The organism is Acinetobacter sp. 1542444 (assembly GCF_000581835.1).
Lineage (GTDB): Bacteria > Pseudomonadota > Gammaproteobacteria > Pseudomonadales > Moraxellaceae > Acinetobacter > Acinetobacter pittii.
In genome coordinates this window covers 1-57,671 of sequence record NZ_JEYA01000002.1, presented here as the reverse complement: position 1 = coordinate 57,671, position 57,671 = coordinate 1, and the positions used below count along the sequence as shown (strand labels likewise).

Genomic DNA, 57,671 nt, shown 5'->3' with positions numbered 1-57,671 from the left:
GTTCCTGTACTAAGTAGTGATAGCCCTGACAATCTACGAATGAGGAAAATAACACACATTCATTTAACACGATATGTACAATCCTTATTGGATCGTAAAGATCGTATGAGTATGGCTGTCGGCTTAGAGTTAAGAGTACCCTTTTGTGACCATCGACTTGTAGAATATGCTTTTAACATTCCTTGGGAGATGAAAAAGTTTGATGGCCGTGAAAAGAGTATACTAAGAGCCGCCGCAAAGGATTTACTACCGCCTTCAATAGTACAACGAATCAAAAACCCATACCCTGCAACACAAGACCCAGCATATGAAATTGAACTTAGAAAAAAACGCAATATGTTATCGAAGACAAAAGCTCTAATTTATCTCAACTATTAAATGTAAATAAAATAAAAGAGTTTTTAAGAAATGAAGTCTCAGATTACTCACCACTACACAATAGAATGGTGATGGAGCGTATAGTCGGAATACATACTTGGACAAAAGAATATAATGTTGACTATAAGATATAATCAAACTATGGACCTTTAATAGTGAAGATAAGAGAGTTAAAACCGATATTAGTTTTAGGATTCTGTGCTTTTGTAATGATACTAGCCGAATTTGCACCTATAAGTTTATTGAGCAACATAGCATATACTCTAAATACTGAGCCTAGTATTATTGGGTTGTCAGTTTCATTTTATGCAATTATAGGAGCTACTTTTGGTATTTTTTTCTCTCTTATTTTTAATAAAATTAATAGAAAATTATTGTTTATAATAATTTTCACTCTATTATTTATCGGAAATACAGCAATTGTATATTCTAAAAATATTATCATTTTTTTCTTTCTTAGATTGTTGTGTGCTATTGGTCACGGGGTCTTTTGGGCAGTTGTTGCTGATTTTTCCATAAAACTAGTAAATATTAAAAAGAGAGGAGTTGCTTCATCAATCATTTTCTCCAGTATACCAATTGCCACAATTACTGGCTTACCTATACTGAATTATATAGGTAATCAATACAATTGGAATCTATCTTTTTTATTGATTTCATTATGTGGTGCTCTTTGTTTGATATTAATAATTTATTTTATACCTAATATAAATACTGAGGTTAAAAATGAACCAGTTATACTTAAGAGTCTATTAAAAAATAAGTTTTCATGGTCTCTTGTCTCTATTACAGGTATAGTTTCTGTTGCACATTTTTGTTCATACACTTATATAGAACCATATATTAGAGGTTTAAGTTTTTTTTCTAAAAGTAATTTATTAATAATTTTTATAATATTTGGTATTTCTGGAGTTCTTGGAAATATAATAACCATGAAGTTTATAAATAATCACACTGATAAAATTACTATAATTTTCTTAATACTAATGTTTTTTTCTTTGTTTTTAACATTTTATATTGGGGCTGATGTAACATTTTATAGTTTTTTATTTCTGATTTTTTTATGGGGTATCTCTATATCTGTACTTTTTACGAGTTTACAAACATGGGTTATTGTGGCCTCAGGTAAAAGCTCTGCCATAATGGCAGCTTTTAATTCTGCTATTTTAAATTATTCAATAGGTATAGGGGCAATTTGGGGAGCAGGAATTATATCAAAATTTAATATGATTTGGTTGTTTTTCTCTTCTTCAATACTTTTATTAATAGGTTTAATACAGCTGCTGATTACTTTGAAAAATAAAAAATATATTATTACAGAGGATTAGGATGTTAAAAGTATCAAGAAATATGGTAGCTTCCTTATCTGAAAACTAAAGTAGATACTATTACAAATGTCTAATTCGGGAAAATTATTCGCTTTTTTGCAATAGGTTCTCTGGTATCAGAAAAGCTAAACTGCCTAATATTTTGCATACTCACTTTGAAATTACTATTCATGATAGAAAAGGATTTATAATATTTTATTAACTGGAGATTTTAAAAATATTTAGTATACCGAATTTTTATTAAAAGTGGTCATGCTTTTATAAGTATGACAAAATAATTTATCTAAGTTGAATGGTCTCTATTCGCTAAAATAGTTGATCTTAAGTTCTAGTATAGACCGCTTTGAATTTGGAAAAATTATGTTAGTAACATATAAATACTATTTTAAATTTAAAGAGAAATATTGAGAAAATTCATTTCTTCTTAAAATATCTTTAAACATTTTCTATCATTAATTATTTATAAAATTTCTGGTCTAGTTATTAAGTTTTGACAACTAAAACTATCTATCAGTTTAAGAATGAGACATGGAAAATGCCTCATTCTGGCAAGTATTCTAAGCAGCTGTCAGCATTTTGGCAATTTCCGAAGCTGTGGGATTGTAATAAGTATTCACTAAAACACTAATCGTTTTATGGCCAGTAATTTTCGCTAGGATCTCTACTGGTAAACGGTAGTCATGGACAAAACGGGTGATAGCTTCATGGCGTGAGTCGTGGAATGTAATAACACCATCTAAGCCAACTCTGCGTAAGTTACGTTGCCATATTAATCTAAATGCATTCGAGGTAAGAGGAATCATGCGGTCATCGTTAGGATCGTCAGGCAACCAAGAAAGTAACTCTTTTGCCTTGGAAGTTAATGGCACATCACGAGAAGTACCATTCTTAGTATCTAATAGACGAATGAAATCAGGAAATATTAATCGCTTCTCTACACTAAGTATTTCACCTTTACGCATTGCTGTTTCAAGCGCAAATAGAAATGACCAAGCAACTCGGTGTCTTGGCTAAATAGGCACTTTTCCCCATTCATAATCGAGCCCTGCTAAAACAGCATCTATATGGTTTTGATAAATCCTTTGATTACGTGGAGGAGGGGCAGTAGGTTTTGATATTTCTTTGAATGGATTTTCTTTAGTTAGAAATAGTTCTTTCCGAGCAAAGTCAAAAACAGAGCTATACATAGCCATTTCTCGAATGACTGTTGCACCTTTAACTTGCTTTAACCGTTTATCACGCCATTGTTTAACTAATGCTGGTGATAGGTCATGAATTGATTCATCTGCTAATTTCCCCCAATTCTTCTTAAGGCATTTAAGCATTTGAGTAATTAAGCGGGCACTCTTCATTTTTCTGCCTTCTTCTTGATAGTACTGTTCAAAAAGGGCATAGAAGGAGATATGGATTTTTTCAGGCTCAGGGTTAGCCTGTTCAGATTGTAATTCTAATAATTTTTTTGCGGCCCATTGTTCACATTCACTCGCAGTATCTCGAGTAGCTGTATAACGTTTACCTAGATAACGAACAGTGATGCGCCACGCGTCCCCGCGCTTAACCGGCTTTTGCATAATAACACTCCAAATTTCGTGGTGTCGCTGCGACACCAAAATTCGCGAATGCCTAAAAGACATCCACTTTTTTGGTGTCGCAACGGAAATATAAAGCGTTTTTTAATGCGAATTTTGACTATTTTGAGTAGTCAAAGCTGACCGATCGACAATAAAAAACAGGCCACATAACTCGTTAAAGTTATGCAGCCTATTGATTTTAATACATAAAATCTTGGAGCGGGAAACGAGACTCGAACTCGCGACCCCAACCTTGGCAAGGTTATGCTCTACCAACTGAGCTATTCCCGCAATGTGAGCACATTATAGAGTGTTTCACTAAAGTGTCAACACTCTTGTGATCTAATTGAACGTTTAATCAGCACGGCGCCAAACTGTACCTTGGCGAGTGTCTTCAAGTACCACACCTTGGTCGAGTAAAGACTGGCGAATACCGTCTGCTTTAGCAAAGTCTTTTGCTTTTTTCGCATCAACACGTTGTTGAATGAAATCTTCAATTTCAGTATCAGACAAAGCAAGCGCTTCTTGTCCAATATCCGATTTTAAGAAATCATCTACATTGTGTTGTACCAAACCTAAAATGTTGGTGAGGTGACGTAATGTCGAATAAAGCACAGTTGCTTGGTCAGCTTGCTCTTCTTTTACAGCACGGTTTAACTCTTTGTTGAGTTCAAACAATACAGCCATTGCTTCAGCAGTATTGAAATCATCACACATTGCATTGTTAAAGCGTTCAATAAAGCTTTGCTCAAGCGTTTCAGTTGTCGTTTGACCATACACTTGATGATAAGCTTTAAATGAATGATAGAAGCGAGTTAAAGAAGTTTTTGCTTCTTTTAGGGCCACATCAGAGAAGTTCACAGGACTACGATAGTGTGAAGACACAATAAAGTAGCGGATCACTTCAGGGTGGAACTTCTCCATCACGTCACGAATCGTAAAGAAGTTGCCTAAAGACTTAGACATCTTTTCCCCATCAACGTTAATGAAACCAACATGCATCCAGTAGTTTACATATTGTTCGCCAGTTGATGCTTCACTTTGCGCAATTTCATTTTCATGGTGCGGGAACATTAAATCTGAACCACCACCATGAATGTCAAAGTGATTGCCTAAGCAGCAAGTCGACATTGCAGAACATTCAATGTGCCAACCCGGACGGCCATTACCCCAAGGAGATGCCCAAGACGGTTCATTTTCTTTGGCATGTTTCCAAAGTACAAAGTCAAAAGGATGTTTCTTTTCAACTTCTACATCAACACGTTCACTTGCGCCAGCTTGCATGTCATCAAGCTTACGGCCAGAGAGGCGACCATATTTTTCAAATTTGGTCACTTCAAAATAAACATCGCCGTTTGAAGCAGGGTAAGCAGCGCCTTTATTCACCAAATTGCCAATCATGTTTTGCATCTGGTCGATATATTCAGTCGCTTTAGGTGCTTCATCAGGTGCTAAACAGCCTAAGTTCGCCGCATCTTCATTCATTGCATCGATGAAACGAGTGGTGAGTTGTTGGATTGTTTCACCATTCTCATTCGCACGTTTGATGATTTTGTCGTCAATGTCGGTAATGTTGCGAATGTAGCGAACATTCCAACCCTGACTACGTAAGAAACGAATAATGTAGTCAAATGCAACCATAACTCGAGCATGCCCGATATGACAGTAGTCGTAAACGGTCATACCGCAGACGTACATATCGATGTGACCTTCTTTGCGAGGTACAAATTCAACTTTTTTTCGTTGCTCAGAGTTATATAAAACAAACGGTTGCATAAGGGTTTTCAAACACTCAACAAAAACAGTGTTACATCATAACTGATGCATCATTTTTCACAAAGGTTTATGCAAGAATTTTATAAGCTTGTGAAATCTTATACATTTAAAAACGTGTAGATGATTGAGTTATGTTAGAATGCCCCCAAATCTTTTGATTAAAATCACCGATCTTCACAAGAGATCAGATCAATTATTTTGAGTCAAACTCGTATGCCCAATCCTACAGATTTCCAAAGCAGCGCATTAGCAACATTGCGTATTGAGCAACAAGCCTTAGACGTGTTAGCAACACAAATTGGTGACAGTTTTAACCGAGCTTGTGAAATATTGTTACAGTGTAAAGGTCGTGTTGTGATCACTGGCATGGGTAAGTCAGGGCATATTGGCCGTAAAATGGCTGCTACTTTCGCCTCAACTGGTACACCATCTTTCTTTATGCATCCGGGCGAAGCTGGGCATGGCGATTTGGGAATGCTGGTTCGTGGCGATGTTTTAATTGCGATTTCCAATTCTGGAAAAAGTGATGAAATCATGATGTTGATGCCTTTAATCAAACATCTTGGCGTTCCTCTTATTACGATTAGCCGTGATGATAAAGGCCCAATGCCACAAAATGCTGACATCGCTTTAACTTTAGGTGAGTCTGACGAAGCGTGCCCATTAGGTTTGGCGCCTACGTCGAGTACGACAGCAACTTTAGTATTGGGTGATGCACTGGCTGTCGCTTTACTTGAAGCGCGTGGTTTTACTGCAGATGATTTTGCTCGTTCGCATCCAGCAGGTGCGTTGGGTAAACGCTTACTTTTACATGTAAAACATCTGATGCATACAGGCGATGAACTGCCAAAAGTTTCACCAGATACACCAATGAATCAAGTGCTTTATGAAATTTCTAATAAACGTTTAGGCTTGACGACAATTGTAGATGAACAAGAACATTTACTTGGTATTTTCACCGATGGTGACTTGCGCCGTTTAATTGATAAACAGCAAGGTTTCGATGTGAATTTGCCTGTTTCAGAAGTGATGACAAAAAAACCATCAACGATTTCTCAAGAAGCACGTGCGGTAGAAGCTCTACAACAGCTGAACCTGAAAAAAATTAGTCAGTTTGTGGTGGTAGATGACCAAAACAAAGTGATTGGTGTAATTAGTATGCATGACCTTATTCAGGCAGGGGTAAATTAATCAATGGCATCTTATGCATTGTTAGAACAAGCACGTCATTTACAGGCATTGGTTCTGGATGTTGATGGTATTCTGAGTGATGGCTTCGTAACCTTAACCAATAGTGGCGATGAAATTAAATCATTCGATATTCGTGATGGTTTAGGAATGAAGCTTGCGCAGCAAGCAGGCATGAAAGTTATCATTATTACTGGCCGAAAAAGTAATATTGTTGAAAAACGTATGTCTGATTTAGGTGTGGACCTCGTTTTTCAAGGCCGTGAAGACAAAGGCTCAGCACTTCGTGAAGCATGTGCGCAGTTTAATATTTTGCCGTCTGATTGCTTATATATGGGCGATGATTGGCCTGATTTATCTGCTTTTGCAATCGCAGGTATGAGTGTTACTGTGCCAAATGGTCACGAAGAAGTACGTCGCCGTGCGCATTTAGTTACGCAATCGATGGGCGGGCGTGGTGCTGTACGTGAAGTCTGTGATATGTTGCTGATCGCAAAAGGCATTTACCAAGAACTTCTTGAAAAATATCTTGCAGTACCGCATTAATAATAAGATTACTTAAAAAGGTAGGCTATTCCTGCTCATGGATACCAGAGTTTTATCAATTGTTGCTGTAGTGGTTGCTGCTATAAGTGGTGGTTACTACTACTATAGTGGCAAGGCAAAAAAACTAGACATTGGTTCTGCGAAGAATATGACATATTCAGCGCAGGGCGTCCATTTGACTCAAACTGATGATCAAGGCAATTTGTATATCCGTGCTGAAGTTCGTCAGCTTGAACAGGATATGCAACAAAAAACATCAAAGTTGGATCAACTTAATGCCTCGATGTATAAAGATGGCAAAGTTGATGCAACATTCTTTGCAAAACAGGCAAATGGCTACGATGATAACCGTAAAGTTATTTTATCGGGTGATGTGGTCGCAACTAAACTGGCGCCACAAGGGAAGATTGAATTCCAAACTGATGAGTTAACTGGATATCCAAAAACCAGAGAAATTGAACCCGATCACCAAGTGGTTGTTCAATCTCCGCAAGCCGAGTTTGTCAGCAAAGGGTTAAAAGCTAATTTGAATAATGGTCAGTACGAATTTTTTAATATTCGAGGAAAGTATGCACCAAAGTCTTAATTTAAAACGTTCTTCAGCTTTCCTAAAACAAGCTGCGGTAATTACATTCGTTGCTTTATCATCTGCTTCGACTTTTGCTTTACCGTCTGACCGTAATCAACAAATTTCGTTAGTGGCAGACCGTGCAACTTATAATGAGAAAACGGGTTTAACGACTTATACGGGTAATGTCGTGATTGAGCAAGGTACGATGAAGCTTCAAGCCGACTCAATTGTTGCTACGCTAAACTCTAAACGTGAAATTCAAACGATTACTGCCAAAGGTAGACCGTCTAAATTCCAACAGCAAATTAGTGCTGACAAGGGCGTTGCACGAGGCGAGGGTCAAACCATTGTTTATAATGCAGATACAGGCATTATTACTTTGACTGGTGGTGCATATCTATATCAAGATGGTTCAAGCATCCGTGGTAACTCATTGAAATATAGTATGAACAAAGGCGATGTTGAAGCTCAAGGTTCATCATCAAACCGTGTTCAAATTATTATTCCGCCATCAACTTCAAAAAGTTTCCCAGGAGCGCGTGACTAATGCAACAAGCTCTTCAACCCCAAACTTTGTGTATTAAGCACTTAGCAAAAAACTATAGTAAACGTTGGGTCGTCAAAGACGTATCTTTTAGTATGCAAAGTGGACAGATTGTTGGTTTGCTTGGCCCTAACGGTGCAGGAAAAACAACAAGCTTCTATATGGTTGTTGGGCTAGTGCGTATGGACAAAGGTGAAATTCACCTTGATGATCTTGATATGTCCGATTTAGCAATGCATGAACGGGCACGTAAGGGAATCGGCTATCTTCCGCAAGAAGCTTCTATTTTTAGAAAGCTGACAATTGCTGAAAATATTATGTCTATTTTAGAAACACGCAAAGACTTAAATAAGCAACAACGCCAACAACGTCTTACTGAATTGTTGAATGACTTTAAAATCAGTCATATTAAAGATTCATTAGGAATGAGTGTGTCTGGTGGTGAGCGTCGTCGTGCTGAAATTGCACGTGCATTGGCTGCTGATCCTAAGTTTATGTTACTTGATGAACCGTTTGCCGGTGTCGATCCAATTTCGGTAGGTGATATTAAAGATATTATCCAGACCTTAAAAGATCGTGGTATTGGTGTGCTTATCACAGACCATAACGTACGTGAAACTTTGGCAATCTGTGAACGTGCGTATATTGTGAGTGAAGGTGCGGTAATTGCGGAAGGCACTCCACAAGAAATTTTGGATAATGAACAAGTCCGTAAAGTATATTTAGGCGACGATTTTACAGTTTAAATAAAAAAGTTAATCTGATTGGCTAAAAAGAGGTCAGTGCCTCTTTTTAGTTTTTTTGTATTTATTTTTTAAAAACAATAAATTAGAATCTTTAGTTGATGAAAAAGTAATGTGTGAATTATTCCTGCATTTATGCTTCTTTATGCAAAAAAATATGTAGAATGTAAAAGCTTTTAAACGATAACAAACAAGATCAACAAGACAAGCATGATTGGATATAACCAGAGAAGAGTAAAAAGGACATGTAAAAAGCCAGCTTTCCTGAAAGGGTTGATGCTTTTAACTTCACTGCATGTACCGATGGTGATATATGCCGCTAAACCAAGTGAGCAATATCACACATTAAAAGACAACTTATCACAACTTTTTGCCCCTAAAAGTAGTGATGAATTTAAAGTCGCTAAGATGCAAGAGTTGAGTAATTTTAGGCTAGATCGTTCTAGAGTGCAGGAGTTTCCGACTGTTCAGCTCAATGATAGAGCAGCTTCATCTTATTCAAATTTGCCATCAAGGAAAATGACTCTACAGGAAGCGGTGAAAATCGCCATCCAGCGTAACCCTGATATTTCCCAAGCCATTTCAACTCTAGCTGGCCAAAACGCTGGTATTGATGTTGCGAAGGCAGGTTACTATCCTCAAATTTCAGGTGGTATTACCACAGGAGACTTGAGTAGTGGTGAACGTGGTCGGCAGTTATTGACTTTAAACGCAACTCAAATGCTTTATGATTTTGGTAAAGTCAAATCAGGCGTATCGGTTGAGAAGGCTAAACTCCAAGTCGAGCAGGCGAATGTGTTAGTCAGCATTGATGATATTGCACTTGATGTGGCTCAGTCGATTATCAATATTCAGCGCTATCTCCAATTAAATAAAATTGCCGAGCAGCAAATTGCGGGTATTCAGCGAATTCAGGAAATCGCTAATTTACGTGCAAATGCTGGTATTAGCAGCCAGGCTGACCCGATCCAAGCTCAGTCTTATTTACAAGCTGCACAGTCCGGTTTGATTGCACAGCAATCTTTATTACGTCAGTACCAACAACATTTAAGAACATTGTTGGGTGCTGATGTTTCGCGTACAGGTTGGATTATTTCAGATGATTTGGTGAAAGTATCTGATTTATATGGTGAGCCTGAGTTTAATACCATTCCAAAAATGATCGCTGCACAAGCGGGTATTGAAGTGGCTAAAGCTCAAAAGGAACAGACTCGTTTAACTCGTTATCCAACTTTGGCAGTGAAAGGTTCGGTCAGTCAGGCCATTAATGGAAAAAACCCAAACAATGATGAGGACGACGGTTTATATAGTTCCATCATGCTTGAAGCCACCAGCCAGTTTTATCAAGGTGGGGCAGTTTCTTCCCAAGTAAAAATGGCAAGTTATGCAGAAGAAGCCGCTAAATCTAAAGTGAATTCTGTGTATCTGGATGTGCTCGATCAGATCAGAACTAGCCGTGAACAAATTGAAAATAAACAACGTCAAATGCAGGTTTTAGCCAACCGCCAAGCGACAACAGTTCGTACACGCGAACTTTATCAAGAGCAGTACAAACTCGGTACCCGTTCATTGGTTGACCTACTGAATGCTGAACAAGCGATTCATAGCGCCAATTCGGAACTTGAAACTGCACGTTATGACATCTACAGCAGTATTGTTCAGTACATTGCAGCAACAGGACGTTCCCGCCAAGCTTATGACTTAAATAATATTTCAATTCAGGGGTTCGAAGTACAACCATGATGACAAAAATAAATTACCAGCCCTGGTTACAGGCGGTCTTAACGATTGCTAAACATTATAGAATTGAGCCTTCAGAAGAAAGGATTCGTTTACAACTTGACTGGAACCAAAATCAAAACCTTGATGATGTTTTACAGCTCATTACACGTCAGGTAGGACTCAATTTACGTAAAGTGCCGTTTTCTTTAGAGTTGCTCAACCCATGGCGTTTACCTGTCATGGTCGAGTTTAATGACGGACAAGTTGGTGTAATTGATAAGGCTGATACTCAAGGAAATGTCAGTATCCAGTTTAGTGGAGATCATGGCCTTTCCCAAAATTTAAGCTTAGATGTCTTAAAAACAACAATTAAGAATGTCTATATTCTGCGTCCTGAAACGTCTATTCCCGATGCGCGTATTGACGAATATATCAAACCGTACGAAGCAAGCTGGTTCTGGTCGATTGTTCTAAGAGACTGGAAGCGCTACGTTGATATTATGTTTGCCTCACTCATTGCCAATGTCTTGGCACTGGCAACCATTATTTTTTCAATGCAAGTGTATGACCGTGTTGTACCCTCACAGTCTATCCCGACTTTATGGGTGCTGGCAGGGGGTGTACTCATTGCAGCACTTTTTGAGTTTACCTTACGTATATCACGGGTATATTTATCCGATATTATTGGTAAACGTGCTGACTTACGGGTGTCTGACCGTGTATTTGGTCATGCCTTACGCATCAAAAATAAAGACCGTTCAAAGTCTACCGGTAGTTTTATTTCCCAGATTCGTGAGCTCGAAGGTGTTCGTGAACTGGTGACTTCAACCACCATTAGTGCTATTGCTGATTTCCCGTTCTTTTTCCTTTTCCTAATCATTTTTGCGATTATTGGCGGAAAGCTATTTTGGGTGATGTTGCTGGTTGTGCCACTTATGATTTTGCCGGGTATTCTGGTGCAAAAGAAGCTAGCGCAACTCGCACAAGAGGGCATGAGAGAGTCTTCAATCCGTAACGCAATTCTTGTCGAAGCGGTGCAGGGCATCGAAGATATTAAGCTATTGCGTGCTGAATCACGTTTCCAAAACCAGTGGAATCACATGAATGAAGTTTCAGCCGATATCGGGATGAGACAGCGTAAAATTGTCGGTACCTTAATGGCATGGACTCAAATGCTTCAAGGTTTGACCTATGCAATTGTGGTGTTGGTAGGATGTTTTGCCGTAATGGACGGTGAAATGACCACAGGTGCGTTAGTGGCTTGTTCAATTTTATCTTCACGTATGTTGGCACCGATTGCACAGATTACAGGTGTTTTAGGTCGTTTACAGCAAGCAAAAGTTGCCAAACAAAGCCTTGATGAGCTCATGCAACGCCCGATTGATCAGGCTGACCGTTCGCATCTGGTACACAAAGCAGTTTTAAATGGCGATTACGAATTAAAAAATGTCTTATTCCAATATGGAGAAGAAGACCCGAAACCAAGTTTGGCAATCCGTCATTTAAAAATTCGTGCTGGTGAAAAAATTGCCATATTGGGGCGTAATGGTGCAGGTAAATCGACACTGCTCCAGCTTCTATCCGGTATGCAAGTTCCAACTCAAGGCGCGGTACATTTAGATGGTCTCGATCTTTCATTAATTGATCCGTCTGATGTACGTCGTGATATGGGCTTACTTAACCAGAATGCACATCTTTTCTACGGTACGATTCGTGAAAACCTCACTTTAGGCGCGCCGCTTGCAACGGATGAAGAGATTCTTCGTGCGTTAGTAGTGACGGGTGCATTACCTTTTGTTCAAGAGAAAAAAGAAGGGCTAGATCACCTGATTTTAGAAGGTGGTGTTGGTTTCTCTGGTGGTCAGAAACAAGCATTGTTACTGGCTCGTTTGTTGATTCGTCAACCTAACATTTTATTGTTAGACGAACCGACAGCAGCAATTGATGACGTGGCAGAGAAACAACTGATTGATCATTTAAAAGGTTGGCTAGCACATCGTACTTTGGTCGTTGCGACCCACCGCCGTGCTGTTTTAGAACTGGTGGACCGTATTATTGTCGTTAACGAAGGCAAAATCGTGATGGACGGTCCAAGAGATCAGGTACTCAATCAATCAACAGCCCAACAAAAACAAGTGAGCCAAGGGGGTAATTCATGAGCGAACCACAACAAGAACAACAACTCACCCGTTCAATGAATGTCTCTTATAGTGAGCCACCCTTACCACGTGCCAGTTTAGTGATCTGGATTGTGGGCATTGGCTTGGTTATTTTCTTTATCTGGGCGTGGGTATTTAAACTTGAAGAAGTTTCTACTGGTACAGGTAAAGTCATTCCATCATCTAAAGAGCAGGTCATCCAGTCTTTAGAAGGCGGTATCTTAACCAAGCTGAATGTACAAGAAGGTGACATCGTTCAAAAAGGCGAAATTCTTGCACAGCTCGATCCAACCCGTTTTGCATCAAATGTCGGTGAATCAAGATCTTTACTGATCTCTGCTCAAGCGACAGCAGCGCGTTTACGTGCGGAAGTAAACGGTACACCTTTGGTTTTTCCGGAAATTGTGATGAAAGAACCAAAGTTAGTACAAGAAGAAACTGCATTATATCGCTCGCGTCGTGCTGATCTTGAACAAACCCTTGCAGGTTTAAGACAGGCGTTACAACTTGTGCAACAAGAACTGGCGATGACAGAACCGCTGGTGGCTAAAGGTGCAGCAAGTGAGGTTGAGGTTTTACGTTTACGTCGTGAAGCAAATGATTTGCAAAACAAAATGAATGATGCGCAGAACCAGTACTATGTGAAAGCGCGTGAAGAATTATCTAAAGCGAATACGGATAGCGAAACGCAGCAGCAAATTGTACTGGGTCGTAGTGACAGTTTAGACCGTGCAGTGTTCAGAGCACCGGTACGTGGTGTGGTCAAAGAAATTGCGGTGACTACTCGTGGTGGTGTTGTTCCTCAAAACGGTAAATTGATGACGATTGTACCGATTGACGAACAACTGCTGATTGAAGCGCGTATTTTACCGCGCGACATTGCCTTTATTCGTCCGGGACAAGAAGCACTGGTTAAGATCACGGCCTATGACTACTCAATTTATGGTGGTTTAAAAGGTAAAGTTACGGTTATTTCACCAGACACGATTCGTGATGAAGTGAAACAGGACCAATTCTATTATCGTGTTTATATCCGCACTGATTCTGACAAGCTTTACAATAAAGAAGGTAAAGCGTTTGGTATTACACCGGGTATGGTGGCAACAGTAGATATTCGTACTGGTCAAAAAACAGTACTTGATTACTTACTTAAACCATTTAATAAAGCCAAAGAAGCGTTACGAGAAAGATAATAAAAAAGCCCCGAGATTCGGGGCTTTTTTTATAGGTTTGATTCTATTAAATTCACGTTATAATTTGATTTTTATTGTGCTTTATCTTATTTATGGCTTTTACGATTGCATCACAGATTACATTTGAAGAAGAAATTAAAAAAAGTAGATTTCAGGCGATTGCTGCGCCAGTAGAAAATGAACAGCAGGTTAAAGAATTTTTAGAATATAACAAGGATATCTCGACCACTCACCAATGTTGGGCTTGGAAAATTGGGCATAACGTACGCTTTAACGATGATGGTGAACCGTCAGGAACAGCAGGCCGTCCAATCTTGGCGACTATTGAAGGGAATGACCTGACGAATATTATTGTGATGGTTAACCGCTGGTATGGCGGTATAAAACTGGGAACGGGTGGCCTTGTTAGAGCATACGGTGGCTGTGCTGGACAATGTTTATTATTGGCTGAACGTATTGAACTCATTGCAAAGAAGACGATTCACTTTTCTTGTCATTTTAATGAGTGGGCGATATTTCAATATGAACTGAATCAACAACAGATTGAATATCAGGAAACCTACACGGCAACAGGGGTAGATATCGAAGCGAGACTACAGATACATCAAATTGAACCGCTCGCCTTAAAACTCAGAGACGTAACACGTGGTCGTGAAGAATTAAAAATTGAAGAGGAATTAACTGATGACTGATTCCTTACTGAAATATCGTGAGCAACATAAGCACCGCTTAAACTATATGCCATGGTTATATTGGACTTTAAAACCTAAAAACCGTGCTTGGGCTGAAGAGTGGCAAAAGGAATATCAAGCTTATTTAATGGATATGGAAACAGTTGAGATTGGTGAAAATTGTTTTATTTCACCGCTAGCACATATTTTTGCTGAACCAGGCCGCAAAATTATTATTGGGGATAATAGTTTTATTGCGGCTGATTGCACATTGCATGGACCACTCGAAATCGGCAATGAAGTCGCGATTAACCATCATTGTATTTTAGATGGGGGACGAACGGGCATAAAGTTGCATGATCAAGTCCGTATTGCCGCTTATTGCCATTTATATGCATTTGACCATGGGATGCAACTCGACCGTCCACTTTACCAGCAGCCAGTTACGTCCAAAGGAATTGAAATTGAGCAAGACGTTTGGTTGGGTGCGCATGTGGGGATCAAAGACGGTATTAAAATCGGTAAACATGCTGTGGTCGGGATGAATAGTATGGTGACTAAAGATGTTGAGCCGTACAATATTGTCGGCGGAAATCCCGCAAAATTTATTCGCTTAAGAGAATAATACAGTCTTAAGAATGTAATAAAATGTTTGATCTTTAAACAAAAAAGTTGGTTTTTATACATAAACCTTAACATACCAATTTTTATCTATGTTAAGTTAAAGCTAAGTTTTAATAATAATCTCCAAGGCAAAAGACCTGAAGAAGAGAGGCTAACATGAATCGTGTTATTGCGTGTATTGACTCATCACCGTGTATTAATGCTATTGCTGATGCAGCAGCATGGGTTGCTAAAGCAACCGGACGGGAACTTGTATTATTACAAATTCTGGACTATTACCCAGCCAGTTATCATCTTGGTGAAATTAGTGGGGTAATCGGCTTTGAAAGCAATGCAATGCTGCTAAAAGAGTTAGCTGAGCTAGAGCAAAAACAAAGTGAACTCGCGTTAGATTATAGTAATAATTTACTCCGCCATATTTCTGATCTTATTCAAGAAAAACACGGAATTACCAGTTCAAAAATTCAAGAAAAAGGTGATTTTTTAGAACAAAGTTTTAATCTCTTACATGAAAATGACATCGTTATTTTAGGTCGAGTCGGGGAAAGAGCAGCCGAGAAACATAAACCAATCGGTAGTAATGTTGAAAACTTCATTCGTGGTGCAAATTGTACTGTGTTGACCATTGGTGAAAACTTTAAAGTGCCAACACGATTTATCTTTGCTTATGAATATTCGCCAACTTGCCAAAAAATGATGCGCCGTATTGCCCAAAGTGACTTATTGCGAACACTGCAATGTCATTTGGTGTATGTAGGTGATCATCCAGAAATATTAAATGAACCAGAACATTATCTTAAACAAGCGGGTTTAGATGTAGTCACCGTTTACCGTTATGGTGATGTTGCACAAAATATTTTAGAGTACCAACAAGAACACGGTATTCAAATTATTGTGTTAGGGGCATTTAGTCATAGCAAAATTCACCAATTCTTCTTGGGAAGTATTGCGACAACCATATTCCGAAACGCGACTGTGCCATTACTTGTGGCTAAATGATGAGATTTGCATATAGTTATCCGCAAATCTTGTGGATAACTATATGGAAAAGCAACAGTAATAAAAGTAATTAATTGATTATAAATAATAAAATAAAAAAGATGATTTTTTAACCATTATTTCACAATTGCAATTGCGAAGCCATCATGACCTTTTGAGCCAACTGTTTGTAAGGCTGTACAAGACAAGATTTGCGGATGATTTTCTAAGGCTTTAAACATTTCACGGATGCCTTCAATACTCGGTTTTTTATTTTCAGGATTTAAAATATCACCTGCGCGAATTACATTGTCGAGCACGATAATGGTGCCTGATCTTGAGAATTTCAGACTCAATTCTAAATATTCAGGATAACCCTGTTTATCTGCATCAATGAAAATAAAATCAAAAGGCTCGATAGATTGAGGATCAATCGCAGAAAGGATATCTGCAGCACGGCCAGCTCGAAGATCGACTTTTACCGGAAGATTAGCGTGGTCGATATTTTTTTGAGCCATTTCTGCATGAGTAGCACGGCCTTCTATTGTGAGTAAATAACCATCTTCAGGTAAAGCACGGCCTAACCAAATTGTACTGTATGCAGCAAAAGTTCCGATTTCTAAGACTCGTTTGCATTTGTTCATTTGAATAAGCATCTGCAAGAACATTCCTTGGTTAGGTGCTACTGCAAGATGATTTGAAAAGCCGTGTTCGTCGGTATTCTTTAATGCATATTCGAGTCGCGGGTCTTCGGGAATTAAATGTGAATCGATATATTGGTCAATGTCTGTCCACATCTGCTGCATAATCAAATTTACCTATATGTTGATCGGGCTATTTTAAACGTTTATGCATAGAGTGCAAAAATCTTCGTTTCAAGAAATTTTGGTTGATTGGGAAATGAACAATAAAAAAAACTCCTTTCAGTTGAAAGGAGTTTTTTATTAGAAATTACACATCGAACTGTTGCGGGTGAGGTCAGGTCCCCAAGTACGATAGCCTTGAGTATCGATATGAATCTGCCCGGAACTATATAGACCAATACCCATATTTAAGCTTTGACCATGCTGAGCCCAGAACTGACAAAGTTTAAACTTGGTATTTTCGATAAATACATAATCTTGAGCTTGGGGGAACTCAGGACCAATACGGAAATCGATTGCCGAGTTAAATAAATGTTTAGATGAGCTTGCGCCACCTGCACATTCATTTAAAGGTAAATCTCGGTAAACCGAAGTCACTTCAAAGTCGGTAAGAACTTTTGCTGCAACTAAATATTTAAATACGCGTAGGGTAGATAAAGAATTTCCCCATAGCTCACGATTAGGTACAGCATATTCAGAGCGGCCACATTTTTGCCAATCACGTGCTGAACGTAATAACTCAAAGCTTGGCACAATGCCTGCAACGTTATTTCGGGTTAAGAATTTTTCGTATTCACGAACACGCTGGTAATTTTCACCAGAACTTAACCAACTTCGATAAGATGCAGGCTCAACTTTAGGGGGAATTGGGCGCTCGATAATAACGCGCTCTTGTGGAATAAAGATTCGTTTACCACTTGGAGAGGTTTTGCCTGTTGTTGTGTGTTGGGGAGAGCTGACACAACCTACCATAACCGCTGGGATTATGCATAAGGGTACCAAACTCTGCAAAAACTTCCGCATAAGAAAAATTAAGCACTTATAAATATTGCGGCTATTTTAATGCAAAACAGTGCACAAATTACGAGGAATTTGCAATGAAATGTTTGAATAGGGTATAAAAAAGATCAGCGGTTGCTGATCTTTTTATAAATTACTTTTCAAGATATTGTAATTTATCAGGTTTGCCGTTCCATTCTTCACGGTCAGCTGGTTGATCGCCAATTTGAGTAATGTTAGGCCATTTTTGAGAAAGTTCAGCATTTAATTCAATAAATACTTCTTGACCTTCAGGTAACTCATCTTCAGAGAAAATTGCATTTGCCGGGCACTCTGGTTCACATAATGCACAGTCAATACATTCATCCGGATTAATCACTAGGAAATTCGGACCTTCGTAAAAACAGTCTACAGGACAAACTTCTACGCAATCTTGGTATTTACATTTAATACAATTTTCAGTGACAACAAAGGTCATGGCGACAGCTACCTAAAAAATATGGTTTCATTTCGAATAGCTTATTTTAGGCAAAAAAGGGGTAAACAAACAATTGCTTTTATTGATATTCTTTATTCATGCATATGAAGATAAGTTAATACGTTGATAATCAAACAGATCTTTCAGTCTTATGAACTGCTTGTCTATAAAATTAAAATAATAATATATTTTATAAAACAATAACTTAAAAATTATTTTATTTAATTATTTAGATGTCATTTAAGTCAAGGCATCTATTTTAATAAATACCTTAACTTTCCATTTTTTCTTTTACAAATTCTAATTTTCAGCTTTTTGGGCTGGAAATCTTCAAATATTTAGAGCTAAACGTTACACAGTAAATGAATATCTTCAGGTTCGAGCTGCCAAAGTTGTTGATCTGGAGCACTTAGAGGTTCTGCACCATGCTTTATATAGAAGTCTACAGTGCGCCGACTTGGAGTTGCTGAAATATACAGTTGTTTTGCACCGAGTTGCTTGGCGGACTCTTTTGTGGCTTGCATAAGCTTAGCACCAATGCCTTGACCTTGCTGGTCTGCATCGACATAGAAATAGTGGAGTAATTTAGCGTGAGGATAGTCTGTTATGACTTGATTTGAGACTACGCTCACACCAACTAGTTTTTCAGAAGCATCAAATGCACCGACAAATATTGAACCTTGTTCAAAGAGCTGTTTGAGTTTAGGTGGGTCATTTTCTAGATGGTATGAGTCCCAATTTTGTACATCAAAAAAACAATCAACCAATTCTAACTGTTGCTGTTTTTGTATGTAGTTTTGAGTAATTAATTCACGGCGGCTAATCTGCTGCCAAATAAGATCAATTTCTGAACTTTGCAAAGATCTTAAGATCATATAAATATTATTCTCCGATATGAATAAGCAGACCTAAGCCTGCTTATTCGGAAGTGCTTTATTAAGATTTGAGTGCAGCTTTTAACTCGTAGAGTTGTTCAAGCGCCTGACGAGGCGATAAGTTATCGACTTCAATTTGCTTAAGCAAATCTAGAGCAGGGGATGAAACTTCGATCTCGACAACTTTCTCTATGATTTGTGAACCAGAGTTTGCATCTGGTGGAGCAAACAAATCATTTTGAAAACTGGTTTGTAGATGTTGTTGCTGCTGTTTTTCTAAAATGCGCAAACGTTTCTGCGCTTCTTTAATAACATTGGCAGGAATACCCGCTAATTTTGCGACCTGTAAACCATGACTTTGGCTTGCAGGGCCTTGCTGAACTTTATGTAATAAAATCAGATTGCCGTTCAGCTCTTGCGCCGTGACATGATAGTTATCAATTCCTGCTTCACTACCAAGTTCGGTCAATTCAAAATAATGAGTCGCGAATAAACATAAACATTTTACGCGCTTGGTTAAGTCGACCACACATGCCCATGCTAAAGATAAACCGTCATAAGTACTGGTTCCGCGGCCAACCTCATCCATTAACACCAACGACTGGTTGGTGGCATGATGAAGAATTTGCGAAGTTTCTGTCATCTCGACCATAAAGGTAGATTTGCCTGTAGATAAATCGTCGGCTGAACCAATACGGGTAAAAATTCGGTCAATTGGACCAAGTTTGACGGCTTTAGCTGGAACATAGCTACCGCAATAAGCAAGTAAACTGATTAATGCCGTTTGGCGCATGAAAGTTGATTTACCGCCCATGTTTGGACCAGTAATAATTGCCATGCGGTGCTGAGCATCAAGGAAAGTATCATTTGGTGTAAATGGTGCTTTATTTAATGCTTCAACCACAGGATGGCGACCTGCCTGAATTTTAATGCCCGTTTCTGGAGTAAATTCAGGGCGCGCCCAATTGTTTAAACGTGCTTGATGAGCAAAGTTTGCAATGACATCAATTTGAGCAATTGCCGAGCTCATCATTTGTAGGTGAGCGATATTTTCGCGAAGGTTTTCAAGCAAAGCTTCGAATAATGCTTTTTCACGAGAGAGTGCACGCGACTCACTCGACAGGACCTTATCTTCAAAACTCTTAAGCTCTGGGGTAATGTAGCGTTCAGCATTCTTTAAAGTTTGACGACGGATATAGTCGGCTGGTGCTTGTTCTGCTTGAGCACGAGTGAGTTCAATGTAGTAACCGCTTACACGGTTATAGCCGATTTTAAGGGTATTAATGCCTGTACGTTCACGCTCTTTAATTTCTAGATCAATTAAGAATTGACCTGCATGATCACGAATTTGGCGTAATTCATCAAGCTCAGCATCATATCCCTCTGCAATTACATTGCCATCACGAAGTAATACCGGTGGGTTTTCAACAATAGCTGCCATTAAATGTTGATGAAGCGCTTTGAAGTCTCCAAGTTCTTCATCTAGTTGAACTAATAACTTAGATTTCTTCGCTTGAATGACTGGAGTTAACGCCGTTCTTAAAGCTGGAATTTGTGCACATGCATGACGAAGTTGCACTAAATCACGTGGTCGCGCACTGCCTAGCGCAACGCGGCTAAGCACACGTTCAATATCACCAATTTCTTTAAGCACTAAACGAACTGGGTTTTCGTGATATCCCTGAATGAGTTGCTCAATCGCATCTAAACGAGCATCAAGCAATGCAGTATCACGCACAGGTTGCATGAGTGTGCGGCTTAATAAACGACCCCCATTGCAGTTTGGCAATCATTTATCAGTTGAAATAATGATGTTCCGTGTTCAAATAATGGCTCGATAATTTCTAAGTTGCGACGTGTAATTGGGTCGAGCGCAATAAAGTCGGTACTTTGTTCAAGTTGGATTGAACGAATATGCGGTAATGCAGTTTTTTGGGTTTCTTTTGCATAGTGAATAAGTGCAGCGGCAGCAGCTTTGGCTAAAGGTAATGGGTCTAAACCAAAACCTGAAAGGGTTGATACCGTAAACTGGTCACATAAGGTTTTTTGTGCATTATTTAGATTGAAGTCTACATTTGGACGTTTAGTAACAGGGCAATCTAAATGCTTTTTAATTTGTTCGATAATATTGGTGTCGACCAAATCTTCATCAATCAAGATTTCACTTGGCATTAAACGCGCAAGTTCAATAGGCAATTGTTCCGGCTTGTAATCTTGTTGTTGAACTTTAAAAATGCCTGCACTTAAGTCGAGTAAAGCAAAACCGATCTGGTTTTGATGAATGCACAATGAAACGAGATTAGATGATTGATAACTGCTGAGTAATGCATCATCAGTTAATGTACCCGGGGTCAGAATACGAACAACTTTACGTTCAACAGGGCCTTTGCCTGTTACTTCTCCAACTTGTTCGCAAATAGCTACCGTGCGCCCAGCTTTAACAAGACGCGCCAAATAACCTTCTGCCGAATGATAGGGAACACCTGCCATTGGAATAGGTCGGCCACTGGCTTTGCCACGATGGGTTAAGGTAATGCCTAAAAGTTTGGCTGCTAAATGAGCATCTTCAAAGAAGAGTTCATAAAAGTCACCCATACGGTAGAACAGCAACGCATGTTGATAGTCCGTTTTAACTTTGAGATATTGCTGCATCATAGGTGTGTGAGAAGATAAGTCAGCCATTATTTCTGTGCTATTCATGTATGTTAAATCCTTAAATTTAAATAATAAATAAGTTAACTTTGAAAGTTTGGCTGTCCAACCAATTCTAACAACTTCTATGCAAATCTGACCTAATCTAAGAAAAAAGTGTACCTTTTAGTGTACCTTTTTTTGTGTCAAAATTGAGTCAACAGTGTGTGAGAACTTCACTTTGTTTCTCACGGTTGCCATATTAACAAATTGAGACTGATTGACAAAAAGGATTCCAAAAATGAATGAGGAAATAAACAACAAAAAGAAAGTTGCCTTATCAGCTCGTGCAATAGATAAAATGAAAATCGGTGACTCACCTAAAAGTGATATTGGGGAATATACTGGTTTAAGAGTGATTTGTGGAAAGACAGGGCTTAAAAGCTTTATTTACCGATATAGAAGTCCAATTGATAATTCATTAAAGAAGATTACTTTAGGTAATTATCCTTATATGTCTCTAGCAGAAGCACGAATAGAGCTTCAACGTTTAAAACTGTTAAGATCTCAAGGCATTTGTCCTGCATCGGAGCGTAAAGAAGAAAAGCTCCTCATTAAACAGAAAAATTCCATATGTGTTATTAAAACTTTAACTTTAAAAGATGTAGTTGATATTTATTTAACAGATGTAATTGAAGATCGAATAATTACGGATCAACGCACTGGAATTAAGAAAATTATTAAAGGGTCCCGTAATTTAAAAGGTCAGCACGAGACTAGAAGGACCCTATATGTTGATGTAGTTTCTACATTAGGAGATAGACTTGCCGACAACGTAGTAAGAAAAGACATTGTAGAGTTAATAAAAAAAATTATTGACCGAGGTGCGCAGGTTCAAGCTGGAAGAGTGTTATCAGAGTTAATTGCTGCATACGATTATGCAATTGCCTTAGATTACTTTTCCGAAAGTTTTGCTAATCCAGCCTTACTTGCCAAATCGAGTTTAAAACAGGCAAGAGTTAAACTGACATCCAGTAAACGCACTCGTGTACTTTCTGACTCTGAGTTAAAGCATGTGCTTGCTTGGTTACCTGAATCGGGTTTTTCGAAACATCATAAAAGTATCTTAATGATAGCACTTTGGACTGGTGCTCGAACTGGAGAAATTTGTTCTGCTGAATGGAAAGATTTCGATTTTGAAAAAGCAACGTGGCATTTAAAAGCTACGAAAAATGGTACTGAGCGTTTTGTACAATTATCCAAACAATGTATAGAGCATTTAAAAATGCTTCCAAGTTTAAATAGTCCTTACTTATTCCCGTCATTTCGAACTGGTAAACCAATTGCGCAAAAGACTATAACTGAAACAAAATGGGTATTAAGAGGGGAAGATAGAGCTACTAATCATAATTTACAACCTTATCAACTTTGGCCTAAAAATATGGAGGACTGGAATCCTCATGATTTGCGAAGAACATTAAGAACAAATCTTTCAAGATTTGGTTGCCCTACAGATGTTGCAGAAGCTGTGATTGGTCACTCTAAAAAGGGAATTGAAGGAACTTATAATTTACATACTTATGAAAAAGAATGTGCAATTTGGCTGCAAAAGTGGGCAGATTATTTAGATATTTTAAACGGATAGGAAATTAAAAAATTATTTTAGATAGTTTAATTTTCTATTTATATAATTAAAAAGAAATACGGATTTTACTTTTATAAATTTATATATTGCCTTTGTGAAAGACAATGAAGGAGCTTAATAATTTTTTAACAAAAATATTTTTGTTTAGAAAAAGTTAAAAATTTAAAATATAGTCAACGAATATCAAAGGTACTATTTGAGTTATAGATTGATATTGTTTAGCTTAAGTTAGTTAACTAAACTGTATTTGAAAAATTAATTTCAGTTTATCTGGTGTCACCTTTCTCAAAGGTAAGTATCATTTAAAAAGACTTATTTATAACTATTAATAACGGATCTAATCACTTCTTGAACATCCAATATTGCTTTGTCCTTTAGGGATGTTTTTCTACATGAAAGAACCATTGGGTAGGTGGGGATCGAAATTGGACATTTTGTATAAATCAGTGAAGGTACAATTTCAGAAATTTTTCTTGCAGCGTGGGTTGGAAGTGTACAAACGGTTCCTTTTCTTTTTAATAACCAAGGAATGGCTGCAAAATGAGAGGTGGATGCAAATATGTGTCTGGTTTTATTTAATTTTGTTAAATGTTCGTCAACTATTCCGATCTGTGCTGTATTAGAAATTAATAGATGTTCAAAACCTAAAAACTTTTCCAAGGTCAGATCAACAGCATCTTCAGCGTGAGTTACTAAACAAGAATAATCACCTAAAACCATTAATTCTCGGTACAAAGAGTGATAGTAAATACCACCAGAAGTCACTCCAATATCAACATTATGTTTTACTAACATTTCAGCAATAATATGCATGTATGTCTGTTTTATCACGATTCTATAATGCGGAAATTTTAATCTAACTTGCTCGATAATCTTTTGTGCAAATGCAATTTCAAAATCATCTGACATACCAAGAGTGATAATTCTTTGCTGTAATGTATTGGTATTATCTGGTAGAGATATCAGTGTTTCTCTAAAAATATTTAAGGCATTGCTGACCAATGGTTTTAAAGCATGGGCTTTAGTGGTGGGTGCTAGACCTCGACCAGTCCGTTGGAAAAGTGGATCTTGGTAAATATCCCTAAGGCGTCTTAAAGATGCACTGACCGCAGACTGAGTAATTCCTAAACGTTCCGCTGCACGCGAAGCATTCTGCTCTTCATATAGGATTTCAAAGCACTTCAAAAGATTTAAGTCGATTTGTTCGATATTAATTTCATTCATATCTGATAGTGCCTAAATCCTATTCCATAAAGATGGTGATTATATAACAATGAATTCAGACGTAATGAACGGAACTTGTATGGAAAGTTATAGATAAGGTTCTTATTTACGTGATGCTTTATCAAAATATATCAATTTTTTGGTCAAAAGTTATTGATATTATTGTTGATTTTTAACCTGGTCTAGCAAATAGGATTGATCAGGTTTATTTGGAAAAATATGATTAAGGACTGATTCTATGACAGATTATCTTTTAAATCTAGTTTTTCGATGAGTTAATCACTCTAGACAATTGAACCCCCCGTTAAATTTAAATCTAAACACATATGAATGTTGTTTATAGGGGATTCGTTTGCCAAAAAATGCAGGGATGTGTTCAAGCACAAGCATTTTAAAGTTTCGATATAGGAATTCGACATGTTAAAAAAACTACATGTGCAGGTAATTATTGCAATTATTGCTGCCATTATTTTGGGTTTAGTCTCTCCTGAATGGGCAAAGGCAATGAAGCCATTAGGTCAAGCATTTATTGCTTTACTCAAAATGCTTTTAGCTCCTTTGATTTTTCTTACCTTGGTTCATGGTTTAACTCATATTAAAGATATGAAAAAACTGGGCCGTTTGGGTGTTAAGTCACTTATTTATTTTGAAGTGCTAACAACTGTAGCAATGCTGATTGGCTTTGTATTTGTCAATGTGTTGCGGCCCGGTTCAGGACTTCATGCAACCGATTTAGCCGAACCTGATGCGGCAAAAGGTTCAGCAACACTTTCGGCAGTTGATTTCTTCTTAAATATGATTCCGCACACCATCGTAGATGCTTTTGCGACCGGAAACGTATTGCAAGTATTGGTTGTTTCGATTTTAGCGGGTATGGCTATCAATTTATGTTGTGGCCCAGACTCTGTAATTGTTAAAGGAATTGATGAAGCGCAAACCATCTTGTTCAAGATGCTGGGCTTTATTATGAAACTTGCTCCGCTCGGTGCATTTGGTGCGATGTCGGCTGCAATTGGTAGTTACGGCGGTGAAACACTCATTTATTTAATGAAATTAATTGGTGTTTTCTATGCAGCATGCTTCTTCTTTATGGTGTTTGCCCTTGGTGCAGTGACATGGATTATTGGTCTACCTTTTCTCACCATTTTAAAAGTGATTCGCGACGAAATACTTTTGGTGTTCGGTACAGCATCGGGTGAAGTTGCCTTCCCAAAACTGATTGAAAAGCTCAAAAAAACGGGTTGTGACGAGGCTGTTGTCGGGTTCGTATTACCTACAGGTTATAGCTTTAATTTAGATGGCACAGCTTTATATATGGCAATTGCGGTGGGCTTTATTGCACAAGCAACTGACACACCTTTGAGCTTAATCGACCAACTGGTTTTATTAGCAATCTTGAGCTTTACCTCGAAAGGTGGAACTACTGTCGCTGGCGGCGCCTTTATTAAGTTGGCGGCGACCTTACAGTCTGTAAAAACTTTACCGTTAGGTGGTTTGGGACTGTTATTTGGTGTTGACCGAATTATGGCAACTATCATGGCAATTACCAACATTATTGGCAACACGCTTGCAGTCTATGCGGTTGCTCGTTGGGAAAATGCTTTCGATGCTGATGCTTTTGAAAAACAAACAGGTAAGAGACCTAAACGTAGTTTGCTACGGGCGAAAGATTCTTTGGTAGAGACACCATTAGCTTCTGATTCAAATCAATCAAGTCAAGTTTTAGATAAATCTCATTAATTATCTCAACTTCTTATATCGAGAATAGACATGCGTTTAAAAGCGATAGACCCAGAACATTTAACTGCTGAACAACAAGTTGTATTCGATGCAATTGCAAGCGGTCCACGTAAAGGGGTGCGAGGTCCTTTAGCGATCTGGTTGCATCATCCGAAGTTAGCCAATTTGGCACAAAGTCTTGGTCAATATTGCCGATACGATAGTTGTTTAGAGCCGCGTTTGAGTGAATTAGCCATCTTACTAATGGGTAGACACTGGCTGGCTGAATATGAATGGGCTGCCCATAAACCTTACGCAATTGAGGCTGGCCTAAGTACAGACGTCATTGAAGCAATTCGTTTAGGTGAGCAACCCGCATTTATTCATAAAGATGCACAATTAATTTATCAGTTCATTTGTGAGCTTCATGAAACTAAAAGGGTTTCTGAACAGACCTATAGAGAAATAGAGCAATTACTTGGAACAGATACATTAATCGATTTAGTCGCGATTGCAGGTTATTACACCCTGATCTCTATGACGATTAATGTTTTCGAAGTTCCACCCCCAGCAGGTGTAACTCCTGAATTACCAACCCCAGAAGCAGGAATTTAATATGTTTGATGAAATTAATCCTCAAGGACGTTTGAAAGATAAAGTTGCAATCATTACGGGTGCCGGTTGTGTTGGTCCGGGTTGGGGTAATGGTCGTGCAGCGGCAGTACTTTTTGCAAAAGCAGGGGCAAAAATTTTTGCTGTAGACCGTTCGATTGATGCAATGCAAGAGACTTTAAATCGTATTCAAAACTTCGGTGGTGAAGTGGCACCTTTTGCATGTGATGTGACTGACAGTGAGTCAGTTCAAACCATGGTTGAAGCCTGTGTAGAGAAATATGGTCGTGTCGATATTTTAGTGAATAACGTAGGTGGTTCTGCCGCTGGTGGGGCTGTCGCGTTATCAGAAGAAGCTTGGAACAAACAGCTCGACCTAAATTTAAAAAGCGTCTTTTTAACTTGTAAGCACACCATTCCATATATGGAGCAACAGGGCGGTGGGTCGATTGTAAATACGGCTTCAACTTCTGGAATCCGTTTTACAGGTTCTCCACAGGTTGCTTATGCCGCAAGTAAAGCCGCGATTATTCAACTATCAAAAGTCACAGCCGTCGAATATGCCCCTAAAGGAATACGAGTAAATACGGTACTACCTGGTCAATTACATACTCCAATGGTTGAGGTCCGTTTAGCAGGACAACGTACTGGCGGTGATGTCGATCAATTGCTTGAAAGTCGTTTAAAACGAATTCCCGCAGGTTTTATGGGAGATGGTCGTGATACAGCTTTTGCTGCTCTGTTTCTAGCAAGTGATGAAGCCCGTTTTGTTACTGGAACAGAAATTGTGGTCGATGGCGGAATGACCGCACGTTGTGATTAAGGTGAATTCTGAGTAACTCCAAATATGTGAGGTACATGGAATATTTGTTGAACCTAATAAGATTTGTTTAGGAAGTACTATGTCATTTAATTTGCCAAAAGGTTCATGGGATTGCCATTTTCATATATACGGGCCTTTTGATCGTTTTCCATTACCTGAAGATGCTGCATATCATCCTGAACCAGCAACATTTAAGCAGTTGCTTGAATTACACAAAAGTTTAGGAATTGAACACGGTGTTTTTGTTCAAGCTGTTGCCTATGGTTCAGATAACTTCATCATTTTAGATGCGATTGAACAAAGTAACTTTAATTATCGAGGAGTTGCTTTAGTAGATCACGATATTACAGATGAACAACTTGTTGAATTAAAGCACGGCGGAATTTGTGGCATTCGCTTTAACATGATGGGGCATTTGCCTGGAAATCATGATCCACAAGCATTACGAGGTTTGGTTGAACGAGTTGCAAAGCTCGGATTGCATATTCAGATACACGGAAAAATTGAGGATATCTTCCCAGCGATTGAAGCTTGGCAAGACATAGATGTCGATATTGTGATTGATCATATGGCACGGCCTAATTTGCTTGATTCACAAGATGCAGAAAATACTTTTAACAAGTTGCAACAAGTCATGATTAATCCGAAGCATTGGCTAAAAATTTCCGGAATTGATCGCGCACAGAATGGACAACCTGCCAGCACTTGGGATGCTTCACTGAATTGGGTTCAGAAGTTAATCAAACTTGCACCAAACCGCGTGGTGTGGGGAACAGATTGGCCTCATCCAAATGTAAAAGGTGAGGTTCCTCATGATGATGAGCTTTTAAAGTTTGCATTAAAAGTACTCGATACGCCTGAATTACTACAAGCCGTATTTGTCGATAATCCACGGAATTTATATTTCAGAGAAAATTAATGTTTTAAAACCAATGAAGTATTCATTGATTGAATGCTTCTTCACTTAAAAGGAAGTAAAAATGAGTTTAAAAAAACTAGTCTCAGGAATGGGCTTATCAATTGCTATGGTCGTGCCAGCGCATGCAGCGCAATTAAATGTTATTGCCTCTGGTTCTTTTCATGGTGCGATGGATACCCTTATTCCGATGTATGAAAAATTAACTGGAAATACGGTTCATATCGAATGGGGGCCATCTGCCGGAAAGTCTCCTGAATCATTACCAATGCGAATTAAAAACAATGAAAAAATGGACTTGGCTATTATTTTGGATGATGCACTTAAATCTAATGAATTAAGTCAAAATTTTGACTTATCTAGTCGTACTGAATTGGCAAATTCAAAAATTGGTTTGGCTGTGAGTAAAGGTACTAAAGTACCACCATTAAAAAATGAAGCAGACTTAAAGGCAGCCTTATTATCAGCCCAAAAAGTTGCCTACTCTCAAGGTTCAAGTGGTGTCTATATTCGCTCAACATTATTCAAAAAATTGAATATTGAACAGGAAATGCAAGCAAAGGGGCTTGAGGTACCGGGTAAAAAACTGGTCGGAGAGGTGTTAGCTGAACATCAGGCTGATGTAGGAATGCAACAGATTAGTGAGCTTAAACATACTAAAGGGATTACCTTTGTCGCACCTTTACCTGAAAGTTTGCAATACGTTAGTAAGTTTTCATCGGTTATTTCAAAAAAAGCTGAATATCCAGAAATCGCAGCTCAATTTGTACAGTTTTTAAAGTCTAAACAAGCAGCAAGTATTTTGACCAACAGTGGTTTAGAACCAATTGGCAAGTGAGGAATCACCATGAAGAAATACTTAACTGTAATTTTATCGACATCGTTGAGCCTGATGGGTTGCTCAAGTCTTGATGGAGTTGAATCTAATATGGATCAAGCAAATTTAATTTCAAATTTCTCTGTTCATAAAAAGCAGATCCAGCAAGGTGATGTTTCGATCGAGTTTTATGTACAAGGAAAGGGACCTGTCATTGTGTTACTTCCTTCGTTAAGTCGTGGTGCTAGGGACTTTGATGTTGTTGCAGATTATCTCGCAAAATCGGGCTTTAAAGTTATACGTCCTGAACCTAGAGGCATCAATGGCAGTACAGGGCCTTTAGAGAATTTAACTCTCCACGATTTTGCTGCTGACGTTGCTTTAGTTTTGGATGCTGAAAAAACTGGTCCAGTGGTAGTCGTTGGACATGCCTGGGGAAGTCAGCCTGCACGTATGCTTGCTGCTGATCGACCAGATCTGGTTCGCGGTATTGTCATGGCCGCTGCTTCAGCAGGTAAGTTACCTAAAGATTCAACTGAAAAACCGTATGGGCGTTTAAGAGATGCAATTGATAACGCAGGCAATTATAAGCTTCCTCAAGAACAACGTATTTCATATCTAAAACAAGCTTTCTTCGCACCTATGAATGATCCACATGTGTGGTTAAACGGTTGGTATGAAAAAAACCATGCTGCTGAAGCGCATGCACGAATTGTGACGCCAATTGATGAATATTTTTCAGGTGGAAAAACGGTTCCAATCCTTGATTTACAAGGAGAGTACGACGCCGTTGTCGTCAAGAATGTGATGAAAGAGTATTTACCAGAACGAGTTGTTGAGCAGGTCATCAAAAATGCAGGTCATGCGATGGTGCCTGAACAACCAGAAGCGATGGCAAATGCGATAGCTCAATTTTCCAAACAAGTTTATTCAGCCAATTAGTTGTTTTAAAGCTGCTTATTTAATTTTTAAACCACAATCATCTAAAACATGGAGTTGATTAAGATGAACAAAACCTTAGCTATTTTATCTACAGCAATATTATTAGCCACAGCAACGGTTACGGAAGCAAAGCAAACAAACGTTACACCAGCAACGCATACGGCAGCTGCCTCTAAGGTAAGCAATGTGCCTTATGAGATGGTGAAGTATGGTGATGTCTCTATTCAAGCCTACGTACAAGGCAAGGGGCCAACCATTGTGATTATGTCGTCACTAGGGCGTTCTGTACGTGACTATGACGTAGTTGCACAAGATTTAGTTAAACAAGGCTTTAGAGTGATTCGACCTGAAGTTCGTGGAATTGGTTTAAGCCGTGGTCCAATGGAAAAACTGCATATTCAAGACTATGGAAATGACGTAGCAGCAGTGATCGAACATTTTAAAGCTGGTCCTGCAATTGTAGTTGGCCATGCATGGGGCAATTTCCCAACCCGTATGGTCGCAACACAACGTCCAGATTTGGTTAAAGGGGTGGTGTTAGCAGGCGCTTCCGCAGGTAAAGTGCCTGAAGGGTATAAAGGTAAACCAATCGGCCCCGAAATTCGTGAGGCAATTGATAATGCTGGAAATGAAGAGCTTCCAGAAGCTAAGCGTATTGAATATTTAAAACGTGCATTCTTTGCGCCAATGAATGATCCGCGCGTATGGCTAACAGGTTGGCACCACGAAGCACACGATGCACAAGGTTATGCGCGTAATAACACTCCTGTAGATGATTATTTTGCTGCTGGTAAAGCACCAATTTTAGATATTCAACCAGAATACGACACAGTTGCGCCTAAACCTTTAAGAGGTGTTTTAAAAGGTGCTTTAGGTGATCGAGTGACTATTGTAGAAATTAAAAATGCAGGACACGCCTTGGTTCCAGAGCAACCGAAAGCTTTAGCGGAGGCCATTGGTAAATTTGCTAAACAACAATTCGCGAAAAAATCATAGTTGTTCCTTAAAGAAACGAACGTTTAAGAACGTTCGTTTCCAATCGATTTTGTGTATTACGGTTTTAAGAGACTTTTCCATATGATTGACAAAAGTAAGTCCACACTTAGCGAGGTTCTATCGCAGATTAAAGATGGCGCGACCATTCTGATTGGTGGTTTCGGTACCGCAGGACAACCCGCTGAACTCATTGACGGTCTTATTGAACTCGGTGTTAAAGGCTTAACCATTGTCAGCAACAATGCCGGTAATGGTGATTATGGTCTGGCGAAATTGCTGAAAGCCGGTTCAGTTAAAAAAGTAATTTGCTCTTTCCCTCGTCAGTCAGACTCTTATGTGTTTGATGAGCTGTATCGTGCCGGAAAGGTTGAACTTGAAGTGGTACCGCAAGGTAATCTGGCGTGTCGTATTCAGGCAGCGGGTATGGGCCTAGGCGCTGTGTTTACACCAACAGGCTTTGGGACACTTTTAGCTGAAGGTAAAGAAACCCGTGAGATTGATGGGAAAGATTATGTGCTTGAGTATCCGATCAAGGCTGACTTTGCCTTGATTAAAGCTTACAAGGGCGACCGCTGGGGCAATCTGGTTTACCGTAAATCTGCACGTAACTTTGGCCCAATCATGGCCATGGCTGCTGATGTCACGATTGTTCAGGTTTCTGAAGTGGTTGAGCTAGGTGGCCTAGATCCAGAACACATCATCACACCAGGTATTTTTGTACAGCACGTTGTACAAGTACAGCCCGCACAGTAAGCAATAAGGAGAAATAACATGAGCTACCAGAAACTCAGCCGTGACCAGATTGCAAAACGTGTGGCACAAGATATTCCAGATGGTTCCTATGTGAACTTGGGTATTGGTTTACCGACTAAGATTGCAAGCTACTTACCTAACGACAAAGATATTTTTCTTCATTCTGAAAATGGTTTATTGGCTTTTGGCCCACCGCCAGCGGCAGGTGAAGAAGACCCTGAACTGATTAATGCAGGTAAAGAGTTTGTGACCATGCTTGAAGGCGGCAGCTTTTTTCACCATGGCGACTCATTTGCGATGATGCGTGGTGGTCACCTTGATATTGCTGTACTCGGTGCCTTTCAGGTTGCTGCGAATGGTGACTTGGCCAACTGGCACACGGGTGCACCGGATGCGATTCCTGCGGTAGGTGGTGCGATGGATTTGGCGGTAGGTACTAAAAAAGTATTTATCACTACAGACCATGTGACCAAGCAAGGTGAACCGAAGATTGTGGCTGAGCTGAGCTATCCAGTAACGGGTAAACACTGCGTTGACCGCATTTACACTGACCTTTGTGTGATTGATGTAACTAAAGATGGTTTAAAGGTGATCGAGAAAGTTGAAGGTCTTAGCTTTGATGAGTTACAGGCTTTAACTGGTGCAACTTTGATTGATGCGACTCAAGGGTAAGGAAGTAGGGAAATGACATTAAAAAACGCTTATATCATCGATGCCATCCGTACTCCATTTGGCCGTTATGCCGGTGGTCTTGCTCCTGTCCGTGCCGATGACCTTGGTGCTGTGCCGATCAAAGCTCTCATGCAGCGTAACCCGAATGTAGATTGGGAACAGGTCGATGATGTGATCTATGGTTGTGCGAACCAAGCCGGTGAAGATAACCGTAACGTGGGCCGTATGTCAGCACTGCTTGCAGGTTTACCGTATCAAGTACCAGCGACGACTATTAACCGTTTGTGTGGTTCTTCACTCGATGCGATTGCTATTGCTGCCCGTGCCATTAAAGCTGGTGAAGCAAACTTGGTGATTGCAGGTGGTGTAGAAAGCATGAGCCGTGCACCTTATGTGATGGGTAAGTCTGACAGTGCTTTTGGCCGTAGCCAGAAGATTGAAGACACCACCATGGGATGGCGTTTCATTAACCCTAAACTTAAAGAATTATATGGTGTAGACACCATGCCCCAGACTGCCGAAAACGTGGCTGAACAGTTTAACGTTAATCGTGCAGATCAGGACCAGTTTGCCTTGGTGAGCCAACAACGCACCGCAAGCGCGCAAGCCAAAGGCTTTTTTTCTAAAGAAATCGTGGCAGTTGAATGCCCTCAGCGTAAGAGCCATGCTGTTGTGATTGATACCGATGAACATCCACGTGCATCGACCACCCTTGAAGCTTTAAGCAAACTTAAACCTGTTGTCAAAGCAGATGGTTCTGTGACTGCGGGGAGTGCTTCAGGCATTAACGATGGTGCAGCAGCATTGCTGATTGCTTCTGATGATGCAGTTCAAGCTTACAACCTAAAACCGCGTGCCAAGATCATTGCTTCAACAGCAGTGGGTGTAGAACCACGTATTATGGGTTTTGCTCCGGCCCCAGCCATTAAAAAATTACTTAAACAAGCCAACCTGACTTTAGATCAGATGGATGTGATTGAGCTTAACGAAGCTTTTGCTGCACAAGCTTTGGCAGTGACTCGTGATTTAGGCTTGCCAGACGATAGCAACAAAGTAAATCCAAACGGTGGTGCAATTGCTTTGGGCCATCCACTTGGTGCGTCAGGTGCACGCTTAGTCACCACAGCCTTAAACCAGCTTGAACAGACAGGTGGTCGTTATGCCTTGTGTTCAATGTGTATTGGTGTAGGCCAAGGAATTGCATTGATTATTGAACATGTTATTTAAAAGGAAAGAACTAATGCTATTTTACGTACGAAAAGATGTGATTTTACCTAGCCATTTATCTGAGCAGGAAATTGAAGATATCAAAGCAAGAGAACGTGCTTATTCACAAGAAATTCAAAGACAAGGTAAATGTCGCCATTTATGGAGAATAACAGGGCAGTACGCAAACATTAGCATTTTTGATGTCGAAAGCAATGAAGAGCTACATAACTTATTACAAGGCTTACCACTTTATCCTTACATGAAAATTGAAGTAATGGCTTTAAATAGGCATCCATCTTCAGTGAGAGAAGGTGATTTTTAACTAAACGAATGTTTTAATAAATGTGAAAAAGCTTCTTTTTAATCAAACTAGTGCTATGTTTATAGCTTAAAACTATGTGCCAAGATTTTTTTAAGAGGTGGAATCTTGGATTATATCTTGTATTGACTATGCATTAGCATAGGGCAAGGTAATTGCTTTAATTATTGAGCGGGTTGAATTGGTTAACTTCTAAGTAAGAAAGCTGAAAAATGGAAGTTATAATCTTTATTCATTGATATAAAAATACCTCTATAAAAGAGGTATTTTTATATCTTTTAAATTTACTGCGTGGAAATTTGACTCTTTTGGTTGAAGTGGAAAGTGTTCTGATTTTGTTGAATAAAAATTTAAGTTCAGAAAATGGAATTGGATAATCCATAAATTGAGTTTAAGTTGTTTCTTATAGAACAAACTCCTATTTAAAGATACTGCACACCTACTTTTTTGGTCTGGTTCTTATTGCTCAGAATTATGAAGAATCTTCATTATTGAGGTTTTCTTGATCTCCAATTGGCTGATTAATAGAGAGCGCTGCTTTTTGCTTGTTAGAAGCGGGATCAAGATAAATGGGTTTTGCCGGCTTAGTTTTTTTTGCTATTTGGGCTGGAGATTTTCTGTGTTTTTTTAGATTTAGTAATAGGTCTCTGCCACTTTGAGTTGGCAAGGATGTGCCAATGAGCACATCAGCATTTTGCTCAGTCATTTCTTTTTCTGATCTGGTCAGTTCAGTATCTCCACTTTCTGATTCGGTTAAGGGCATTTCATTGCAGATAGATTCTGTAGGTGTAGGGTGGCTTTCTTCCTCATTTACTGATTTTGTTTCTTTATTGATGCTCAGGCATGACTCTATAGGAGCTTGAATTTCGCCCTCAGTTTGCATCGGTTTTCGATAGCTTTGGTCTGTATTAACTCCCTTATTTTCTAGCTCTATTTTCACATCGCTCTCATGCGTTGATGAGTTTTGGGTAATTTTCGAGAGTAAATGCTGTCGATAGCTTGCAAGCTCGGCAATGTAGCTTTTTTCACGTTCATTTGCTAAATCTAGTTGTTTTTCGAGAGCAATAATTTGCAAATTTAACATGTTTAAAATCTGTCTAAAATTTTCTTCGTTAGTTATTTTTGTTTTTTTGATCTTTAATGCCGTAATAATATTGAGAGCATCTTCTAAATTTATTTTTCCTTCTGAATTTATCAGGTTGTGTTCTTTGTTAAGATAATAAATCTGTGATCTTGTAAGACCAGTTTGTTTACTTAGCTCAATAACTGTCACTAATTTCATAATAAAATAATGTCTAAAATATGTATAATTATACATTATTTTATAAAAAAATTGACCATTCTGCCATACAGAAATTAAGTTGTGGAATGTGTGGAAAGAAGAGTAGAGTGAAAATTGCATTAATCACAGTGAATAATATTCTTATTTACTGTGATTAATAGTAAATTATGCTGTGATTAAAAGATTAAATTGTATTGAAGAAAATAACTTGAATGCCATAATATATCAGGGTATTTACTTATTTTGAGTATATAGATGGATAATTATAAGCTAATAATTAATGATAAAGATCTATTTGATTTATTTTTTAATAAAGTCCCTTATATATGGCAAGCATTAGATTATTCTTTGAAGAAAAATCCGGCACGAGAACCTATTTGTTTATATAAAGAGTCTGTTCAGGTTGTTCGGGCAGTTGATAAGTTTATGGATGATTTAAGGACGGGAAGTTTGCCTAGGGCTGCTCAACTGGGAATTAGGCTAACTGGGCATGCTGAGTTTGATAGAACTTATCTTCCTTATTTTAATGAGCTTAAGTTTGAACGTGAAATGTTTGATTTAACCTATCTTCAACTGGGTTTAAATTGGACTTATTATCAAAAGTTTTTGCAAGAAGATGCCGCTAATCAGCCAGGTCGTATGCCGCATATCGAACAAATTGGGGTGAATACTTCAGGTTCGTCAGAATTAAAGCGGCAGTGGTCACCTTCGGAATTTCAATATGAAAAAGCAAGGCGATTAACGAACTTCTTTACTGACTTGCAAAAAGATCCATTATATATCGAGGAAAAGGATAAACAGACTCGGCAGGTCGAAGAAACTATCAACGATGTTTTTGCACAATTTGACAGGCTATTATCAAGACATGAGGAAGTATATATCTTTGTTATTGATATTCGGTTTATACGTATATTCAATCAAGCAGATAATCAGCCTTTAGAGCATTTGATTGAAAAAGTACTTAAAGATCGGCCTGCTATCCAGAATGCTATTTCTCAGGCGGTTCCAGGTTTACTACGAGCATATACCAAGCTTGAACATGACTATCAAAATGGTTTAAAGCTGTCATGTATTTTAATATTAAGAAATCATGCTATTGAGCGGGAAGGAGATACTGTTGCTCGTCTACTGGCATTATTGAAAAAAGATTTTAGTCACTATGATAATGTTGATGTTATTAATGGAAATGAGTTTATAAGGATCCACGGTAGTAAATCTGCTGTTGGTCGTGTAGCAATAGGAATGCTTACACGAGTTGAAAAATTTAAGTATTGGGTACTCAGCTATTTTATTAAAATGGATTTTATTGCCAAGCTCATAAATCCTGAAAGACCCTTCGAAGTCAATGAGATCATTGACTATCCAAATTGGCAGCAGCTTGAAGAAAAGAAGCAAGTTTTGTCTTCCAAGAAAAGCCTCCCACCTAAAAATCTAGTGCAGGTATTGCAGGATTGGAAAACGCCAAAAGGAATATGGGGTGTTAAACATTTACCTAAACGTGTGGCTGATCGTTTGCTAGTTGGACAGATTTACTATAAAGAATTTTGTGCTGAACATGGATCGTCAAACCAGTGTGGAGATTTGTTGTTCCAAATAGAAGTATTTATTGAGACCTTATTACACAATCGATATCCAGCCTTTAATGAAGTGAGATCAGCACATCATGCCCATTTCTTACATGCTCGTGATATACAAGCATCAGCTACACAGGTTGGTCAGCAGTATTTATCATTTGTACAGCAAATTACAAGTGATCCTGGCTTATTAGCTCAGATTGAATATCTAATTCAGAACTGTAGTTTGCGTACATGGTGGTTTGGACAGGAATACGCTTTGATGCTGTGGGGAAACTTGTTACAAACCCTTAATAGCATTATGTTGAATCAGCCCGTAGATGCTACTGTATTAACTCAATGGAATAGAAACCTCCAGAATGTACAGCTTTATTTGTTTTCAATACTGGCTCAAGACAAGGACAAGCGTGAACTTTTAGAAAAACATTATTCTCAGTGTACTCGGCGACATACGGATACAAGAGAATATCTTAAAGGCGTATTAGAGCAGAATTGTTGGGCTTATCGTATTGTCGTGGATGCTCGCTCACCAGAAGGAAGTTTTACTCAGTCACAACTATCAAAATTATTTACGGAGTTTATGCGTTTGGCAAAACGGGCTAAACCATGTTACTGGTTGCGTGGCTATATGGGAATCTGGCAAGAGAATAGCAGGCAGGGAGTACCGGAATTCAAATTAGATGCTGTATTGTTCTTTAATGATCGTTGTTACGAACAGTTAGAAACGGTCGTTCATGATCTGGATCAGCGCTGGAATAGTTTTCTTAATGCTAAAGCTGCTCAGACTTTAAAGCGGCAAGATCCAGAAAATATAAAGTACAATGGTGCGATTAAACCAAAAATATTAATGCATTCGATTGATGCACTGAAGACAGAAATGGAAGCTCCAAATACATATCATGTCTGTTTTGAAGCATATGATCGTCAAATGAAAAAAATGGTCATTGAACATGTCATACCATATTTCGCTTATCGCGATATCTTTCAGGCACCGTTGAGCCAGAAAGTGCCAAAAGCTTTTATTAAGGGTTCCATATTGAAAAAATAGGAGTCTTTATCGCTGATCAAGTTTAGATTCAATCCACTCATTAATTTCAAAGGCAGACCAGCCAACACGGTTTGTAGATAAGCGAATTTGTTTAGGAAATGTTGAATCGTAATATCCAGATTTTGGATCTAAAAGGTTGTAAATAGTTGCTCGGCTGAGACCAGTAAAATCAATAACCTGTTTCAAATTGATGATTTTATTCATGACAAAGGTGGTTTGGTTTGATGACGCATTCATGGTTTATTCCTTTCAAAATAATGCGTGCGTTTTGCACATACCATGAGCAACCCAATAAAAAATAAATGCTGGGGTACAAGAGGTTCCCTGATCTAGATTCTAGACTTGCGTTTGGGAAGTTATATGACTTCAACCTTACTTAGAGTTGGATACTGAGAAGTTTGTTGTAACTTTAGCTTGTTATGGATCTAATTTTTGTAAGGTTTTCCTATCAGATGATTTTCCTTACTATTCGTAAAATCATGAAAAATATTTGTTCTCATTGGCAGGGATATTAATTATTCTTTTTATTACATTGTTCTAGTACTCTTCTCCATTACATTCATTCTTATGTAATGTAACTAATTCATCGCAGTATTAGTAATTCAATATAAAGATGTATATAGAAATCTATCCTCATATAGTTGAAGTGAAGAACTAATTCACCTTATTCAAAAATATCTAAACTCAAAGCCTAACAGTTAAGAGTATTTATCATTAAAAAATAATCGACCTCACTTACCTATGATTTAAACTCAACTTAGGTAGGTACAATGTCTCATCAAGCACAAACTCTCATTGCAATCGAAAGCTTCATTGAGAGAGTCCAGAAGAACCAAATCAGTAATGATCAGATTCTTAGAGAGTTACAAGAACTGATTCCCGCCTTTCATATTCAGTATTGTCCGAATGTGTGGTACAGCCAACACATTCAAACTTTTCTTATTTTAATTCAATTAATTGAAAGTTATTTACAAGGGCAAAGCTATGATGGGTTAGATATGCTCCTAGAGCATCAAGTGGCGGCTTTACGTCAAGTAGTACAAAACAATCACTCCAATGTTCTCAATGAGCGTCATGCATTTCAAATGCAAGAGCTACGGAATCAACAACGACTGACTAAATATATTGAGCATGTTTTACAGCAGAAATCCCGCTCTTTGATTGTACGTGTAGATTTGAAGTATCCAGAACCAGTACAGGATTTGGTGAATATCCAATTATTTGATCAGCACATGAAAGTACTTCGTAATCGGATTTCTAATGGTGACCGTTGTTTCGCTGATTTAGAGGGTTTTGTTTGGGCCTTGGAGCAAGGAGGGCACACTACTGGATTCCATTGCCATTTAATGCTGATTTATGATGGACATAAACATCAGAATGATTTTGGTCTAGCTTTAGCAGTTGGGAACTATTGGCAAGAAATTACGAATGGGTTCGGGACTTTCTATACGCCTAATGAACCTATTACGAAAGCTAGATTTGCAGAACAAGGAACTTTAGCACTTGGTCGTATTGAGCGAGCTAATCTTCAGCAATGTCAGAATGTAGTTACCTATGTTAATTATTTTGCTAATCCAGAAAAATACGATCAGCGATTGCGGGTCAAGCTTACTCCTGGTAGTCGGACCTTTGGGACAGGACAGTAATTTATAAAAGATATTGTTTTAAATAGATCGGAATTCACTTCACTTCGGTGGAGTGAGTTCTATTAAGGCGTAATGATTCAAGCTCTTTTACCTTTTCTTTAGATAGAAAAATAAAAAATTATCGAGTTGGTCTTCTTATGTAATTCAACCAACTTGGAAGACTTTAGATGAATTTAGCTACTCTTGAACATCAAGTAATTGTGCGCTTTGAACATGATATACATGAGCTTTTTAAAGCAATTAAACTGAACAAAAAAGAAGTGGATAGCGGGTATTGGCTTAGTGTATTCAGTGCATATATCGATGAATGGTATTACATTATGCAATACTACATACAAGCTGATTTTAGAATATGGATTCAAGAATTTAGAGAATGTTATTTAGCAGTAATGCTTGAAAGAAACTTAAGAAGCTTTAAAACCGAGAATGTAGAATTTTCAAAAGAAATTATTGAGACGATATTACAAAGATTAATTGTTCGCTTTGGAACTGTAGCATTTGCCGAAAAGTTAAAGCTTGTCAATGAAATGCATAGCAAACGAGTAGAGCGGGAAATTGAGAAATATCATCAAGCAACTGCTCATTATTATCAATTAAGAACAATTACGCTTGGTTTAGGTTATGACCAGAATATTGCGGATGCTATCTCTATTTGCACCATGGCTCAACATATCCAGACTTTTGAAAAGCGAATTAGGAAAGATCGTCTGTTAAAAGTAGGACTTCGCTATGACTATCAAAGAGTCATGCATTTTTCTCAAAAAAATCAGTACATGATATTGTTTGTAATGGTTTTTGATGAGAATGTGATTAAAGATTATCACTATATCCTTTCAAGAATTTGTGCAATATGGCAGGAAGTAGCAGGCTTGGTTGGAGAGGGGTTCGGTATCGAAAAGTTCAGTGAGCTGCAAAGTAGTGATGAAATAGCAGCACTCACCATGGAATTAGAAGATCCAGTTGATGACTTGGAAACTATGTTGAGAACGACATTTAATACGACTGAACCAGAGAGTAGAGAGTTACGTGTCTGGTTACATGGTTTTAATTCATGGAAGAGTAATGTGATGAGGTAACAATCAAATCGTATGTAAAAGCGCTAGGAGTTGATTTACTGATTTGTAGATCAACTCTTTTATATTTTAATGATTTTCGGACTTTAATAATTGCAGAGCAAGGTTATATGCAACTGGTTTAGAAATAGAATCAGCCACAAAATAAGACTGAGGAGGTGTAAAATCAAGTGATTGTTTACGGTACAGGGTTAACTTACCAGTCTGTTTGTCACTAAAGGTAAATTCATTGGATGGGTGTGAATATTCCTGACCATATAGGGGACCACCAATACATTTCAACCGTAGCATTCTTCCTCCTTAACGCACTTTCATCCTGAAATTATAAGTTAGTTTAGTATCTAGAATCACATTCATGACCAGTAAAATAATCCAACAATAGTATATTTAGAAGTTTCAACTAAATTTCCTTAACGGTCAGTTAATTGAATTACCACACAACTTCATAATTTTAGTCTATTTATCTAAGAGTACCTTCGAATCTTAAGAAGCTGTCTTGTATATTTCAAATAATTATAGCAATTGCTCATGTCATTGGACTACAATTCTAAATTAGGATAAAAGAAATCCTAAGTAACTTTATCTTTTAAGTAAAATTTATTAACACTTACTTTCTTTAATCATTAATATTATTTTTTTATAGATATTAAGAGAATAAATATCATTATTTAAACCAAAACATAAGCTATAACTACATAAAATTTAAGAAAAATATAGATTGTTAAAAGTGTTTTGGATACTATATAAACAATTTGACTTTGATAAGAAATTTTAAATAACGGTGAGGTGCAAAATGCAATTAACTCATTTTATTATTCATGAAATTGAAAAGAAAAATGATAAGCAAGATCCTAGTGATCTACAACCAAAGCTAATACTGGACTCTGATCAAGAATTCCCTTTAGATAAGCCAGCATCAGTTACATTTTCTGAAGGGCTTAGAAAAAAATATACCAACACTATTAGTGGTTATGGATGCATAGATAAATCAGAAAATTCTATTTTTCAATTACAATTACAAGAATATCGAGATGGAAAGATCGACTTTATAAAACTATCAAAATTACTTGTATCGAGATTAATGACTTCTTTAGCAGAAGGTCAACAGTTGAAGTGGGCGACAGGAGGATTAATAATCCTCTTGGAATATCTAGAAAATGGAAAAACCTATTTGCTCATTACAATGATCAAAGAGAAAAAGGCAATTACCTTTGATAGAGCAAATTTGAATCTAGAAGAATTTCTATCAATTGATTTAGATAAACTTCATGAAGGCGCGAGAATAGATTTAAAAAAATGGGAAGGAGATGAACAACCCTATGTATCATTTATAAAAAAATCTAGTTCAAATATTTCTGACTATTTTAAAGACTCAATTAACTGTATTAATTACACTGACTCGAAAGTCTATACTGATAGCGTATTTGATGCACTCAAACAATATTCAGTCTCTCAAGAATGGACGAAAGATATTTTTAAAGAAAAAAAAGAAATTTTAAAAAAACATTTTATTGATGCGGTAAATAAGAAGACCGATAGTGGTGAACCAGTTGTCTATTTAAAAGAAATTTCAGCACTTTTAAATCAAGAAGAACCTGATAGCTTTTATGATTTTGTACGTGAAGAAAATATAGAAGTTAGTGATGCATTTCAACCTGATCGCGCCACAGTTCGACGTTGGATGAGAGTCACTGTGAAGACAGGTACTATCAATGTAACTTTCAATGTGGCAGACTTCGAGCAAGGAAATATTGCACTTTCTGCCGATGGCAACATTGTAATTACCAATGTAAGTCAAAAGGCGAAAGAGGAATTTCAGAAGGCTATTAGTCAGTAATTTTTATGGCATTATTGAACCATGAATCAAACATTCAAAGCAGAAGATAAGTTTGACTTCGTCATTAATTTATTGACGTCGTTAGACAACATTTGCTTTGAATCTGAGTCAAACTCAATAAGTGGTACGATCACTAAAAGAAGTCCTTTCTCTTTCGAATCCATTCACGATCAGCTAGAAAATTTTGAAATAGATACTTCTGATAACGATCAGAGCATAGGAAAAATATTAGTCCCTTTAACTGGTACTAATATTTTTTATGACTTGGATCATTACTTAAAAAAAGATAGTCGGAGGCTAGATGCTACGCCCACACGATCATTTTATATTTATGATCAATCTGTAAAATTTATTCCAGATACTGATTGTAGTAATAATGAGCTGAATAATGTCTTTGTAGTTGCAAACTTATTTTTGAATCTGAAGTTAATTTCTGATTTACATGGTGATGCGGGTAATAAATCATTTATTATTTTTGTTGGTAAGAAGAACTTAAAAATAAACTCAGAGTATGTTGCTGAGGATCTAAAAAGGGATTTAATTTTAGTAAAAAGTTTTATTCGAGATTATATTCAAAATGATTTTCATCAAGAAGATCGACATCTTTCTGTAATAAATGGTTTACATGAAGTTTTTAAAGAAAGTGAAATTTCACTATCTTCGTTTCTGAAAGGCTTTGATACTTTTCATAGAGTTGTTAAAAGTAACTTCCAATTGTATATGGATAAGTTCTCGTTTGACGATTTTAAGAATAAAGTTGAAGAGGATCGTAGAGAATACACAATTAAAATTAATAAAGTTTTCTCTGATATGCAAAATCAATTACTCACTCTACCAATAGCCACAGTGCTTGCTGCCGGTCAGATAGTGTATGTCTCTACTGCAGGAGATTTGATTAAGAATATTTTGATTGTTATTGGAATTGTAATTTTCTGTGTATTTGTCTTAATGCAAATTTCAAATCAAAACAGTACGTTGTCTGCATTGGACGAAGAGATAAAACTTAGAAAAAGTGAAATGGAAAAAAAAGAAGAGTCAAATCACAAAACTGAATATCTTGGAGTTTATACGCAATTAGATATAAGGATAGGTAAGTTGAATGAAAATTTGTCTTTAGTAAGGAATATAACTCTTGTCGCGACAATTTTAGTTTTTCTAGTTTTTCTTACACGCTTTTATCTTTGAATAAAGCTATTTAAGTGGTTTACTTTTAAGCAGAAAACATATGAGTATAGAATTGCTTAAAATTATGCCTTTAATCCTACTATTAAATATTATTAAATCTATCTAATACTATCAATTACTAAAAAATCTTATTTTTTATGTTTAAATCTTGTTGAGTAATATCTGAATGGTCTCCTTGTTGAATATTAACTGGATTTATTTAATGATTATTTTAAAACTCTAATTCAATGAAAAATAATAACAATCTATCGATTACTTACTCTATAAATCATTGACACCTTAAATTTTGCGCATTATCCTTGGCCTGCTGGCCTACATTGCCAGTCGGCTTTGACAGGCCGATTTATTGGATTGCATCAGAGTTATTCCTTCTGAGGGATAATTTTGAGGGTACTTCTCGTCTCCTCCCGTAGCGGTAGGACGGGAGTGGGACACTTTCGAGTGTGCTGGTGTCAATCCAATCCGGTCTGTCAACCCACTTTCGTTCTGCCACCATAATTCTAAATTAATGCTTTGGCAGGACTCCCAAAATAAAGGAGTTGGCTATGCATATTCTTTTTATACATCCCGATTAGTTATTAATTGAGTTTGATGAATTTCTGGTTTCTCAAGCTTTAGTTTTTTTCGTCTAAAATTTAACTTAATAAATATGTCATGTGAGATACACCGTGGCAGGGCTTCTTGTTGCCTATAAAAGCCTAACCTCCATGACCTTGTCACTGGATATAACGATGAAAAATAAAATTTTGATGGGTGCTATGAGTATTAGTTTTCTGATCATGAATGGCTGTTCTTCCGATTTCGAAAAGGGCATGAAGCAGGGGTGTCACAGCATGGGAGGCAGTCGTAGCTATTGTTCATGTGTCTATAAAAAAGTTGAAGAACACTATGGTCGCAAGGTTATGCGCCAGATTGAGCGTATGAGCTATCTCCCAAATGACCTAGACAGTGTGATGTATCAGTCAGGTGAGCAATGCGTAGATAAATTTTAACGTCAGATATTTAAAGCCTTAAGCAAATCATTGAATCACTTATTTCCTATTGACTTAAGCAATGGGAAGAGGTAGTGCAACTAAATTTAGGAATATTGATCATGAAACATCCATTTTTTACTTTTTATTTCACGATTGTGATTGGTTATTGGCTGTATTGTATTTGGGAGTATCCGGGGCATTATTCTGGTGCTTACTTACTCGGTCGTGCTCTGGGTTGGCCAGTTATATTGATACGTTGGTTCTTCTAGAGGCTTATGATGATGAGCATACTGGAACGAATCCAGCAAAGTCAGTGGGTGCCGTTATTACGAGGTAGTGACAACATTTATTTTGCGCCAGTCATTCCCAATAAAAAGCTACAAGGTGCCATGACCTATCTTCCTCATGGTGTAAGTCCCAATGATGTCTTGATGTTGATTGATGACACGGTATTTGGTAGTGCTAAGGTCGGGATGTGCCTCACTGCAAAGGGGCTTTTCTATAAAGCCAGCTTTGAAGATGAACAAGCTTATTTGTTTGAACATATCCAGCAGGTAGAAGCTGATATTGGAATACTCTCCAATTCTATTTTGATCAATGGTCATGATGAACTGAGCTTTAGTCAACTCGATAAAGGTGTGGTTCGTGCTTTGGTGGCATTCATAAATGAATGTTGTCAGGGGCTACACGGTAGACAAGGCAAGGGGCAGGCGATTACCAAGATTGATGCCGAAAAGCAGATCATAATTGATCTGTTTGCCTACTTCATTACCTTTAGTGCAGGGCAATGGAATAGTCGATCGAAAGCAGCAGTATCCGATCATTTCACTAAACTGAATGATAAGGCAGTGCATCAGTATGTTGAGAAACTACTCAAGGAGCAAAAGCGCTTCGACTATGAAGATCTGTTGCATCGTCTGGCAGACCTGAAAGATGACCTTACCTATAACTTCCGGAGGGAGATGATTGAGCAACTAGTCTATGCCATGGCACTCGGTCAGGTTGAGCAGAATCAGGCTGATCTGTTCATGACTCATTTGTGTCGTGTATCCAACGTCTCTAGGGCTGTCTTTCCAGACCTTATCAAAATTGTCTATCAGTGTATGGCTGGTGAGATGAACCAGAAGAAAGCTTCTGATCTGAATAACGAACAACTACAAGCATGCAAACTTCTTGATATCCCACCTCATTCACTTAGTGAACAAATCCTTCAAGTTGCTTACCGAAAAAAGATGGCTGAGTTCCATCCGGATAAATACCAGACCTTACCTGAATCAGTACGGCAGCTTATTGAGCAACAGGCACAGCAATTGAATGAAGCGAGAGCTGTATTAAAGAGATATCTGGACAATAACTAAGAATAAAGAATTTTCAAATACATATTACCTCAATGAAGGCAGCATCTAATGCGCCGTATATCTTCTATTTCAAGGTAACAATATGAATATGATAAAGAACAATGTTAATTCAGCCCCAAAAATACCGCCATTATATTGGCTGTTAACTATAGTCATAATGGTAGTGTTAATTGCAGGTGGAATTTTATTTAACCAACATCAAAAACGACAAACTGAACTTCAGTTAGCTCAACTGGCTTTAGAGCAATCAAAAGTGCGTGTTCAAACCTCTAGTACTCAAGCAGCATCAGAACCGGCTGAATCAGGTTTCACTGGAATTGAAAGTATGGTCGAGGACACTGAATCTAAAGCTACTAATTTACAAGCTGAGGATGAGGTGGTTGCAGGTGCAATAGCCGCAGTTGATCAGGCAAAAGCACAAGACACAAGTATTGGTCATCTAAGTTCAGAAGTAGATGTTGAGTATCATGAAGGAAAAACCTTAAGTTCCAATGCTTCCCGTTACGGATTAAAACCAATCAAATCTGCTTCAGCCGATATAAAAGCAACCATTCCTACCATTGATCAAATGCTAGTGTCGCATCTCATGAATGTGTGGGGCCGTTCAAGTTCAGATCAGGTGGCTAAACGAGTTGAAGGTTGGAGTCAACAAGGCAATACCATGACTTACCGTGCTGCATGGGACTCAGACCGTTACCAATGCACCTGGTATGTGGTGAGCTGGGATAAGAACAGCAATCAAGTCCTCAAAGAGGGATATCAGCCATGTTTTGGTCACTAATTAAAGCTGGCCTGTAGCATTCATTTAATTATCACTTTACTTAATCAGAGAAAATATCATGAACTCAATCAAACTTATCGCATGTGGAATTTTAAGCCTTTCAGTCAGTTCTATTGCCTTTGCTAAAACAGAGCAGATTACACTTAAAGCCAATGTCTATTACGGAGAAGAATCAGTTGTATTCCCAACGACTAGAGGAGAAGTTATTTTAAATAGCTATGCAATACCAGCTAAAGTTGTTCCCCATATTAAACCTTATAAGAAAGGGCAATGTTTAGAAATCAAATCTAAACATGGTTTCTTCAAAGATACTGGTGATGGGCAATATATTGAAAGTATTCGACCTTGTACTAAGAAAGGTTTAGCGACTCCAAAAGTAAATCGTTAAGTTAAAAAACGTCATAAACCTAATCACACCACAAGCAATTGCTTGTGGTTTTTTTATGCCTTTTATTTAGAGGAGACCACTATGCATCAATGTCCTTACTGTCATTCGAGACATCTGAAATTACTACGGCAGTCAGAACAAAGTCACCAAAGCGTATTTGCAAAGCTTTCCTCATTCTCCCCCATGTCTCTTGCAGCAGCCTGTATGCAATTGTCAAAGCGAAGTCCTGTTCACCCACTCGTTGGCGGCTTCGTTGGTTTAGTTGTAGGTGGCATGTTTCTGCTCTACGTCCAACATCAAGACACGGTGACGTTGCATTATCAGTGTGAGCAATGTCTGGAACACTTTGAAATTAAACAGTCGAGTTTTTAGTAACTCTTATTTTCACAACATTCAAATTATTTAAATCAATTAAAGGAAATCAATTATGGCACATCAAGTTGAAACAATGGCTTTCGTTGGTCAAACCCCATGGCATGGTCTGGGTAATCAGCTATCACAAAATCAGCCAATAGAAATCTGGGCAAAGCAGGCGGGTATGGACTGGCGAATTGAATCATCCAATGTCAGCTATATGGCAAAGAATGAACGGGGACAAAATATTCTGATGCCGTATGAAGATCAGCGAGTGCTTTATCGTTCTGATACGCATGAACCGTTATCAGTTGTGAGTCAGCGTTATCAGGAAGTGCAACCCATGGAGATATTAAACTTCTATAAAGACCTGACAGAACAATCTGGTTTTGAGCTGGAAACAGCAGGAGTACTCAAAGGTGGACGTAAGTTCTGGGCATTGGCAAGAACAGGACAATCAGCAGCACTGAAAGGAAAAGATGTCAGTAATGGCTATATTCTTCTGGCAACTGCTTGTGATGGGACATTAGCTACCACGGCTCAATTTACATCAATTCGTGTGGTGTGTAACAACACTCTAGCGATTGCCTTACGTGGGCAAAATAATAGTGCAGGTGTAGTGAAAGTTCCACACAGTACCAAGTTCGATGCCGAGAAGATCAAGCAGCAACTAGGTATTTCGGTTCGTGCATGGGACGAACACATGTATGAAATGAAGCAGCTCAGCCAGCGTAAAGTTACCCAACAGGAAGCCGCAGCCTACTTTGATGCCGTGTTCAATAACACCAACCTGAGTATTGCTGAACAGGATGAAAGTATCATTCAGTTCTACCGTAATGTAGCTACGCCTAAACAAATCAACTCATCCAAAGCCGATAATAAAACCGAACCTAATGGCCGAGCTATGTCTAAGGTGATGACCATGTTTAACGGACATGGACGTGGGGCCGAGTTAGCTTCAGCTAAAGATACGGCGTATGGGCTGCTTTGTAGTATTACCGAGTTTGTCGATCACGAACGACGTGCGATTTCAACGGATCACCGGATGGATTCAGCATGGTTTGGGGCAGGAGCCAATCTTAAACAACGTGGACTGGAGCAGGCATTGAGAATGGTGTATTGAACTTACTCAGCTATTTAATGATTTCCGACTTTAAGTCTAAATAAAGGAATCCATATATTGAAAATTTATGAAAAGCCTTCATAAAGAAACATTTAGTGTATTGTAAATAGAGAGTGCAAAGAATGGGCGGACAATATTCAAATGGTCTTATCATTGAACAGTTGCAAGATGGATTTTTATTGTTAATTAACAATAAAAACCTTTTTGATTTTTTGTGGGTGAAGTTTGCTACAGATTTCGGGCATGAGCGTTTTATGACAAACGTATCTGGTCATTCTCCAGATTATAGAATTCATATTCAAGGCTTAGATGCGCATGTATTAGAGCAGGATTTAAAATTTATCCCCGCTGATTCTCTAAATCAATACGTTTAGACACTAAATTAGATCACAATCAAACCACATCTTCGGATGTGGTGTTTTTATGCCTTTAAAATATAGGAGCCAATTATGGGGGCAAGTCATGACGAGTCAATAGCAACTTTTTATAGGTCCACCTGTTCGAGCAAAAACCTATTCACGTCATAACAGACAGGGTAATCAAGCCAAGCGATTGCTAGAAACCAAACAGATGAGCCGTGAACAATGGCTACAAATACGAAAACAGAGGATAGGTATTAGTGATGCAGCAACAACAAATGAAGGCTCAATTCTCAAACGGGCTATTTGTGAAGATTAGGAAGGATTTATTTTTCTTGCTTTCATTTCGTTAAACTTTTCTATAATTTCTTTATTTTTTTCTTTAAATTCCGGTGAATTATCAATTTTTAAATCCAAATTTTCATCTCTACCATCTTCATTTTTTCTTGAAAAAAGAAAAAGGATATCACCACTACTAGTGTCAGAAAATTTACAATCAATAATATCAAGAGTAAATTGTCCCATATTCGTAGCTAAAATTAAGAAACCGTCCGTGGTATAGCGAGCAAATTTAATAATTGCTTTAGCTTCTTCATTTGAGGTCGATTTTAGATTGAATAAATTAAGAAATTTAGCTATCAGTTGCATATAAAAAAATGATCCGTTTTAATACATCAAAATAAAAATTATTTTGTAAAGATGCTTATCTTTATAATAGAGATACTATCTATAAAGCAATTAGGACATCCAAATTTTTTAATTTATATTTTCTTTTTTTTGTTTGAAATGGGATTTTATGATGGTTGATCGTTAAATTTAAAAATTTAATTACTTAAAACCCTTTTTATTTTTGTGCTAATTATTGGTTGTATGGTTGGCAAACGCCTTTGTGAGGAATTTGATAGTTTCTACTATAGGCTTACCCCCCTACTGGTTTTGATGCAAAAGTCGCTTTATTAATATTGATAGGACTGGGAGCTTGGTGTGTATTTATCTTTAGATTTGGCTTTTTGATTTTTAAAGATAGATTCATGGAAGATTTTTCAATTTTCCATGTTATAAGTCTAGTTCTGACTCTTGGCTTATTGAGTGAAGCTTGTGATAAGTTTTTTACATACTGGCAACAATCCTCCGAATTAGTGAAATTTTTAGCATACTCTTCACAATATTATCCTATTTCTAACTATATGAAAAAATTTCCTGAATGGTGAACTAACATTCGAAAAGGATTATTTAATGATAGTTCAACGCACTCATTAGAATTCAACGTTGTTTTAAACTCTTAGTGTAATCGCAAGTTGGATAACGATCACAGCCCAAAAAATTACCAAATTTTCCTGTCTTTTTCCTTAAACGACCTTCTTCACATTGGGGACATAACCATTCAGGTGGTATATTTCTATTGATTGATTTAAGTTCATCCTGTGGTATATAGATAAATTCTTTAAAATTCTGCTCTTTAGTGATTTCCTCAAGGAATACTGAATTAAGTTCACCAATAAGAAAGACTTTTTCTTTTGCACGAGTCAGGGCAACATAAAACAGGCGACGTTCCTCAGCAAAAGCATGCGTCTCTGGTTGTGGCAATACTATATTTAATAATGGATCATCTTCTTTTTCTGAAGGGAAGGCACTGCTACCACTGTTTAATCCGACAAGAATGACATAGTCTGCCTGTAAACCTTTGGAAGAGTGAATTGTTTTAAACTCAATGCGACAATTTTTAAGAAATGGCAAAAGATTATCTAAATTCGGTTTATTGTGGTTATAGCGACCTAAAATATAAATAGATTTTTTACCTTCAGAGTTTGTATTAGCATTATTGATTTCTGTAAGTGTCTTAAATAGGTATTCATGAATCTCGTGTGTCTTCGTTAAAAAGCTTATCTCAACAACTTTATTACTTGTCTTATCAATGGCATTCACTACTTTTTGAAGCTGAGATTTATTTTTTTGAATAAAACCACTGGCTACATTGGCAATACCCTGATTTGAACGGAATGTTTGGGTAAGTTGTGTCTGTTTAGTATAGCCAAAGACTTTTTCAAATTGAGTAAAAATACTGATATCTGAGCCTGCAAAACGATATATGGCTTGCCAGTCATCTCCAACGCAAAATAATTTTGCTTCAGGAACCTGATTCAATAAGGAAAGAATGAGTCTAGCTCTAGCCTGTGAAGTATCTTGGAACTCATCCACGATAATCAGCTTAAAAGGACTTTTGTATTTGTTTTCATTTATTAATTGAGCAGATTCAATCAGTAAGTCATCAAAGTCATATTCTTTACTGGTTTTTAATAACTGGTCATATTGTTGGTAAACTTTGGAAAATAGTTCTAAAAAAAGCCTTTCCCGTAGGCTTAGGAGAGGTCTGGCTAATAAATCGGCCATGTTGACTTGATTAGACTTAAAATGGTTTAAAAAACTACCATAAAGCTCATTGGTCCCATATTCAAAGATTGACTGTGCTTTAGAGTTGATCTCGGCAAGACTACGAGGTCTAAATTCTTGTCCTCTTGATTTAAGCTCTTGTTCCAATTTTTCAAAAATTGAACCTGTAATAAACTGATGGAAGGTTGTAGTGATTAAATCAGTTTTATATTGTTTATGGATTCCGGACTTCCATTTCATATCATCCAGATACTTTTGTCCAAAGTGTGCAGGTGGCTTACCATGCTGATCTATAGCGTAATGTTCAAGATATAGATTTATTTCAGGTAGGTAAAAATCGGGTTTATATTGACGGTGGTTTTCATTAGCTGTGTCATGTTCATATTTTTTTTCATATTGGTAGGGAACTCCCTGACTATATAACCAGTTGGCTATCGCTTTTTCGCCATGCGATTTAACAATTTCTCCCTGATAAGTTTCGAAGCCATCTTTGAATCTATCAAATGATCGTTTTTGTGCTTTTTCCCAATCATTTATGGTTTTAAAAGCAAAGGGAGATAACGGTGGTCTTAAATAAGCAGTTTTAAATAAAAGATACTTTTCTTGAAATTCTAGATCAGTTTCAGTCAAATTTTGAATGATTCTATTTAATAGTGGTTGAATCCTCACTGCATCTTCAGAAACTGAAGGGCTTTTACCTGTTGCTCTACCAATTACCTTAACACCAAATTTATGAAAATTAAGTGCTTCAACACCAGTATTAAATTGAGTGAGAATATCTTTTAATCTAAGGTTAATACGTTCATTGAGTTCTTCACCTGCATTTTTATTGAAAGCGAGGACTAAAATCTCCTCAGGTTTGTAGAGCCCAGTTAATAAGGCATAGCCCACTTTACCAACTATCGTTGAAGTTTTTCCAGAACCAGCCGCTGCAACTAATAGATTGCGATCTTCAAAAATGATAGAGGAAATACGCTGTTCATTAGTTAGAGGGGTACTTTCTACCTGATCAAAAAAACTTTTAAATACTTTTAACTCGCTTTCAACAAAACATTTATTTTTAGCGTCAATGGCGTAGTTTGCTTTGATCGGCAATTCAATAAATTGTCGAAGTTGTTCAAACAGATTTTGTAGATCAGCTTCAAATGCAAAAGAGCTATCTCGTTCTATGAGATTGCTAAATTTTTCTACGAAGTTTTTTGCTCTCTCTGATAAGTCTGCTCTAAATAGACTACATAGGCGATGAGATAAGTAAATATTTTGTTGGATAAAATTTTGATACTCTTGTAAGTATGGCTTTAGTACTTCCTTAATCGTATCCGCATTTTTCTTATTATTTAAAAATTCAATATCATTTAGTAGATTTGATTTTAAAACTTTAGCTTGTGAATTGAAAATTCCTTTAAGTACATAATTTTGTTCTGAAGTAGATAGTGTGACAGATGACCAAATCCAGCCACTTTGAATATTTATATCAAGTATTTTGTCCAAAGTAAGGTGATTGGTCTGCTTATTGAAATCTAACTTTAATTTTGGAAATGTGTAACTTAATTTCCAGTTAGTAGAACCCGTAAAAATATAGCTAAGTAGACTGGGTTTTAAATCCATAATTATCTTTTTCAGAATTTTTAACGTTAAAAAACAGAATATATTTTAGTATATTTTTATAAACATCTCTAAACAAAGTTTTTGGTTTAGACGGGCAAAAGTTCAAACTCTAAAATGAGGAAAATGATTGAGCAATATCTAAACAATAAATAATAGGTAAAGCGCACAGAACAGAGTTAAACCAGCAAAAGCCCTACTATAGATTACTATGTCACATTAGATAATTTGCCGATCATAAGTGCATATAGAATTTTTCCCCCAACTTAAAATTCGCTTTTATCATCTGTATTAATCCAATTTTTCACTACATCTTCGTATTGGTCCATGTATTCAAGTTCAAAGGGTGAAATAATAAAGGTACGACCATTATTGTATTGTTTGAACATAAAACCATATTCAATGTTAAAACCCTTAGGATTTGGTAGAAAAAACACATAAGGACCTCTTGTAAAATCTCCTTCCCAACCTATTTTTTCAGCTAGTTTCTTTGCTTGAAACCATCTATGGGTAGCACTTAATAACTCTTCATTTGCTGTGCAATTGGGCTCAGAAAAATCTGCATTCAAAAGCTTCTTATAGAACTCATCTAAGGGAAGAAGATAATCCCAGTTATGGTCAACTACAAAAAAATTATAGCCATATAGCAACATAGTAATTTTCCTTAAAGTATTACTTCTTTTTAGCCTTCGGACATTTTTTTCCACTTCCACCAGGAAGACAATCGCAGGCACTTCCATCTCCATCGCGATCTAAACTTTTATGTCCAGGTTTCTTTGCATTGAAGTAGGCTTGAGCCTCTTGATGCGTTTTAAAATCTTTGCAGTACTTAGCAAAAGAAAGGGAAGGTAAGCAAAGTATTAAAGATAAAAGAAAGATTTTCATAAAGAATTATTATTTAAATGGAGTAAGTAGCTATATTTGCATACCAATATCTAGTCGACAATACAGATAAATAAATTTTTATTTATCTAACCAATTGTATTGGTACCTATAGCTAACAATATATCAGCATGGTCAAAAATAAATGCCTTACTTCTTATTTTTTTCTAGTTCAATCAATATCTGAATAAAATCCCATGTTTTTTCAGGTTTAATCGGAGCTTTCTCATAAACTGAGCTATTGATGATGCCATCCAGAAGCGAGGTAAATAGATGAGCAATAGCAATAGGATCATTCAATTCCAATTCCATCAAAATAGAAGTGGTGGTGTCGAATAACCAATTCCGATATTCATCCAATACGACCAGAATAGATGGGTATAAGTCTCCTATATCCATGCGTGCTTTATGAAATGGGCACCCTTTGGCATCATTTTGATTTACCCAGTCAATATACCAAAGATAGAGTTGCTCTAATTTTTCTAACGGTGTTGTTTGTTCTGCGATATGCTCTTCCACAGCCATTTGAATATTGAGTTTTAATTCCTTTAAGCACGCAAATACCAATTCTTCTTTCGATGGGAAGTTTTTATAAAAGGTCGCTTTAGCAACATCCGATTCTGCAATAATACGGTCTATACCGACACTGACATAGCTTTCTTGAATAAAGAGCTGCGTTGCTGTGTTTAAGATTATTTCTCTTTTTGCCTGCTTTTTTTTGAATTTTATTTCTGCATTCATAATGGTTTAGCGCAATATGCCGAAGTATTATGCTTTTATTCTAGTGTATAGAAGGGATTGTAAGCTAGTCATCAGAGAGGGGATTAATATAAAAAATAGACAGATCTGTATTTTTTGTGAAATTGAACTGAACAGACCGTTCTGTTAAAATTGTTTCAATTAATAATAAATCTTTTATCATAATGTTGAACAATATATTTGGTATTTTAGAAAAAATAGGATTTGGTGCTCAAAAGCGTGCGATTAATGTTCGGTTTTCAAATACAGAGCTTAATTCACAAATAATGTTGCAACGTATTGATGGTTATCATGGCATTAATGATGGACTATCAGCAGAGCTTATTTGCTTATCTACAAACCCATATATTGAATTAAAACAGTTTATTGGATGTCAGGTTGCAGTTGACCAAGTGACAGATTCAGGTCAGCTTTTTAGAACTACGGGTATTGTCACTGGCGCTAGCCAAGGACAAAGTGACGGCGCTTTCAGTCTGTACCGCTTGACTATGCAGGATGCAACGAGCTTATGGCATAAACGACGCAATAGCCGTGTGTTTATGAATAAAAGCGTAGTAGACATTATCGAAGTCATCTTTAAGGAATGGCAAAGTAAGAGTCCTTTATTTGCATCAAGCTTACAGTTAGATACGTGTGGTTTAACCAAAACATATGATGTACGCCCGTTTTCCATGCAGTCAAATGAAGGTGATTATGCATATTTAACGAGGATAATGCGTGAAGAATCGATTAACTGGCTTGTGGATGAGGCAAGTTATCTTGTAGCAAGTAATAGCCAAAGTATTGAGGCACAAAAACTACGTTTAATTGATGATAATGCTCAGTTTCAATCGCTTGAACGTAGAACTATTCGTTACCATCGTTCTAACGCAACTGAACAATATGATAGCATCACTAGTTTTATTGCTCAGCGACAGTTACAACCAACCGCTATCCATGTACAACGTTGGCAAGCGGATAGTCTTAGTCAGGAAGATGCCAGTGGCTCAGTGGTCAGCTCACATCAACACAGCGCTCTACGAGATAATGAAAGCTTAAGTTTAGAACAGGCGTGGAATATATCTCCTGCTTGGATAAGCGATCTTAAAGGGGAGGATCAAGCGACCGCTTCAAGTAATTCTCAGTTAGAAAAACTGAATATGCACTTAAACCAATATCAGGCATTACAAGCCAAGTATTTTACTGCACATAGTAGTGTACGTGACACTCAAGTCGGTTATTGGTTCCAATTACATGATTATCCAGAGTTAGAGAAAAATCATAGTCAGCAAGATAAAGAGTTTTTAATCCTCAATAAGCACTTTTATAATCAAAATAACCTACCCAAAGATATTCAAGACCAAGTTGAAAAACTATTGACCTTAAGTCACTGGCAAAACAGTAAAGATAGTGAACAAGAGCGTCAGGCCAATGAATTTGTAGTTGTTCGTAGAAATATTAATATTGTGCCCGAATATGATCCATTGAAGCATCGCCCCGTTGCCCATGTTCAACGTGCCAAAGTGGTTAGTGATGGTGAAGAAATTCATGTGGATGAATGGGGACGAATTAAAGTCAGATTCTTATTCACACGTACCGATGACCATGCCCATGATGGCGGTGCAGGCTCCAATAATAGCGATACAGACTCGGCTTGGGTAGACGTCCTCACTCCTTGGGCTGGTGAAGGTTACGGAGCACGTTTTTTACCTCGTAAAGATGAAATCGTAGTAATTGATTTCTTTGATGGCAACATTGATCGCCCATTTGTGACGGGACGCATCCATGAAGCGCAGCGTTCACCAACGAAGTTCGATATTAAAGGGCAATTACCTGACACAAAAAAACTGAGTGGTATTCGTTCAAAAGAGGTTGACGGCAGTGGGTATAACCAACTCCGTTTTGATGATACGACAGGGCAGATTAGTGCTCAGTTACATAGCAGTCATGGTGCAACACAGCTTAATTTGGGGAATTTAAGTCATCCGAAAGATAAAGCGGAAAGTGAAGGACGTGGACAAGGCTTTGAATTAAGAACAGATGAGTGGGGAGCTATCCGTGCCGCTAAAGGAATACTTTTAACTTCTGAATCGTCAGAACAAGCACAAGGCGAACAACTAACAAGGTCGAACATAAAAGAGAATATTAATTTTCATACCGAAAGTAATAAATACTTTAAAGAACTTGCTTCAGCCCATGAAGTAGATGAGCCAGATTTAGATTCACAAGATTCACTTAAAGAGAAATTTGATAAATGGAATGAAAGTTCAGATGCTTTAGTGGCTTTGCATAGTGAATCAGCAATGATTTTAGATAGCAAAGAGAGTTTGCAACTTGCTGCTAAACAAAATATCGATGTCAGCACACCAAAAAATCTGCAATTTTTCACTGGTAAAAGTTGGATTGCAAAAGCATTAGATAAAATTAGTATTTTTGCCAAACATGCAGGTATCAAAATTAAATCGGGTGAAGGTGATGTAGAACTAGCAGCACAAAAAGGAAAAATGACTTTATCTTCCAAACAACAAATGCATGTTTACTCACTTAATGATTTTGTCCGAATCGAAAGTGGAAAAGGAATTTTGATTACTGCTGGGGGCGGATATATCAAAATTCAGGATGGAAATATAGAAATTGCATGTCCTGGTTTAATCGAACTTAAAGCTGGTCAAATCCAGACAAAAAGCGGTGCTTCACTTTCGAGCCAATTACCAGCAATGCCAGAACTAAAATCACAATATGACGAGCATTTTATTTTGCATTATCCAGACGGTGAACCTGCCAAGAATCTGAAATACCGAATTACG

General features: G+C 37.6%; 53 protein-coding genes, 1 tRNA gene and 3 pseudogenes (1 of these 57 running past the window's edge). 40 read left to right on the top strand and 17 right to left on the bottom strand.

The window, feature by feature from the left end; translation table 11 throughout:
- Together J580_RS09200 and J580_RS09195 are read left to right on the top strand one after the other, a co-directional pair.
- Positions 1 to 378, top strand: partial view of an asparagine synthase C-terminal domain-containing protein gene (locus J580_RS09200; RefSeq protein ID WP_081403606.1) — the 3' portion only. It extends 273 nt beyond the left edge of the window; the window shows 378 of its 651 coding nt (coding positions 274-651); its start codon lies off the left edge, out of view; the stop codon is at positions 376 to 378.
- Between the two features lie 155 nt (positions 379 to 533).
- A complete protein-coding gene (locus J580_RS09195; RefSeq protein ID WP_032003913.1) occupies positions 534 to 1,706 on the top strand; it encodes an MFS transporter in 1,173 nt (390 codons plus the stop codon).
- 557 nt (positions 1,707 to 2,263) lie between these two features.
- Here J580_RS09195 and J580_RS0104110 read toward each other — a convergent pair.
- The 3 genes and pseudogenes from J580_RS0104110 to cysS form a co-directional block, all read right to left on the bottom strand.
- Positions 2,264 to 3,277, bottom strand: a pseudogene (locus tag J580_RS0104110) (tyrosine-type recombinase/integrase).
- 215 nt (positions 3,278 to 3,492) lie between these two features.
- Positions 3,493 to 3,568, bottom strand: a tRNA-Gly gene (locus J580_RS09190).
- A 63-nt stretch (positions 3,569 to 3,631) separates the two neighbouring features.
- Positions 3,632 to 5,053 (bottom strand): cysteine--tRNA ligase, encoded by a 1,422-nt coding sequence (cysS, locus tag J580_RS09185; protein ID WP_032003912.1) that lies wholly within the window; start codon positions 5,051 to 5,053, stop codon positions 3,632 to 3,634.
- Positions 5,054 to 5,266: 213 nt separating this feature from the next.
- Between cysS and J580_RS09180 the strand changes: the two genes are divergently transcribed.
- The 11 genes from J580_RS09180 (at position 5,267) to J580_RS09130 (ending at position 16,013) form a co-directional block, all read left to right on the top strand.
- Positions 5,267 to 6,244 carry a KpsF/GutQ family sugar-phosphate isomerase gene (locus tag J580_RS09180; RefSeq protein ID WP_002122342.1) on the top strand — a complete coding sequence of 326 codons (978 nt, stop codon included), beginning with the start codon at positions 5,267 to 5,269 and terminating at the stop codon, positions 6,242 to 6,244.
- 3 nt (positions 6,245 to 6,247) lie between these two features.
- Positions 6,248 to 6,787 (top strand): KdsC family phosphatase, encoded by a 540-nt coding sequence (locus tag J580_RS09175; protein ID WP_002122322.1) that lies wholly within the window; start codon positions 6,248 to 6,250, stop codon positions 6,785 to 6,787.
- A gap of 37 nt (positions 6,788 to 6,824) precedes the next feature.
- The gene (lptC, locus tag J580_RS09170) at positions 6,825 to 7,373 is read left to right on the top strand and encodes an LPS export ABC transporter periplasmic protein LptC (RefSeq protein WP_032003911.1); all 549 of its coding nucleotides are present in this window, start codon (positions 6,825 to 6,827) and stop codon (positions 7,371 to 7,373) included.
- Entirely contained in the window at positions 7,357 to 7,905 is a 549-nt protein-coding gene (lptA, locus tag J580_RS09165; RefSeq protein WP_002122334.1) for a lipopolysaccharide transport periplasmic protein LptA, read from the top strand. Before lptC ends, lptA begins: the two co-directional genes overlap by 17 nt.
- Positions 7,905 to 8,648: an LPS export ABC transporter ATP-binding protein gene (lptB, locus tag J580_RS09160; protein ID WP_002122331.1), complete on the top strand. Its 744-nt coding sequence runs from the start codon at positions 7,905 to 7,907 to the stop codon at positions 8,646 to 8,648. The genes lptA and lptB overlap by 1 nt, the downstream gene beginning before the upstream one ends.
- 273 nt (positions 8,649 to 8,921) lie before the next feature.
- Positions 8,922 to 10,388 carry a TolC family protein gene (locus tag J580_RS23980; RefSeq protein WP_017481420.1) on the top strand — a complete coding sequence of 489 codons (1,467 nt, stop codon included), beginning with the start codon at positions 8,922 to 8,924 and terminating at the stop codon, positions 10,386 to 10,388.
- Positions 10,385 to 12,526 carry a type I secretion system permease/ATPase gene (locus J580_RS09150; protein ID WP_032003909.1) on the top strand — a complete coding sequence of 714 codons (2,142 nt, stop codon included), beginning with the start codon at positions 10,385 to 10,387 and terminating at the stop codon, positions 12,524 to 12,526. The genes J580_RS23980 and J580_RS09150 overlap by 4 nt, the downstream gene beginning before the upstream one ends.
- Complete coding sequence (locus tag J580_RS09145; protein ID WP_005076849.1) at positions 12,523 to 13,719, top strand: HlyD family efflux transporter periplasmic adaptor subunit; 1,197 nt, start codon at positions 12,523 to 12,525, stop codon at positions 13,717 to 13,719. The genes J580_RS09150 and J580_RS09145 overlap by 4 nt, the downstream gene beginning before the upstream one ends.
- Positions 13,720 to 13,811: 92 nt before the next feature.
- Positions 13,812 to 14,411 (top strand): IMPACT family protein, encoded by a 600-nt coding sequence (locus J580_RS09140; protein ID WP_032003907.1) that lies wholly within the window; start codon positions 13,812 to 13,814, stop codon positions 14,409 to 14,411.
- A complete protein-coding gene (locus J580_RS09135) occupies positions 14,404 to 15,015 on the top strand; it encodes a chloramphenicol acetyltransferase CAT (RefSeq protein ID WP_032003905.1) in 612 nt (203 codons plus the stop codon). Before J580_RS09140 ends, J580_RS09135 begins: the two co-directional genes overlap by 8 nt.
- 155 nt (positions 15,016 to 15,170) lie before the next feature.
- Entirely contained in the window at positions 15,171 to 16,013 is an 843-nt protein-coding gene (locus J580_RS09130) for a universal stress protein (RefSeq protein WP_002115820.1), read from the top strand.
- A 116-nt stretch (positions 16,014 to 16,129) separates the two neighbouring features.
- Here J580_RS09130 and J580_RS09125 read toward each other — a convergent pair whose 3' ends face one another.
- The 5 genes and pseudogenes from J580_RS09125 to mutS all read right to left on the bottom strand — a co-directional run bounded on the left by J580_RS09125 (position 16,130) and on the right by mutS (position 21,688).
- On the bottom strand, positions 16,130 to 16,798 hold the full coding sequence (locus J580_RS09125) for an O-methyltransferase (RefSeq protein ID WP_017399972.1): 669 nt from the start codon (positions 16,796 to 16,798) through the stop codon (positions 16,130 to 16,132).
- A gap of 138 nt (positions 16,799 to 16,936) precedes the next feature.
- Positions 16,937 to 17,659, bottom strand: coding sequence for a D-Ala-D-Ala carboxypeptidase family metallohydrolase (locus J580_RS09120; protein ID WP_212750312.1), 723 nt, complete (start codon positions 17,657 to 17,659; stop codon positions 16,937 to 16,939).
- A gap of 130 nt (positions 17,660 to 17,789) precedes the next feature.
- Positions 17,790 to 18,113: a ferredoxin FdxA gene (gene fdxA, locus J580_RS0104105; RefSeq protein WP_002051033.1), complete on the bottom strand. Its 324-nt coding sequence runs from the start codon at positions 18,111 to 18,113 to the stop codon at positions 17,790 to 17,792.
- A gap of 344 nt (positions 18,114 to 18,457) precedes the next feature.
- Positions 18,458 to 18,988 (bottom strand): GNAT family N-acetyltransferase, encoded by a 531-nt coding sequence (locus tag J580_RS09115; RefSeq protein ID WP_032003903.1) that lies wholly within the window; start codon positions 18,986 to 18,988, stop codon positions 18,458 to 18,460.
- A 61-nt stretch (positions 18,989 to 19,049) separates the two neighbouring features.
- A pseudogene (gene mutS / locus J580_RS0104100) lies at positions 19,050 to 21,688 on the bottom strand (DNA mismatch repair protein MutS).
- Positions 21,689 to 21,920: 232 nt separating this feature from the next.
- Here mutS and J580_RS09110 point away from each other — a divergent pair.
- On the top strand, positions 21,921 to 23,264 hold the full coding sequence (locus tag J580_RS09110) for a tyrosine-type recombinase/integrase (RefSeq protein ID WP_032003902.1): 1,344 nt from the start codon (positions 21,921 to 21,923) through the stop codon (positions 23,262 to 23,264).
- A gap of 312 nt (positions 23,265 to 23,576) precedes the next feature.
- On the opposite strand, the gene J580_RS09105 is transcribed toward J580_RS09110, so the two are convergent.
- Positions 23,577 to 24,488, bottom strand: coding sequence for a LysR family transcriptional regulator (locus tag J580_RS09105; protein ID WP_032003901.1), 912 nt, complete (start codon positions 24,486 to 24,488; stop codon positions 23,577 to 23,579).
- 417 nt (positions 24,489 to 24,905) lie between these two features.
- Here J580_RS09105 and J580_RS09100 point away from each other — a divergent pair, with 417 nt between their 5' ends.
- The 11 genes from J580_RS09100 (at position 24,906) to catC (ending at position 34,269) form a co-directional block, all read left to right on the top strand.
- A complete protein-coding gene (locus tag J580_RS09100; protein WP_032003900.1) occupies positions 24,906 to 26,228 on the top strand; it encodes a cation:dicarboxylate symporter family transporter in 1,323 nt (440 codons plus the stop codon).
- Positions 26,229 to 26,258: 30 nt separating this feature from the next.
- Entirely contained in the window at positions 26,259 to 26,822 is a 564-nt protein-coding gene (locus tag J580_RS09095; RefSeq protein ID WP_032003899.1) for a carboxymuconolactone decarboxylase family protein, read from the top strand.
- A gap of 1 nt (position 26,823) precedes the next feature.
- Positions 26,824 to 27,642, top strand: a complete 819-nt coding sequence (locus J580_RS09090) for an SDR family NAD(P)-dependent oxidoreductase (RefSeq protein ID WP_032003897.1) — start codon at positions 26,824 to 26,826, stop codon at positions 27,640 to 27,642.
- Positions 27,643 to 27,721: 79 nt separating this feature from the next.
- A complete protein-coding gene (locus J580_RS09085; protein ID WP_032003896.1) occupies positions 27,722 to 28,561 on the top strand; it encodes an amidohydrolase family protein in 840 nt (279 codons plus the stop codon).
- 61 nt (positions 28,562 to 28,622) lie between these two features.
- Positions 28,623 to 29,396 (top strand): substrate-binding domain-containing protein, encoded by a 774-nt coding sequence (locus tag J580_RS09080; protein ID WP_032003894.1) that lies wholly within the window; start codon positions 28,623 to 28,625, stop codon positions 29,394 to 29,396.
- Positions 29,397 to 29,405: 9 nt separating this feature from the next.
- On the top strand, positions 29,406 to 30,317 hold the full coding sequence (locus J580_RS09075) for an alpha/beta fold hydrolase (RefSeq protein WP_228131060.1): 912 nt from the start codon (positions 29,406 to 29,408) through the stop codon (positions 30,315 to 30,317).
- Positions 30,318 to 30,380: 63 nt separating this feature from the next.
- Positions 30,381 to 31,313: an alpha/beta fold hydrolase gene (locus tag J580_RS09070; RefSeq protein ID WP_032003892.1), complete on the top strand. Its 933-nt coding sequence runs from the start codon at positions 30,381 to 30,383 to the stop codon at positions 31,311 to 31,313.
- A gap of 81 nt (positions 31,314 to 31,394) precedes the next feature.
- Complete coding sequence (locus J580_RS09065) at positions 31,395 to 32,066, top strand: 3-oxoacid CoA-transferase subunit A (RefSeq protein ID WP_032003890.1); 672 nt, start codon at positions 31,395 to 31,397, stop codon at positions 32,064 to 32,066.
- Positions 32,067 to 32,084: 18 nt separating this feature from the next.
- Positions 32,085 to 32,738 (top strand): 3-oxoacid CoA-transferase subunit B, encoded by a 654-nt coding sequence (locus J580_RS09060; protein ID WP_032003889.1) that lies wholly within the window; start codon positions 32,085 to 32,087, stop codon positions 32,736 to 32,738.
- Positions 32,739 to 32,750: 12 nt separating this feature from the next.
- The gene (pcaF, locus tag J580_RS09055; RefSeq protein WP_032003888.1) at positions 32,751 to 33,965 is read left to right on the top strand and encodes a 3-oxoadipyl-CoA thiolase; all 1,215 of its coding nucleotides are present in this window, start codon (positions 32,751 to 32,753) and stop codon (positions 33,963 to 33,965) included.
- 13 nt (positions 33,966 to 33,978) lie between these two features.
- Entirely contained in the window at positions 33,979 to 34,269 is a 291-nt protein-coding gene (catC, locus tag J580_RS09050) for a muconolactone Delta-isomerase (protein ID WP_032003887.1), read from the top strand.
- Between the two features lie 469 nt (positions 34,270 to 34,738).
- Here catC and J580_RS09045 read toward each other — a convergent pair whose 3' ends face one another.
- Positions 34,739 to 35,548: a hypothetical protein gene (locus J580_RS09045; RefSeq protein ID WP_050675746.1), complete on the bottom strand. Its 810-nt coding sequence runs from the start codon at positions 35,546 to 35,548 to the stop codon at positions 34,739 to 34,741.
- A 255-nt stretch (positions 35,549 to 35,803) separates the two neighbouring features.
- Here J580_RS09045 and J580_RS09040 point away from each other — a divergent pair, with 255 nt between their 5' ends.
- Positions 35,804 to 38,170, top strand: coding sequence for a hypothetical protein (locus J580_RS09040; protein ID WP_032003885.1), 2,367 nt, complete (start codon positions 35,804 to 35,806; stop codon positions 38,168 to 38,170).
- Between the two features lie 6 nt (positions 38,171 to 38,176).
- Here the strand turns inward: J580_RS09040 and J580_RS09035 are convergent, their stop codons facing one another.
- Positions 38,177 to 38,407 carry a helix-turn-helix transcriptional regulator gene (locus J580_RS09035; RefSeq protein ID WP_032003884.1) on the bottom strand — a complete coding sequence of 77 codons (231 nt, stop codon included), beginning with the start codon at positions 38,405 to 38,407 and terminating at the stop codon, positions 38,177 to 38,179.
- A gap of 533 nt (positions 38,408 to 38,940) precedes the next feature.
- Here J580_RS09035 and J580_RS09030 point away from each other — a divergent pair.
- Together J580_RS09030 and J580_RS09025 are read left to right on the top strand one after the other, a co-directional pair.
- On the top strand, positions 38,941 to 39,816 hold the full coding sequence (locus J580_RS09030; protein ID WP_032003883.1) for a YagK/YfjJ domain-containing protein: 876 nt from the start codon (positions 38,941 to 38,943) through the stop codon (positions 39,814 to 39,816).
- A gap of 167 nt (positions 39,817 to 39,983) precedes the next feature.
- On the top strand, positions 39,984 to 40,892 hold the full coding sequence (locus J580_RS09025) for a hypothetical protein (protein ID WP_032003882.1): 909 nt from the start codon (positions 39,984 to 39,986) through the stop codon (positions 40,890 to 40,892).
- Between the two features lie 66 nt (positions 40,893 to 40,958).
- Here J580_RS09025 and J580_RS09020 read toward each other — a convergent pair whose 3' ends face one another.
- A complete protein-coding gene (locus tag J580_RS09020) occupies positions 40,959 to 41,180 on the bottom strand; it encodes a hypothetical protein (protein WP_032003880.1) in 222 nt (73 codons plus the stop codon).
- A 502-nt stretch (positions 41,181 to 41,682) separates the two neighbouring features.
- On the opposite strand from J580_RS09020, the gene J580_RS09015 reads away from it, so the two are divergent.
- The 11 genes and pseudogenes from J580_RS09015 to J580_RS23790 all read left to right on the top strand — a co-directional run.
- Positions 41,683 to 42,726 carry a nucleoid-associated protein gene (locus tag J580_RS09015; protein ID WP_032003878.1) on the top strand — a complete coding sequence of 348 codons (1,044 nt, stop codon included), beginning with the start codon at positions 41,683 to 41,685 and terminating at the stop codon, positions 42,724 to 42,726.
- A 21-nt stretch (positions 42,727 to 42,747) separates the two neighbouring features.
- Positions 42,748 to 43,911: a hypothetical protein gene (locus J580_RS09010; protein WP_032003877.1), complete on the top strand. Its 1,164-nt coding sequence runs from the start codon at positions 42,748 to 42,750 to the stop codon at positions 43,909 to 43,911.
- Positions 43,912 to 44,642: 731 nt separating this feature from the next.
- Positions 44,643 to 44,903: a hypothetical protein gene (locus tag J580_RS0104095; protein WP_032003876.1), complete on the top strand. Its 261-nt coding sequence runs from the start codon at positions 44,643 to 44,645 to the stop codon at positions 44,901 to 44,903.
- 101 nt (positions 44,904 to 45,004) lie between these two features.
- The gene (locus tag J580_RS23635) at positions 45,005 to 45,154 is read left to right on the top strand and encodes a hypothetical protein (RefSeq protein ID WP_171071971.1); all 150 of its coding nucleotides are present in this window, start codon (positions 45,005 to 45,007) and stop codon (positions 45,152 to 45,154) included.
- A 12-nt stretch (positions 45,155 to 45,166) separates the two neighbouring features.
- Entirely contained in the window at positions 45,167 to 46,243 is a 1,077-nt protein-coding gene (locus J580_RS09005; protein WP_032003875.1) for a J domain-containing protein, read from the top strand.
- A gap of 82 nt (positions 46,244 to 46,325) precedes the next feature.
- Complete coding sequence (locus tag J580_RS09000) at positions 46,326 to 47,024, top strand: hypothetical protein (protein ID WP_050675745.1); 699 nt, start codon at positions 46,326 to 46,328, stop codon at positions 47,022 to 47,024.
- 58 nt (positions 47,025 to 47,082) lie between these two features.
- Positions 47,083 to 47,412, top strand: coding sequence for a hypothetical protein (locus J580_RS08995; protein WP_032003873.1), 330 nt, complete (start codon positions 47,083 to 47,085; stop codon positions 47,410 to 47,412).
- Between the two features lie 81 nt (positions 47,413 to 47,493).
- Positions 47,494 to 47,784 (top strand): hypothetical protein, encoded by a 291-nt coding sequence (locus tag J580_RS0104090; protein WP_032003872.1) that lies wholly within the window; start codon positions 47,494 to 47,496, stop codon positions 47,782 to 47,784.
- 55 nt (positions 47,785 to 47,839) lie between these two features.
- Positions 47,840 to 48,889: a DUF932 domain-containing protein gene (locus tag J580_RS08990; protein ID WP_032003871.1), complete on the top strand. Its 1,050-nt coding sequence runs from the start codon at positions 47,840 to 47,842 to the stop codon at positions 48,887 to 48,889.
- Between the two features lie 122 nt (positions 48,890 to 49,011).
- Entirely contained in the window at positions 49,012 to 49,263 is a 252-nt protein-coding gene (locus J580_RS08985; RefSeq protein WP_032003870.1) for a hypothetical protein, read from the top strand.
- A 112-nt stretch (positions 49,264 to 49,375) separates the two neighbouring features.
- A pseudogene (locus J580_RS23790) lies at positions 49,376 to 49,519 on the top strand (YqaJ-like viral recombinase); the annotation flags it as partial.
- A 44-nt stretch (positions 49,520 to 49,563) separates the two neighbouring features.
- On the opposite strand, the gene J580_RS08980 reads toward J580_RS23790, so the two are convergent.
- From J580_RS08980 to J580_RS08965, 5 genes are all read right to left on the bottom strand, one after another.
- A complete protein-coding gene (locus J580_RS08980) occupies positions 49,564 to 49,896 on the bottom strand; it encodes a hypothetical protein (RefSeq protein ID WP_032003869.1) in 333 nt (110 codons plus the stop codon).
- A gap of 615 nt (positions 49,897 to 50,511) precedes the next feature.
- On the bottom strand, positions 50,512 to 53,247 hold the full coding sequence (locus J580_RS08975; protein ID WP_032003868.1) for a UvrD-helicase domain-containing protein: 2,736 nt from the start codon (positions 53,245 to 53,247) through the stop codon (positions 50,512 to 50,514).
- 263 nt (positions 53,248 to 53,510) lie between these two features.
- Entirely contained in the window at positions 53,511 to 53,978 is a 468-nt protein-coding gene (locus J580_RS08970; protein WP_155762373.1) for a hypothetical protein, read from the bottom strand.
- Positions 53,917 to 54,129 carry an excalibur calcium-binding domain-containing protein gene (locus tag J580_RS22985; RefSeq protein WP_081403605.1) on the bottom strand — a complete coding sequence of 71 codons (213 nt, stop codon included), beginning with the start codon at positions 54,127 to 54,129 and terminating at the stop codon, positions 53,917 to 53,919. The genes J580_RS08970 and J580_RS22985 overlap by 62 nt, the downstream gene beginning before the upstream one ends.
- 147 nt (positions 54,130 to 54,276) lie before the next feature.
- The gene (locus tag J580_RS08965; protein ID WP_032003865.1) at positions 54,277 to 54,867 is read right to left on the bottom strand and encodes a TetR/AcrR family transcriptional regulator; all 591 of its coding nucleotides are present in this window, start codon (positions 54,865 to 54,867) and stop codon (positions 54,277 to 54,279) included.
- 182 nt (positions 54,868 to 55,049) lie between these two features.
- Here J580_RS08965 and J580_RS08960 point away from each other — a divergent pair.
- Positions 55,050 to 57,671 (top strand): type VI secretion system Vgr family protein (locus J580_RS08960; protein WP_032003864.1); only part of this gene is annotated, 2,622 nt, incomplete at its 3' end.

Bases quoted from the DNA above. Each gene is read 5' to 3' on its own strand.
- cysS (WP_032003912.1), bottom strand. From the start codon at position 5,053: ATGCAACCGTTTGTTTTATATAACTCTGAGCAACGAAAAAAAGTTGAA.
- J580_RS09180 (WP_002122342.1), top strand. From the start codon at position 5,267: ATGCCCAATCCTACAGATTTCCAAAGCAGCGCATTAGCAACATTGCGT.
- J580_RS09175 (WP_002122322.1), top strand. From the start codon at position 6,248: ATGGCATCTTATGCATTGTTAGAACAAGCACGTCATTTACAGGCATTG.
- lptC (WP_032003911.1), top strand. From the start codon at position 6,825: ATGGATACCAGAGTTTTATCAATTGTTGCTGTAGTGGTTGCTGCTATA.
- lptA (WP_002122334.1), top strand. From the start codon at position 7,357: ATGCACCAAAGTCTTAATTTAAAACGTTCTTCAGCTTTCCTAAAACAA.
- lptB (WP_002122331.1), top strand. From the start codon at position 7,905: ATGCAACAAGCTCTTCAACCCCAAACTTTGTGTATTAAGCACTTAGCA.
- J580_RS23980 (WP_017481420.1), top strand. From the start codon at position 8,922: ATGCTTTTAACTTCACTGCATGTACCGATGGTGATATATGCCGCTAAA.
- J580_RS09150 (WP_032003909.1), top strand. From the start codon at position 10,385: ATGATGACAAAAATAAATTACCAGCCCTGGTTACAGGCGGTCTTAACG.
- J580_RS09145 (WP_005076849.1), top strand. From the start codon at position 12,523: ATGAGCGAACCACAACAAGAACAACAACTCACCCGTTCAATGAATGTC.
- J580_RS09140 (WP_032003907.1), top strand. From the start codon at position 13,812: ATGGCTTTTACGATTGCATCACAGATTACATTTGAAGAAGAAATTAAA.
- J580_RS09135 (WP_032003905.1), top strand. From the start codon at position 14,404: ATGACTGATTCCTTACTGAAATATCGTGAGCAACATAAGCACCGCTTA.
- J580_RS09130 (WP_002115820.1), top strand. From the start codon at position 15,171: ATGAATCGTGTTATTGCGTGTATTGACTCATCACCGTGTATTAATGCT.
- J580_RS09125 (WP_017399972.1), bottom strand. From the start codon at position 16,798: ATGCAGCAGATGTGGACAGACATTGACCAATATATCGATTCACATTTA.
- J580_RS09120 (WP_212750312.1), bottom strand. From the start codon at position 17,659: ATGCGGAAGTTTTTGCAGAGTTTGGTACCCTTATGCATAATCCCAGCG.
- fdxA (WP_002051033.1), bottom strand. From the start codon at position 18,113: ATGACCTTTGTTGTCACTGAAAATTGTATTAAATGTAAATACCAAGAT.
- J580_RS09115 (WP_032003903.1), bottom strand. From the start codon at position 18,988: ATGATCTTAAGATCTTTGCAAAGTTCAGAAATTGATCTTATTTGGCAG.
- J580_RS09110 (WP_032003902.1), top strand. From the start codon at position 21,921: ATGAATGAGGAAATAAACAACAAAAAGAAAGTTGCCTTATCAGCTCGT.
- J580_RS09105 (WP_032003901.1), bottom strand. From the start codon at position 24,488: ATGAATGAAATTAATATCGAACAAATCGACTTAAATCTTTTGAAGTGC.
- J580_RS09100 (WP_032003900.1), top strand. From the start codon at position 24,906: ATGTTAAAAAAACTACATGTGCAGGTAATTATTGCAATTATTGCTGCC.
- J580_RS09095 (WP_032003899.1), top strand. From the start codon at position 26,259: ATGCGTTTAAAAGCGATAGACCCAGAACATTTAACTGCTGAACAACAA.
- J580_RS09090 (WP_032003897.1), top strand. From the start codon at position 26,824: ATGTTTGATGAAATTAATCCTCAAGGACGTTTGAAAGATAAAGTTGCA.
- J580_RS09085 (WP_032003896.1), top strand. From the start codon at position 27,722: ATGTCATTTAATTTGCCAAAAGGTTCATGGGATTGCCATTTTCATATA.
- J580_RS09080 (WP_032003894.1), top strand. From the start codon at position 28,623: ATGAGTTTAAAAAAACTAGTCTCAGGAATGGGCTTATCAATTGCTATG.
- J580_RS09075 (WP_228131060.1), top strand. From the start codon at position 29,406: ATGAAGAAATACTTAACTGTAATTTTATCGACATCGTTGAGCCTGATG.
- J580_RS09070 (WP_032003892.1), top strand. From the start codon at position 30,381: ATGAACAAAACCTTAGCTATTTTATCTACAGCAATATTATTAGCCACA.
- J580_RS09065 (WP_032003890.1), top strand. From the start codon at position 31,395: ATGATTGACAAAAGTAAGTCCACACTTAGCGAGGTTCTATCGCAGATT.
- J580_RS09060 (WP_032003889.1), top strand. From the start codon at position 32,085: ATGAGCTACCAGAAACTCAGCCGTGACCAGATTGCAAAACGTGTGGCA.
- pcaF (WP_032003888.1), top strand. From the start codon at position 32,751: ATGACATTAAAAAACGCTTATATCATCGATGCCATCCGTACTCCATTT.
- catC (WP_032003887.1), top strand. From the start codon at position 33,979: ATGCTATTTTACGTACGAAAAGATGTGATTTTACCTAGCCATTTATCT.
- J580_RS09045 (WP_050675746.1), bottom strand. From the start codon at position 35,548: ATGAAATTAGTGACAGTTATTGAGCTAAGTAAACAAACTGGTCTTACA.
- J580_RS09040 (WP_032003885.1), top strand. From the start codon at position 35,804: ATGGATAATTATAAGCTAATAATTAATGATAAAGATCTATTTGATTTA.
- J580_RS09035 (WP_032003884.1), bottom strand. From the start codon at position 38,407: ATGAATGCGTCATCAAACCAAACCACCTTTGTCATGAATAAAATCATC.
- J580_RS09030 (WP_032003883.1), top strand. From the start codon at position 38,941: ATGTCTCATCAAGCACAAACTCTCATTGCAATCGAAAGCTTCATTGAG.
- J580_RS09025 (WP_032003882.1), top strand. From the start codon at position 39,984: ATGAATTTAGCTACTCTTGAACATCAAGTAATTGTGCGCTTTGAACAT.
- J580_RS09020 (WP_032003880.1), bottom strand. From the start codon at position 41,180: ATGCTACGGTTGAAATGTATTGGTGGTCCCCTATATGGTCAGGAATAT.
- J580_RS09015 (WP_032003878.1), top strand. From the start codon at position 41,683: ATGCAATTAACTCATTTTATTATTCATGAAATTGAAAAGAAAAATGAT.
- J580_RS09010 (WP_032003877.1), top strand. From the start codon at position 42,748: ATGAATCAAACATTCAAAGCAGAAGATAAGTTTGACTTCGTCATTAAT.
- J580_RS0104095 (WP_032003876.1), top strand. From the start codon at position 44,643: ATGAAAAATAAAATTTTGATGGGTGCTATGAGTATTAGTTTTCTGATC.
- J580_RS23635 (WP_171071971.1), top strand. From the start codon at position 45,005: ATGAAACATCCATTTTTTACTTTTTATTTCACGATTGTGATTGGTTAT.
- J580_RS09005 (WP_032003875.1), top strand. From the start codon at position 45,167: ATGAGCATACTGGAACGAATCCAGCAAAGTCAGTGGGTGCCGTTATTA.
- J580_RS09000 (WP_050675745.1), top strand. From the start codon at position 46,326: ATGAATATGATAAAGAACAATGTTAATTCAGCCCCAAAAATACCGCCA.
- J580_RS08995 (WP_032003873.1), top strand. From the start codon at position 47,083: ATGAACTCAATCAAACTTATCGCATGTGGAATTTTAAGCCTTTCAGTC.
- J580_RS0104090 (WP_032003872.1), top strand. From the start codon at position 47,494: ATGCATCAATGTCCTTACTGTCATTCGAGACATCTGAAATTACTACGG.
- J580_RS08990 (WP_032003871.1), top strand. From the start codon at position 47,840: ATGGCACATCAAGTTGAAACAATGGCTTTCGTTGGTCAAACCCCATGG.
- J580_RS08985 (WP_032003870.1), top strand. From the start codon at position 49,012: ATGGGCGGACAATATTCAAATGGTCTTATCATTGAACAGTTGCAAGAT.
- J580_RS08980 (WP_032003869.1), bottom strand. From the start codon at position 49,896: ATGCAACTGATAGCTAAATTTCTTAATTTATTCAATCTAAAATCGACC.
- J580_RS08975 (WP_032003868.1), bottom strand. From the start codon at position 53,247: ATGGATTTAAAACCCAGTCTACTTAGCTATATTTTTACGGGTTCTACT.
- J580_RS22985 (WP_081403605.1), bottom strand. From the start codon at position 54,129: ATGAAAATCTTTCTTTTATCTTTAATACTTTGCTTACCTTCCCTTTCT.
- J580_RS08965 (WP_032003865.1), bottom strand. From the start codon at position 54,867: ATGAATGCAGAAATAAAATTCAAAAAAAAGCAGGCAAAAAGAGAAATA.